This window comes from Burkholderia sp. Bp9142, assembly GCF_003853415.1.
Classification (GTDB): Bacteria; Pseudomonadota; Gammaproteobacteria; order Burkholderiales; family Burkholderiaceae; genus Burkholderia.
Window position 1 is genome coordinate 1 of the sequence record NZ_QTPP01000024.1, and the last position, 56,600, is coordinate 56,600.

Annotated in this window: 51 protein-coding genes (1 of these 51 running past the window's edge); 24 read left to right on the top strand and 27 right to left on the bottom strand. The window is 67.8% G+C overall.

From position 1 onward, the window contains the following. The 7 genes from DIE22_RS24020 to DIE22_RS24050 form a co-directional block, all read left to right on the top strand. Window positions 1-4,694 (top strand): YadA family autotransporter adhesin (locus tag DIE22_RS24020; RefSeq protein WP_185640673.1); only part of this gene is annotated, 4,694 nt, incomplete at its 5' end. Between the two features lie 154 nt (window positions 4,695-4,848). Next, the gene (locus tag DIE22_RS24025; protein ID WP_124606270.1) at window positions 4,849-5,577 is read left to right on the top strand and encodes an OmpA family protein; all 729 of its coding nucleotides are present in this window, start codon (window positions 4,849-4,851) and stop codon (window positions 5,575-5,577) included. 108 nt (window positions 5,578-5,685) lie between these two features. After that, entirely contained in the window at window positions 5,686-7,911 is a 2,226-nt protein-coding gene (locus DIE22_RS24030) for an Ig-like domain-containing protein (RefSeq protein WP_124606235.1), read from the top strand. A gap of 406 nt (window positions 7,912-8,317) precedes the next feature. After that, on the top strand, window positions 8,318-10,651 hold the full coding sequence (locus tag DIE22_RS24035; protein WP_124606236.1) for a type I secretion system permease/ATPase: 2,334 nt from the start codon (window positions 8,318-8,320) through the stop codon (window positions 10,649-10,651). Further along, window positions 10,648-11,898, top strand: coding sequence for an HlyD family type I secretion periplasmic adaptor subunit (locus tag DIE22_RS24040; protein ID WP_124499920.1), 1,251 nt, complete (start codon window positions 10,648-10,650; stop codon window positions 11,896-11,898). Before DIE22_RS24035 ends, DIE22_RS24040 begins: the two co-directional genes overlap by 4 nt. Window positions 11,899-12,167: 269 nt before the next feature. Continuing rightward, window positions 12,168-13,382, top strand: coding sequence for a TolC family protein (locus DIE22_RS24045; RefSeq protein WP_260426750.1), 1,215 nt, complete (start codon window positions 12,168-12,170; stop codon window positions 13,380-13,382). Window positions 13,383-13,426: 44 nt separating this feature from the next. Continuing rightward, on the top strand, window positions 13,427-14,275 hold the full coding sequence (locus DIE22_RS24050) for a hypothetical protein (protein ID WP_124499918.1): 849 nt from the start codon (window positions 13,427-13,429) through the stop codon (window positions 14,273-14,275). Window positions 14,276-14,342: 67 nt separating this feature from the next. Here the strand turns inward: DIE22_RS24050 and slmA are convergent, their stop codons facing one another. From slmA to argB, 3 genes are read right to left on the bottom strand one after another with little or no spacing between them, the layout of a single operon-like run. Then, window positions 14,343-15,008: a nucleoid occlusion factor SlmA gene (gene slmA / locus DIE22_RS24055; protein ID WP_124499917.1), complete on the bottom strand. Its 666-nt coding sequence runs from the start codon at window positions 15,006-15,008 to the stop codon at window positions 14,343-14,345. Further along, a complete protein-coding gene (locus tag DIE22_RS24060) occupies window positions 14,975-15,766 on the bottom strand; it encodes a pyrimidine 5'-nucleotidase (RefSeq protein ID WP_124499916.1) in 792 nt (263 codons plus the stop codon). The genes slmA and DIE22_RS24060 overlap by 34 nt, the downstream gene beginning before the upstream one ends. Then, window positions 15,763-16,662: an acetylglutamate kinase gene (gene argB / locus DIE22_RS24065; RefSeq protein ID WP_124499915.1), complete on the bottom strand. Its 900-nt coding sequence runs from the start codon at window positions 16,660-16,662 to the stop codon at window positions 15,763-15,765. The genes DIE22_RS24060 and argB overlap by 4 nt, the downstream gene beginning before the upstream one ends. A gap of 296 nt (window positions 16,663-16,958) precedes the next feature. Here argB and DIE22_RS24075 point away from each other — a divergent pair, with 296 nt between their 5' ends. The 3 genes from DIE22_RS24075 (at window position 16,959) to DIE22_RS24085 (ending at window position 19,246) form a co-directional block, all read left to right on the top strand. Then, entirely contained in the window at window positions 16,959-17,183 is a 225-nt protein-coding gene (locus DIE22_RS24075) for a cysteine-rich CWC family protein (protein WP_124499914.1), read from the top strand. Window positions 17,184-17,283: 100 nt separating this feature from the next. Then, complete coding sequence (locus DIE22_RS24080; protein ID WP_124499913.1) at window positions 17,284-18,690, top strand: ATP-binding protein; 1,407 nt, start codon at window positions 17,284-17,286, stop codon at window positions 18,688-18,690. A gap of 13 nt (window positions 18,691-18,703) precedes the next feature. Beyond that, complete coding sequence (locus DIE22_RS24085) at window positions 18,704-19,246, top strand: response regulator transcription factor (RefSeq protein ID WP_011658200.1); 543 nt, start codon at window positions 18,704-18,706, stop codon at window positions 19,244-19,246. Between the two features lie 81 nt (window positions 19,247-19,327). On the opposite strand, the gene hslU is transcribed toward DIE22_RS24085, so the two are convergent. The 8 genes from hslU to dapF all read right to left on the bottom strand — a co-directional run bounded on the left by hslU (window position 19,328) and on the right by dapF (window position 27,493). Continuing rightward, window positions 19,328-20,671 carry an ATP-dependent protease ATPase subunit HslU gene (hslU, locus tag DIE22_RS24090; protein ID WP_124606237.1) on the bottom strand — a complete coding sequence of 448 codons (1,344 nt, stop codon included), beginning with the start codon at window positions 20,669-20,671 and terminating at the stop codon, window positions 19,328-19,330. Window positions 20,672-20,681: 10 nt separating this feature from the next. After that, entirely contained in the window at window positions 20,682-21,218 is a 537-nt protein-coding gene (gene hslV, locus DIE22_RS24095; RefSeq protein WP_124499911.1) for an ATP-dependent protease subunit HslV, read from the bottom strand. Window positions 21,219-21,453: 235 nt separating this feature from the next. Continuing rightward, window positions 21,454-21,870, bottom strand: a complete 417-nt coding sequence (gene dksA / locus DIE22_RS24100; protein ID WP_006477498.1) for an RNA polymerase-binding protein DksA — start codon at window positions 21,868-21,870, stop codon at window positions 21,454-21,456. Window positions 21,871-22,361: 491 nt separating this feature from the next. Next, complete coding sequence (locus tag DIE22_RS24110; protein WP_124499910.1) at window positions 22,362-23,435, bottom strand: GTP-binding protein; 1,074 nt, start codon at window positions 23,433-23,435, stop codon at window positions 22,362-22,364. 199 nt (window positions 23,436-23,634) lie between these two features. Next, complete coding sequence (locus DIE22_RS24115) at window positions 23,635-24,849, bottom strand: class I SAM-dependent rRNA methyltransferase (RefSeq protein WP_124606238.1); 1,215 nt, start codon at window positions 24,847-24,849, stop codon at window positions 23,635-23,637. 76 nt (window positions 24,850-24,925) lie between these two features. Beyond that, window positions 24,926-25,846 (bottom strand): tyrosine recombinase XerC, encoded by a 921-nt coding sequence (xerC, locus tag DIE22_RS24120; protein WP_124606239.1) that lies wholly within the window; start codon window positions 25,844-25,846, stop codon window positions 24,926-24,928. 14 nt (window positions 25,847-25,860) lie between these two features. Next, window positions 25,861-26,586 (bottom strand): DUF484 family protein, encoded by a 726-nt coding sequence (locus DIE22_RS24125; RefSeq protein ID WP_124499907.1) that lies wholly within the window; start codon window positions 26,584-26,586, stop codon window positions 25,861-25,863. 37 nt (window positions 26,587-26,623) lie between these two features. After that, window positions 26,624-27,493: a diaminopimelate epimerase gene (gene dapF, locus DIE22_RS24130; protein ID WP_124606240.1), complete on the bottom strand. Its 870-nt coding sequence runs from the start codon at window positions 27,491-27,493 to the stop codon at window positions 26,624-26,626. Between the two features lie 418 nt (window positions 27,494-27,911). On the opposite strand from dapF, the gene DIE22_RS24135 reads away from it, so the two are divergent. Together DIE22_RS24135 and DIE22_RS24140 are read left to right on the top strand one after the other, a co-directional pair. After that, window positions 27,912-28,190, top strand: a complete 279-nt coding sequence (locus DIE22_RS24135; RefSeq protein WP_124606241.1) for a type II toxin-antitoxin system RelE/ParE family toxin — start codon at window positions 27,912-27,914, stop codon at window positions 28,188-28,190. Window positions 28,191-28,204: 14 nt separating this feature from the next. Next, entirely contained in the window at window positions 28,205-28,510 is a 306-nt protein-coding gene (locus tag DIE22_RS24140; RefSeq protein WP_124499904.1) for a HigA family addiction module antitoxin, read from the top strand. A 21-nt stretch (window positions 28,511-28,531) separates the two neighbouring features. On the opposite strand, the gene lpxL is transcribed toward DIE22_RS24140, so the two are convergent. After that, complete coding sequence (gene lpxL, locus DIE22_RS24145; protein ID WP_124606242.1) at window positions 28,532-29,416, bottom strand: lauroyl acyltransferase LpxL; 885 nt, start codon at window positions 29,414-29,416, stop codon at window positions 28,532-28,534. Between the two features lie 265 nt (window positions 29,417-29,681). On the opposite strand from lpxL, the gene metK reads away from it, so the two are divergent. Beyond that, complete coding sequence (gene metK / locus DIE22_RS24150) at window positions 29,682-30,869, top strand: methionine adenosyltransferase (protein WP_124499902.1); 1,188 nt, start codon at window positions 29,682-29,684, stop codon at window positions 30,867-30,869. A gap of 118 nt (window positions 30,870-30,987) precedes the next feature. On the opposite strand, the gene DIE22_RS24155 is transcribed toward metK, so the two are convergent. Next, window positions 30,988-31,329, bottom strand: coding sequence for a hypothetical protein (locus DIE22_RS24155; protein WP_124499901.1), 342 nt, complete (start codon window positions 31,327-31,329; stop codon window positions 30,988-30,990). A gap of 353 nt (window positions 31,330-31,682) precedes the next feature. On the opposite strand from DIE22_RS24155, the gene DIE22_RS24160 reads away from it, so the two are divergent. After that, window positions 31,683-32,456: a phytanoyl-CoA dioxygenase family protein gene (locus DIE22_RS24160; RefSeq protein WP_124499900.1), complete on the top strand. Its 774-nt coding sequence runs from the start codon at window positions 31,683-31,685 to the stop codon at window positions 32,454-32,456. 154 nt (window positions 32,457-32,610) lie between these two features. Here the strand turns inward: DIE22_RS24160 and DIE22_RS24165 are convergent, their stop codons facing one another. Continuing rightward, window positions 32,611-32,817, bottom strand: a complete 207-nt coding sequence (locus tag DIE22_RS24165) for a DUF3185 family protein (protein ID WP_059534988.1) — start codon at window positions 32,815-32,817, stop codon at window positions 32,611-32,613. 184 nt (window positions 32,818-33,001) lie between these two features. On the opposite strand from DIE22_RS24165, the gene mgrA reads away from it, so the two are divergent. Further along, window positions 33,002-34,045 (top strand): L-glyceraldehyde 3-phosphate reductase, encoded by a 1,044-nt coding sequence (mgrA, locus tag DIE22_RS24170; RefSeq protein WP_124499899.1) that lies wholly within the window; start codon window positions 33,002-33,004, stop codon window positions 34,043-34,045. Window positions 34,046-34,150: 105 nt separating this feature from the next. Here the strand turns inward: mgrA and DIE22_RS24175 are convergent, their stop codons facing one another. Continuing rightward, window positions 34,151-34,336: a hypothetical protein gene (locus DIE22_RS24175; RefSeq protein ID WP_014895742.1), complete on the bottom strand. Its 186-nt coding sequence runs from the start codon at window positions 34,334-34,336 to the stop codon at window positions 34,151-34,153. Between the two features lie 299 nt (window positions 34,337-34,635). After that, window positions 34,636-35,517 carry a DMT family transporter gene (locus DIE22_RS24180; protein ID WP_124606243.1) on the bottom strand — a complete coding sequence of 294 codons (882 nt, stop codon included), beginning with the start codon at window positions 35,515-35,517 and terminating at the stop codon, window positions 34,636-34,638. 777 nt (window positions 35,518-36,294) lie between these two features. Between DIE22_RS24180 and DIE22_RS24190 the strand changes: the two genes are divergently transcribed. Continuing rightward, entirely contained in the window at window positions 36,295-36,507 is a 213-nt protein-coding gene (locus tag DIE22_RS24190; protein ID WP_011886311.1) for a hypothetical protein, read from the top strand. A 58-nt stretch (window positions 36,508-36,565) separates the two neighbouring features. After that, window positions 36,566-37,588: a serine/threonine protein kinase gene (locus DIE22_RS24195; RefSeq protein ID WP_409410199.1), complete on the top strand. Its 1,023-nt coding sequence runs from the start codon at window positions 36,566-36,568 to the stop codon at window positions 37,586-37,588. A gap of 22 nt (window positions 37,589-37,610) precedes the next feature. Here DIE22_RS24195 and DIE22_RS24200 read toward each other — a convergent pair whose 3' ends face one another. Beyond that, window positions 37,611-39,053, bottom strand: a complete 1,443-nt coding sequence (locus DIE22_RS24200) for a coniferyl aldehyde dehydrogenase (RefSeq protein WP_124499895.1) — start codon at window positions 39,051-39,053, stop codon at window positions 37,611-37,613. Between the two features lie 721 nt (window positions 39,054-39,774). On the opposite strand from DIE22_RS24200, the gene DIE22_RS24210 reads away from it, so the two are divergent. Then, the gene (locus DIE22_RS24210) at window positions 39,775-41,415 is read left to right on the top strand and encodes a GMC family oxidoreductase (RefSeq protein ID WP_124606245.1); all 1,641 of its coding nucleotides are present in this window, start codon (window positions 39,775-39,777) and stop codon (window positions 41,413-41,415) included. A 12-nt stretch (window positions 41,416-41,427) separates the two neighbouring features. On the opposite strand, the gene DIE22_RS24215 is transcribed toward DIE22_RS24210, so the two are convergent. From DIE22_RS24215 to fliF, 6 genes are read right to left on the bottom strand one after another with little or no spacing between them, the layout of a single operon-like run. Further along, window positions 41,428-42,783: a flagellar hook-length control protein FliK gene (locus DIE22_RS24215; protein ID WP_124606246.1), complete on the bottom strand. Its 1,356-nt coding sequence runs from the start codon at window positions 42,781-42,783 to the stop codon at window positions 41,428-41,430. 31 nt (window positions 42,784-42,814) lie between these two features. Further along, window positions 42,815-43,273: a flagellar export protein FliJ gene (gene fliJ / locus DIE22_RS24220; RefSeq protein WP_124499892.1), complete on the bottom strand. Its 459-nt coding sequence runs from the start codon at window positions 43,271-43,273 to the stop codon at window positions 42,815-42,817. A gap of 5 nt (window positions 43,274-43,278) precedes the next feature. Further along, window positions 43,279-44,832, bottom strand: coding sequence for a flagellar protein export ATPase FliI (fliI, locus tag DIE22_RS24225; RefSeq protein WP_124499891.1), 1,554 nt, complete (start codon window positions 44,830-44,832; stop codon window positions 43,279-43,281). Further along, entirely contained in the window at window positions 44,826-45,509 is a 684-nt protein-coding gene (gene fliH, locus DIE22_RS24230; protein ID WP_124499890.1) for a flagellar assembly protein FliH, read from the bottom strand. Before fliH ends, fliI begins: the two co-directional genes overlap by 7 nt. Continuing rightward, window positions 45,502-46,497 (bottom strand): flagellar motor switch protein FliG, encoded by a 996-nt coding sequence (gene fliG / locus DIE22_RS24235; RefSeq protein WP_124499889.1) that lies wholly within the window; start codon window positions 46,495-46,497, stop codon window positions 45,502-45,504. The genes fliH and fliG overlap by 8 nt, the downstream gene beginning before the upstream one ends. Next, on the bottom strand, window positions 46,487-48,250 hold the full coding sequence (gene fliF / locus DIE22_RS24240) for a flagellar basal-body MS-ring/collar protein FliF (RefSeq protein WP_124499888.1): 1,764 nt from the start codon (window positions 48,248-48,250) through the stop codon (window positions 46,487-46,489). The genes fliG and fliF overlap by 11 nt, the downstream gene beginning before the upstream one ends. A gap of 249 nt (window positions 48,251-48,499) precedes the next feature. Between fliF and fliE the strand changes: the two genes are divergently transcribed. The 6 genes from fliE to DIE22_RS24270 all read left to right on the top strand — a co-directional run bounded on the left by fliE (window position 48,500) and on the right by DIE22_RS24270 (window position 52,556). Continuing rightward, the gene (gene fliE, locus DIE22_RS24245) at window positions 48,500-48,844 is read left to right on the top strand and encodes a flagellar hook-basal body complex protein FliE (protein WP_124499887.1); all 345 of its coding nucleotides are present in this window, start codon (window positions 48,500-48,502) and stop codon (window positions 48,842-48,844) included. Between the two features lie 178 nt (window positions 48,845-49,022). Further along, on the top strand, window positions 49,023-49,457 hold the full coding sequence (gene fliS, locus DIE22_RS24250; protein WP_124499886.1) for a flagellar export chaperone FliS: 435 nt from the start codon (window positions 49,023-49,025) through the stop codon (window positions 49,455-49,457). Then, a complete protein-coding gene (locus DIE22_RS24255; protein WP_124499885.1) occupies window positions 49,454-49,786 on the top strand; it encodes a flagellar protein FliT in 333 nt (110 codons plus the stop codon). Before fliS ends, DIE22_RS24255 begins: the two co-directional genes overlap by 4 nt. 75 nt (window positions 49,787-49,861) lie before the next feature. Beyond that, entirely contained in the window at window positions 49,862-51,229 is a 1,368-nt protein-coding gene (locus DIE22_RS24260) for a flagellar hook-length control protein FliK (RefSeq protein WP_124499884.1), read from the top strand. Next, window positions 51,226-51,546: an EscU/YscU/HrcU family type III secretion system export apparatus switch protein gene (locus DIE22_RS24265; protein WP_124499883.1), complete on the top strand. Its 321-nt coding sequence runs from the start codon at window positions 51,226-51,228 to the stop codon at window positions 51,544-51,546. The genes DIE22_RS24260 and DIE22_RS24265 overlap by 4 nt, the downstream gene beginning before the upstream one ends. Window positions 51,547-51,812: 266 nt before the next feature. After that, window positions 51,813-52,556 (top strand): PepSY-associated TM helix domain-containing protein, encoded by a 744-nt coding sequence (locus DIE22_RS24270; protein ID WP_185640674.1) that lies wholly within the window; start codon window positions 51,813-51,815, stop codon window positions 52,554-52,556. An 84-nt stretch (window positions 52,557-52,640) separates the two neighbouring features. Here DIE22_RS24270 and DIE22_RS24275 read toward each other — a convergent pair whose 3' ends face one another. The 4 genes from DIE22_RS24275 to rqpS form a co-directional block, all read right to left on the bottom strand. Beyond that, window positions 52,641-53,666, bottom strand: coding sequence for an XdhC family protein (locus DIE22_RS24275; protein ID WP_124499882.1), 1,026 nt, complete (start codon window positions 53,664-53,666; stop codon window positions 52,641-52,643). A gap of 297 nt (window positions 53,667-53,963) precedes the next feature. Further along, window positions 53,964-55,370: an amino acid permease gene (locus DIE22_RS24280; RefSeq protein WP_124499881.1), complete on the bottom strand. Its 1,407-nt coding sequence runs from the start codon at window positions 55,368-55,370 to the stop codon at window positions 53,964-53,966. 214 nt (window positions 55,371-55,584) lie between these two features. After that, window positions 55,585-56,241, bottom strand: a complete 657-nt coding sequence (gene rqpR / locus DIE22_RS24285; RefSeq protein WP_124499880.1) for a response regulator transcription factor RqpR — start codon at window positions 56,239-56,241, stop codon at window positions 55,585-55,587. A 7-nt stretch (window positions 56,242-56,248) separates the two neighbouring features. After that, window positions 56,249-56,600: the final stretch of a quorum system sensor histidine kinase RqpS gene (gene rqpS / locus DIE22_RS24290; RefSeq protein ID WP_124499879.1), read on the bottom strand. The gene runs 464 nt beyond the window's last position; the window shows 352 of its 816 coding nt (coding positions 465-816); the start codon falls outside the window, past its right edge; the stop codon is at window positions 56,249-56,251.

Consider the following 56,600-nt stretch of genomic DNA (forward strand, 5'->3'; position numbering starts at 1 on the left):
AGGCGGGTACGGCCGACCTGGACGCGGTGAACGTATCGCAACTGAAGTCGTCGGGCCTGATCGGCGAAGACGGCAAGTCGCTGGCTGCAATCACGTACGACAAGAACGCGGACGGCACACCGAACTACAAGTCGGCGACGCTGGCGGGCGAAGGCGGCACGAAGCTGTCGAACGTGAAGGCCGGTACGGCGGACATGGACGCGGTGAACGTATCGCAACTGAAGTCGTCGGGCCTGATCGGCGAAGATGGCAAGTCGCGTGCCGCAGTGACGTACGACAAGAGCGCGGACGGTACGCCGAACTACAAGTCGGCGACGTTGGCGGGCGAAGGCGGTACGAAGCTGTCGAACGTGAAGGCCGGTACGGCCGACATGGACGCGGTGAACGTGTCGCAGTTGAAGTCGTCGGGCCTGATCGGCGAAGACGGCAAGTCGCTGGCTGCAATTACGTACGACAAGAACGCGGATGGCAAGCCGAATTACAAGCGCGCCACGCTGGCAGGTGAAGGCGGCACGACGCTGTCGAACGTGGCGGCGGGCAAGGCCGACACGGATGCGGTGAACGTATCGCAACTGAAGTCGTCGGGCCTGATCGGCGAGGATGGCAAGTCGATTGCCGCGGTGACATACGACAAGAAGGCCGACGGTACGCCGAACCACGAGTCGGTGACGCTGGCGGGCAAGACGGGCACGAAGCTGACGAACGTGAAGGCGGCCGAGTTGTCGGCGACGAGCACGGACGCGGTGAACGGCTCGCAGCTGTTCGCGACGAACGAGAACCTCGGCAACCTGAAGGACGCGCTGACGGATGGCGGTGTCATCGACGAAACGACGGGTGAATCGCTGGCGGTGGTATACGACAGCACGTCGAAGGACAAGGTGACGCTGGCGGGCAAGGCGGGCACGACGTTGTCGAACGTGGCGGCGGGCAAGGCCGACCTGGATGCAGTGAACGTATCGCAACTGAAGTCGTCGGGTCTGATTGGCGAGGACGGCAAGTCGATCGCTGCAGTGACCTACGACAAGCATGCGGACGGCACGGCGAACTACAACTCGGTGACGCTGGGCGGCGGGAAGTCGGCTGGTCCGGTGACGCTGTCGAACGTGGCCAAGGGTAAGGCCGGCACGGACGCCGTGAACGTCGACCAGTTGAACGATCTGGAAGATTCGCTCACCAACGGCTCGATCAAGCTCAAGTACATCAAGGTCAACACGATTGGTGGACGCGAAGCAATTGCGAGTGTTCCCGAAAGTGTCGCAATCGGTGCGAACTCTTGGGCGACCCGGCCGGGAACGCTCGCCTTGGGATCGGGCTCGCGCGCGAACGGTCTCAACTCGGTGGCAATTGGCTACAACTCCATTGCCGACGACGACAATACCGTTTCGGTGGGCGACGCGGATTTCAAGCGCCGGATCGTCAACGTCGAAGCAGGCATTGACGACTCGGATGCCGTCACCATGAAGCAGTTGGCCGACGCGATGAATTCCGCCAATACGAAGCTCGATGCGAAGATGACGCGGATGGTGCGTGACGTCGAATCGAAGCCGGGCAGCTTTGTCGCGATCGAAGGGTTGGGTGCGGACGGCAGCGTGCCGAGCATTGCATCGATGAACGGGCGCGATCCCAAATTGGGTACGGCTGCGGCCATCGGCGTAGGGAGTGGCGCCGGCGGGCTCAATACTGTCGCAGTCGGTCTGCAGGCGGTTGCGAGTTCGGACAACTCGGTGGCGATCGGCAGTATCGCCCAGACGGGTGTTGATCACCCGTATTCGGTGGCGATCGGCAGCATGGTCACGACGAATGGCCCGGGCGCATTGGCAATCGGCTCTCGGGCGAAGGCCAACGGCGAAAACGCGGTGGCAGTCGGCAACAACGGCGTGATGGCGCTGGGCAAGAGTTCGATGGCCATGGGCGACAAGGCTGTGACGAAGGTCGGCACCGTGAACAGCATCGCTATCGGTACGAACGCGAACGTGCAACAGAACGTCGCCGACGCCATCGCGCTCGGGGCGAACTCGCAGGCGCTTCAGTCGAACAGCATCGCGCTGGGCGCCGGCTCGATCGCGGATCGTGCGAACGCACTGTCGATCGGCTCGGCAGGCGCTGAGCGGCAGATCGTCCATGTCGCGAAGGGTACACAGGACACCGATGCAGTCAGCCTCGCGCAGCTCAAGGGCCTCGCGGACGTGGTCGGCGGCGGTACGGGCTTCGACGCGAACGGCGACGTGACCGCACCGACGTACACGATCGACGGCAAGGAGTACCACAACGTCAACGACGCGCTGCAGGCTGCGGCGAAGAGTGGCGGTGACGGCAGCAGCGGCACGGATCCGAATGCGGTGGCCTATGACGGCGCGCAGAAGGACAAGGTGACGCTGGCCGGCCAGAACGGCACGACGCTGTCGAACGTGGCAGCAGGCAAGGCCGACACGGATGCAGTCAACGTGTCGCAGCTGAAGTCCTCGGGTCTGATCGACAAGGACGGCAACGCAGTGGCTGCGATGACGTACGACAAGAACGCGGACGGCACGCCGAACTACCAGTCGGCAACGCTGGCCGGCGTTGGTGGTACGAAGCTGGCGAACGTGGCGGCCGGTACGGCGGACACGGATGCGGTGAACGTGTCGCAGCTGAAGTCGTCGGGCCTGATCGGCGAGAACGGCAAGGCACTCGCGGCCGTGACCTACGACACGCGTGCCGACGGCACCACGAACTTCGCCTCGGTGACGTTCGGGGGCGCGAACGCTGGTGTTCCGGTCGCACTGCACAACGTTGCAGCCGGCACGTCATCGACGGACGCGGTCAACGTGTCGCAGTTGAAGGGCGTGACCGACATCATCGGCGGTGGTGCGGGCCTCGACGCGGACGGCAAGGTTACCGCGCCGGTCTATAACGTCGACGGCAAGGATTACGCGTCGGTCGGTGATGCCATCAAGGCGCTGGAGCAGCGTGAGGGCGGCAACGGCAACGGTACGAACCCGAACGCGGTCGTCTATGACGACGCCAGCAAGGCAGCGGTGACGCTGGCTGGTGCGAACGGCACGGTGATTCGTAACGTCGCGGACGGTTCGCTTGCCGATACCAGCACCGAGGCGGTCAACGGCCGTCAGGTGAACTTCCTCGCACAGAGCATCGCGGATAGTCTCGGCGGCGGCGCGAAGTTCGACCCGGTGACCGGCGATATCTCGGCGCCGACGTATGAACTGACTGCGGCCGATGGCTTGACGAACACGTACGACAACGTCGGCGACGCGTTCAAGCATGTCGACGAGCGCGTGTCGACGCACACGACGCAGATCGAGACGCTGCAGAAGGGTGTCGCGAATGCGGTTCAGTACGACGACGCAACGCATGCCTCCGTCACGCTCGGTGGCGCAGGTGCGGCGCCCGTCAGGCTGAAGAACGTCGCGGACGGCGTCGACGAGACCGATGGGGTCAACGTGCGGCAACTGCGTTCGGCCGGCCTGGTCGGTGAAGACGGCAAGCTGCAATCGGCGGTCGTGTACGACAAGAACGCGGACGGCACGACGAACTACGGTTCGGTGACGCTCGGCGGCGCCGGCGCGGCGACTCCGGTCGCGCTGCACAACGTGGCGGCCGGCAAGGTTGCGACGGATGCGGTGAACGTCAGCCAGTTGAGTGGCGTGACCGATGCGCTCGGCGGCGGTGCGAAGATCGACGAGGAAACCGGCAAGGTCGTCGCGCCGACCTACAACGTCGGTGGCGACAGCTTCCACAACGCAGGCGATGCACTGAACAACATCGACAACCGGGTCACGCAGATCCAGAACAACCTGGGTGAGGCCACGAAGCTGGTCGGCGCTGTCGCTTACGACAAGAACGGCGACGGCACCGTGAACTTCAACAAGGTGACGCTGGGCAACGGCTTGTCGTCGGGACCGGTGGTGCTGACCAACGTCGCGGACGGCAAGAGCCAGTACGACGCCGTGAACTACGGGCAGTTCTCGAAGCTGGAAGGGCGTGTCAAGGATATCGACGACCGCCTGACCGTGGCGACCACGCCGGGTGACGGTAACGGCAACAACGGCGGTTCGGGCAAGAACGCCAACGATCTGATCCAGGGCACGGGCGGCAGCGGCAAGGACAAGGCCGACGTCGTCGCCGCGAAACCGGGCAACGGCAACGGCAACATCGCTGTCGGCTCCGGCTCGCAGATCGTGGACGGCAAGAACAACGCCACCGCAATCGGTGCCGGTTCGAAGGTGTCGGCCGACGACGGTACGGCGTTGGGTCACGGCGCGAGCGTGTCGTCCAGCGCGACCAACTCGGTGGCACTGGGTAACGGTTCGAAGGCGACCGAAGCCAACACCGTGTCGATCGGTTCGGACGGCCACGAGCGCCGGCTCGTCAATGTCGCGGATGCCGTGAACAAGACGGATGCCGTCAACAAGGGGCAACTCGACCGGGCGATCGGCGGGATGCAAGGTCAGATCAACGACATGTCGCGCAATGCCTATTCGGGTATCGCGGCGGCCACGGCGTTGACGATGATTCCGGGCGTCGATCCGGGCAAGACCTTGTCGTTCGGTGTCGGCGGCGGCTCGTACAAGGGCTATCAGGCAGTCGCGATGGGCGGTGAAGCGCGCATCACGGAAAACCTGAAGATGCGTGCCGGCGTCGGCCTCAGCAGCGGCGGCAATACCTTCGGCGTGGGCGCGTCGTATCAGTGGTAAGGCGGTAACGCGGGCCGTTCGGCCCGCGTCATCACCTGATGGTTGGCGTGGCGGGCACTTGCGGTCCGCCATGCCAACCATCACGCCACGCACGAGCGACTTTGTTTCCACCGATCAATTTCCACGAGTCCGCCCTCGAGCGGACCGAACCATCATGAAAACACCACAACATTTTGTCAGCCGGGGTCTGCTCGGCGCATTCGTCGTCCTGCTGAGCGCATGCACGACGCAATCGGGTCCGACGTACACCGTCCGGGCGATCAAGGCACCGGATCAGCCCGGGCCGGTCTTTCGCGTGACTTGCGAGGGGCTGGTAACCAGCGCTCGCTCGTGTGAAGCGGCCGCGCAGAAAGTCTGTGCCGGCAAGCCGGTCACGCCGCTGCAGGCCGTCGATCGCGTTCGTCGCGGTGCCGCGATGGGCGACGCGCGCGAATTGACGTTCATGTGCGGCGTGCCGCCTCAGGCGAGCGTCGAGCCTCCCGTTGCGCAACCGCAACCGGTCGTGCAGCCGCAGCCGGCCGCCGAGCCCATCGCGCAGCGTCAGGTGCTGCTGCAAGGCAGCGCGAACTTCGCGTTCGACAGCGCGGCGCTGACGCCGAGCGCCCGCCAGGAGCTCAATCGCTTTCTGGACGTGAATCGCGAGGCTCGGTTTCGCCGTGTGACCGTCACGGGCTACACCGATTCGCAAGGTGCGCACGCCCATAACGTTCGACTGTCCGAGGCGCGCGCGCGTGCAGTGGTCACGTACCTGCGCACGGGCGGGCTGCAGGCGGAACATTTCACGACCGTCGGCAGGGGGGCGGCAGAGCCGGTCGCCAGCAATGCGACGGCCGAAGGGCGTGCGCAGAACCGGCGAGTCGAAGTCGAACTCGAGACGGCATAACGAACGGGATTGACGGCTCCGCGGTCACCGGTGGCGGTTGCCGTGGAGCGAAGATTGAAAATGTCCGAATGACTCCGGGACATCTTGGACTGATACAGGAAAGTAAAAATGGCAGAGCAGAAGGCAACGACACGACCGTCGCGTCCGACGATCGACACGGTCACCGACAACGTACCGCCGCACACCGGCGTGATTGAAAATGGCGGACTGACCAACGACCCGCGCCCGACGGTGAGTGGTCGCGGTGACCCTGGCTCGACGATTCATCTTCTGGTGGACGGGGTCGAGGTCGGAACGGTGGTGGTCGGTGCAAACGGGGCATGGAGCTTCGCGCTCACGCAGCCGCTGCGCGACGGCGAGTATCGTCTGACGGCGCGGGCGAGCAACGAAGTCGGCTTGAGCATACCGTCGACGTCTTACGGCATTCAGGTGGACGTGACGCCGCCGTCGCAGCCGAAGATCGAAGCGGCCACGGAGGGCGCGCAGCCGACGCTGTCGGGGCAGGCGGAAGCGTATTCGACGGTCGCGATCTACGACGGTACGACGCTGCTGGGTACGACGAAAACGAATATCGACGGAACGTGGACCTTCCAGGTGACGTCGCCGCTGTCGAACGGTACGCATGCGCTGACTGTGACGGCGACGGACCCGGCGGGCAATACGAGCGCGCGCTCGGACGGCTTCGACGTGACAGTGGGGCCGGAGGTGCCGCCCGTGCCGCTGGCGAAGGCCGTGCTCGACGACATGGGACACGACAGCGGCAACTTCAATTTCGACCGACTGACGAACGACGGAACGGCGGGCCGTTTGTTGACCGGCCATCTGACCGCGGCACTGGCAGCCGGCGAGAAGGTACAGGTGTCGACGGACGGCGGTCGCACCTGGTTCGATGCGCAGATGAAGTCGGACGGCACGTGGGTGGCGACTGATCCCAATACGCATGCGAGCAACTGGACGATCCAGACAAGGGTGGTCAACAGCGATGGCGTGGCAGGCGAGTCGAACGCTTACGACGTGATGCTCGACACGACGGCGCCAAACGCGCCGGACAGCCTCACGTTCGACGTGACGACCGGTATCGTGCACGTCGGCATTTCCAAAACGGGTGTCGCCGCAGGCGAAGTGGTTCGGGTCATCGTCGGAAACTACACGATCGATCACACGCTGACACAACAGGAAATTGCGTCCGGCAAGATCGACGTTCAGATCCCGAGTTCCGTGCGGGCGGCACTAGGTGCCGATTGGAACGGTGAAACCAGAGTATCCGCCGCGGTGATCGATCTCGCCGGGAATTCGTCGGAGTGGCGGTGGGCCGAATGGAAAGCCCGCTCCTACGATTTCAACGGGAACGGTTCCTTGCGATACGTCGGTGCCATGCTGAACTATGACGGACTCGATGTGACCGCAACCATGAACTCCAAAGGCCAGATGCAGGCGGGGGACAGCTATTCGGGCGGCACGAATAATGGTGAGTTGTCGTTCGCAGGCGGTATCAAGTTCAGCTTGAAGGCGGGCAACGCTCATCGAATCGATTTCGATTTTAAGAACATCCAACCGGGTATGGGTGAGGGGCTGCAGCTGAATGCTGCCGTTACCTACTTGGACAAGAACGGAAAAGTCATCGGTACCCAAAAATTGTTGGGATACTCATGGACAACCCACACCTTCATTGCGCCGGAGGGCACGGAAATCGATTCATTTATTGTTACGAGTGACAAGTCATCGGATCGCTTTAAAGGCTACAACTCGATCTACTTGTCCAATCTGACGCTTGACAAGGACGGCGGCGATAGCGGCATATGGCAGACCGGGGTTGAGCCGGTGCATGAAAATCAGATCATCGTCGAGCTGTCGGGCGCATATCACGGTGGCGCTGGCAATGACATCTTCAGTGTGGCCGACGTCAGATATTTCGACGGTGCCGGTGCCGGCGTACATGGCGGGGCGGGTACGGATACGTTGAAGCTGACCGGCCTTGGCCAGACGCTTGATCTGTCGAAGCTGCTGAACGTCGGCGGCCACGACAAGATCACGTCGATCGAGATCATCGATATCACCGGCACGGGTAACAACACGCTGAAGCTGTCGATGCGTGACGTGCTGGAACTCGGGCACGAGAACGTGTTCCGAAACGATGGTCACACGCAGTTGATGGTGAACGGGAACGCCGGCGATCGGGTCGAGTTGTCGGGCATGAGTGGCCTTGCTCAGGGTGGTGAGTGGACGAACAAGGGGCTGGTTGCGATCAACGGCCAGGCCTATACGCTGTACGAGAACGCGGCGCTGCACGTCGAACTGCTCGTGCAGTCGGCCGTGTCGACCCAACTGACCTGATCCGCAGGCGCGGGTCGGAATCGCGCCGGACCAAGATGTGGTTCCGTCCCGCCGAACCGGTGCCAGCGGCCCGGTTTCTTCATAGTTTCTCCATGCGCAACCTGCAGCGAATTGCGGGCTGCGCATGTCTGCACATTCAATACCCACCCCCCCATTCGAACTTGTCCCAATGGATCTGGATCCCTTTTGGGACTCGTCCCATTTTTGCATCCGGGCACATTTCGTAAAGTTGTTGCGTTCCTGTCGCAGTCCCATCGGCGTGCTGCGATAGCCATCCCGTCCGGTCATGCGACGGGAGACTCCGCCGCATCGATGTATGCGCCTACCCTGTCGCTCGCGTGAAGCAGCCGCGTCCTGGAGTGCGCCAGGGTTCCGTGAATTCCAGTGGCCAGATAACGATTTCGATATGAATGTCCAACCATCCGATACCGGCGCCGGTAACGCGCCGAGTCTGCCGGACACGCTCACCCGCGACAGCCTGCTCGATTCAGTCGCATGGCTTTGTGCGCACTACGGTTTCGGAAGAAGTCACGCAGTCCTAATTTCTGGTCTCGCCAAACACGGACCGCTGACGCCGTTGCTTGCGATCGAGGCGCTGACGCAGGCGGGTCTGGCGACGAAGCTGGTGGAGCGTCCGCTGACGCAGTTGCCCGAGCACCTGCTGCCTGCCGTGCTGTTGCGCCGGAACGGCAGCGCATGCGTGCTGCTCGGCTGGCGCATCGACGATGATTCGATGGAGCAGGAAACTCCGGTCCGCTATCGCGTCATGCTGCCCGAACTTGGCGAAGCGCCGGTCGAATGCACCGACACGGAACTGGGCGACACCTACTCCGGCTACGCGCTGCTCGTGAAGCCGGCCGCGAAGGTCGATGCGCGTCCAGACGACCTGCCGACCGAACCGGCCGGGCACTGGCTGCTGCGAACGCTGTGGCGCTATCGCAGCTATTACGCGAGCGCGGCGGTCGGCGCGTTCCTCATCAACGTGCTCGGCCTCGCCAGCGTGTTCTTCACGATGAACGTCTACGATCGCGTCGTGCCGAACCAGGCCTACGTGACGCTCTGGTCGCTCGCGATCGGCGTCGCGCTCGCGATGCTGATGGAGGCGGTGTCGCGGCACGTGCGTGCGCATGTGCTCGATACCGCGGGCAAGAAGGCCGATCTGGTGCTCGGCAGCCTGCTGTTTCGGCAGGCGCTGGCGATCCGGATGGAGCACCGGCCAGCGTCGGCCGGCTCCTTCGCGCACCGGTTGCGCGAGTTCGAATCGGTGCGGGACTTCGCGACGTCGGCGACGCTGTCGGTCGTGTCCGATCTGCCGTTCGTCTTTTTGTTCGTTGGCGTGGTATTCGCGGTCGGCGGCCCGCTCGGCTGGATTCCGCTCCTGATGATTCCGCTGATCGTTGGTCTCGGCGCGATCGTGCAATGGCCGCTCGCGCGTGCGATGCGTGAGAACCTGCGCGAGGCGTCGCTCAAGCAGGGCGTGCTGATCGAGTCGGTCGACGGGCTCGAGACGCTGAAGGCCGTCGGCGGCGAAGGCGCGATGCGTCACCGGTGGGATACGTACAGCGCGAAGACGGCGGCAGCTTCGATGCAGTCGCGCCAGCTCACCAGCATGGCGACCAGTTGCGTGTCGTTCCTGCAGCAGATGCAGACCGTTGCGATCGTGATCGTCGGCGTGTACCTGATCGGCGAAGGCAAGCTCACCCAGGGCGCGTTGATCGGCTCCGTGATGCTGGCCGGCCGGGTGACGGCGCCGCTCGGTCAGGTCATGGGGCTCGCGCTGCGTTTTCAGCAGGCGAAGACGGCGATGCATTCGCTGAACCAATTGATGGCGATGCCGGTCGAGCACGAGCCGGGCCAGGATTATCTGGCGCAGCCGCCGCTCAGCGGCCATGTGAAGCTCGACGGCGTGTCGTTCGAGTATCCGTCGGCCGGCCTGCAGCAAAATGCGCCCGCGCTGGACCAGGTGTCGGTGGAGATTCGGCCCGGCGAGCGTGTCGCGATACTCGGCCGGGTCGGCAGCGGGAAATCGACGCTGCTGCGTTTGATCGCGCGGCTGTATCAGCCGACGGAGGGCAAGTTGCTCGCCGACGGGCTCGACGCCGCGCAGATCGCGCCGGCCGACTGGCGGCGCACCTTCGGCTATGTCGGCCAGGACAGCCGGCTGTTCTACGGTTCGCTGCGCGAGAACGTGACGATCGGCCGTCCCGACGTGCCGGCCACGGAGCTGCTGCGCGTGCTCGAGCTGACGGGGCTCGATGCGCTGATCGCCCGGCATCCGCTCGGCGTGAATCTTCAGGTTGGCGAAAACGGTCGTGATCTGTCGGGCGGGCAGCGCCAGCTTGTCGCACTGGCCCGCAGCCTGATCGCGCGGCCGCGAACGTTGCTGCTCGACGAACCGACGAGCGCGATGGACTCGCAGACGGAGTCGCAGTTCATCGAGCATTTGAAGCAGGCGAGCGCCGGACAGACGCTGGTCGTGGTCACGCATCGCACGTCGCTGCTGGCGCTCGTCGACCGGATCGTGATCGTCGATCAGGGCAAGATCGTGATGGATGGAGAAAAGGCGCGCGTGCTGGCGGCACTGTCGGGGCAGCCCGAGACGGGCGTGCATCATGCGCCGCCCGAGCCGCAGCGAAACCGTGAACCGAAAATCCGCGTGGTCCAGCGTGGCGCGCAAGCCGGCGCGTCGCCCGCGGAACCGGCAGGGGCCGTGGCATCGTTGGCTGCGGAGGCATCATGATGCGGCGCATACGATCGATTCTCGGCCGCAAGCCGGCGCCGCGCCTGCGGGCGGGCGATGCCGCGTACATGAGCGACATTCGCGAGGCGTTGCTCGTCCGCTCGTCTGCGGGCGCACAGCTGGTTCTCTATCTGGTTGCCGTCGTGCTCGGCGCGGGGCTCGTATGGACGCACTTCGCACGCGTCGAGGAGGTCACGCGCAGCGATGCGACGGTCGTATCGCCGAGCCGCGAACAATGGATCCAGAGCCTCGAGGGCGGCATCGTCCAGAGCGTGACGGTGCGCGAGGGCGACGTGGTCGAAAAGGGGCAGCTGCTCGCGAAGATCGATCCGGCGCGCGCGCAATCGAGCTATCGCGAAGCGTTGACCAAGGCGCTGGAGCTGAAGGCGAGCGTGGCGCGTGCGCGGGCCGAAGCCTATGGCGCGCCGCTGGACTTTCCGGCAGACGTGAAGCGCGAATCCGGCCTCGTCGCGCAGGCCACCGCAACCTACCGTGCCCGCCGCCGTGCGCTGGACGAGCAGGTCGCCGCGTTGGAGAAGAGCCAGGCGCTGGTCCGGCGCGAGATCGCGATGTCGGAGCCGCTCGCGGCGAAGGGGCTGGTCTCGGAAGTCGAGATTCTGCGCATGCGGCGCCAGGCGACGGACATCGCCGCGCAGATCGCCGAGCGCCGTAGCCGTTTCACCGCGGAATCCAGTACCGAGCTGTCACGCCTCGAACAGGAACTCGCGCAAACCAACGAGGTGCTGGCCGGGCGCGCGGACGTGCTGGCGCGCACCGACGTCGTCGCGCCGATGCGCGGCGTGGTGAAGAACATCCGCATCCGCACGGTGGGCGGCGTCGTGCAGTCGGGCGAACACATCATGGAGATTGCGCCCCTCGACGGCCGGGTAATGGTCGAAGCGCGGATCAAGCCGTCCGACGTCGCGTTCCTGCGGCCGGGGTTGCCGGTGCTCGTGAAGCTGAGCGCGTACGACTTCGCGATCTACGGCGGGTTGCACGGGCACGTCGTCAGCCTCGGTCCCGATACGTTGAAGGACGATCAGAAGGCCGCGATGGGGCGTCCCGACGCGAACTACTACAGGCTGATGGTCGAGACGGATTCGGACGCGCTCGTCGCGGCGGGCAAGCGTCTGCCGGTATTGCCGGGCATGCAGGCAACGGTCGATATCCGCACCGGCGAGAAGACGGTGCTCGATTACCTGCTCAAGCCGATCTTCAAGGCCCGCGAGGCCTTCAGGGAGCGTTGAGCATGAGCGAATTTCGAATGGTCGGCGCATGCGTCGATGCGCGTGAATCTCGCGCAGTGCTTCGTGTTGCGGCATCGGCGGTCCTGCTTGTCTTGTCGATGTGGCAACCGGCTGGGGCAGCGCACGCCGCCAATACCGTGTCGCCACGTGTTGCCGCAGCGTCGGCATCGACGGCGGTGGACGCAGCTTCCGCCGCGGCCGATGGGCATGCGCACGCATCCGCGCCCACGCACGATGATTCCGCGTCGGTGCCTGCCCGCGGGGCCTCGATGACAGAGCGCGAACTGCGGCAATTGCTGTATGCCGCGGCGGAAGCGGCCGTCGACGTCAGCCCGCAGGTGCGGCGCTTGTACGCGGAATACCAGGCCGCGCAGTCGGATGTCGATCAGGCAAAGGGGGCACGCTGGCCGCAATTGCAGTTGAACGGCCAGACGCGCACCGCGCGGTTCGGCTCGAACGCCGGCAGCGCATACGATCCTGGCAACGCGCTGAGCGTGAACCTGACAACGACGCTGTTCGACTGGGGGCGCACCGAGAAATCGATCGGCAGCCGGCGGGAACTCGCGAGTGCAGGGCAGGAACGCTACGTCGCGCAGATGGAAGATTCCGCCTATCAGGTCACGGCCACCCTCGTCGAGCTCGCGAAACAGCGCAACATCGCCACGTTGAGTCAGCGCTTCGTCGACCGGATGACGCACCTCGTGCGGATGCTCGATGAAATCGTCGCGGTCGATCGCGGTCGCGGCAGCGAGCTCACCCAGGCGAGGGCCCGTTTGCTGCAGGCCGAGGCGAGTCGCGATGCGGCGCTGGCGAAATGCCGAACGGTCGAGCTGAATCTTCGCAAGCTGGTGGGCGAGCGGCCGGTGCCGATGCCGACGGATTCGCACTGGCCGTTGCATCCCGGCAATCTCGACCGGCTGATGTCCGCGCTCGATGAGAATCCGCGCATCCGACAGGCGCGCGCCGAGGCGAGTGCAGCCGAGCTGAACCGCGATGCGGTGCGGGCGGCGTCCAGGCCGCAACTGAACTGGGTCGTCAGCACGAATACCGGCCACGATGCCGTCGGGCGCCGCATGCCGTGGCAGACGATGCTGACGGTGACATGGAATGCGTTTACCGGTGGCGCGGCGACGGCGGCGACGGACGCGGCGACGTTCCGTGCGTCGGCGAGCTGGAGTCAGGCCGAACAGATGCGCCTGGATCTCGAATATCAGGTGCGCAGCGCGGAAGACGATGCGCACGCGTTCGGCGAGCGGGCGGATCAGTATCGCGATCTGTCGGTAGAGTCCGCGCGTGTGCGCAGCGCGTTCTTCGACCAGTGGTATCACCTCGGGCGCCGCTCGCTGCTGGACGTGCTGATTGCCGAGAACGACGACTACAACAATCGCGTCAACGAGGTGGCGTACCGATTCGATGGCTATGCCGCGACGCTGCGCGGCTACGCTTCGGCGGGCATGCTCGTGCAATGGTTGCGTGAGGGATGACGCATCGCGCGCCGTCCGCTGCCGGCCGAGCAACGAGGGAATCCATGAATCCAGAATCGATCGACAACTGGTTTGCATTGCCGCCGCCGAGGGCGGCTTCCTACCTCCCCGCCCCCTATGGCGTCCGGCACGGCGTCACCGCTCGCTTCGCGCGCTCGTCGCCGGGGACGGTCTACCTGTCGAACCGCTGTCTGGCTGTCGCTGCCGGTGCGTGCGCGGCCGATTACGGGCACGACAACCTGGCATGGAGCCGCAAGCCGCCGCCGCGCGGCCGCGGTCGCCTCGTATCGGCCGCGATCGGCGGCGCAGTGTTCGGTGCGGTGTTGATGGCGCTGCTCGGCGCGATGATGGCAGGCCGCGGTGCGGAGCCGGGCCCACTCTGGGGAAGCATGCCCACGGGTAAGCGGGCGTCTGCGTCGATCGTTGCGGCCACCCCAGACGCAATCCCGGCGCCGCCTCCAGCGCCGGCTTCGGACGCAACGCCGGCTTTGGCGCCACCGCTTGCGCCGGTGGTCCGTCAGGCGGACACCCAGCCGCATCCGGTCCGCGGGGCGGGCGGGCCTGCGGTACCCGCACCGCGGCCGATGCCGCCTCGGCGCCCCGATATGGAGAACGTGCACACCCGTGAACTGGAGGTAGTGCGGCCGCTATCCGCGAAAGCCGTGGCGCATCGCATGCCGGCGAAACCTCGACCAGCAAAGCCGGCCGATTCGCCCGTATCGGGCGCACCGGACCGGTGCGGCGCCGACTGGCCATGTGGCGACGCACTGCGCGCGTTGCAGGTCGAGTTGAAGCACTGGGAAGCGCGCAAGCCGCTACCGACGGCGGTAGAAAGCAAGGCTGCGGAGACGTCGGTTCGCCTGACCGACCACCGGCGCGTGACGGAGTGGTGATCAAGAGGAGATGAAAGGCACTGCTGGCCCAGGCGCTTCAGTGCCGTGCCGGAATCCGTGTCACGCGTTACTGCAGGATCAGCCGCAAATGCGCATCGGCCTGCTCGCCGGGCGGCTTCTGGAACCCGCCCTTCGCGAAGCGGTGCCACCGGCCGATCACGTAGCTGACGAGCAGGCTCGCGCGGGCGGCGGGATCGTAGTCGGCCGGCAGCGCGAACGGCATCGCGCCGTCCTGCGGCGCATTCGCCTCCGTGCGTGCGACCCGCAGGCACTGCTTGACGGTCGCCTCGATGCGGTCGAGCAGCTGGTTGACGCGTTCAGTGAGCCGCTCGTCCTCACCAACCAGCGCCTCGCCGGTCAGCACGCGCGTCATCCCCGGGTTCTTCGCGGCGAAATTGAGCATCGTCAGCGCGATCGTGCGCGCTTGCAGCACGCCGTTCGGCTCCTTTGCGACGATCTGGTTGACCAGTCCGAACAGCGCCTGCTCGATGAACTCGATCAGCCCTTCGTACATCTTCGCCTTGCTGGCGAAATGCCGGTAGAGGGCGGCTTCCGACACGTCGAGCCGGGCCGCGAGCGCGGCGGTCGTGATTTTCTCGGGTTTCGGCGCCTCGAGCATCGCGGCGAGCGTCTGCAGGATCATCACGCGCCGCTCGCCCGGCTTCGGGCGCGGGCGCGACGGTGTGGCCTGGTCTTCCGTTACGGCTTGGTCCTGCGGGTAAGTCGGCTGCATTTCTGTCGCCCCGATCGTGTGCCCAGTCGGAGCGATTTTAACGAACGAATGCGCTGGTCGACATAATGCGGGCGGCCGATGTTCGGCAGATGGCCGGGCAGGTGGCCGGTGATCCACACGGTGCCGATGCCGAGGCGCTTGTAGTGCTTCAGGTGGCTGCGCGTGTCTTCGACGAGGATCGCGTCGGCCAGCCGCGCATGCGCGGCGCGCAAAGTCCGGCGCAGCATCGTGTGGTCGGGCTTCGCGCGCCACGTGCGGCGGTCGCGCATGTGCTCGATCGCGATCACGCGCTCGAACAGCCGCTCGATGCGCAGCTCGCGCAATACCGCGCGCGCATAGTTCTCGGGCGCGTTGGTCAGCACGAACTTGCGGCCCGGCAGCGCGGCGATGATGTGCGCTAGACCACGCTCGGCGCGCAGCATCGCGGGCAGGTCGGAGAACGTGTGGACCACCCGCAGGAAGTCGTGCGGATCGATCGGGTGATGGCGCGCGAGGCCGAGGAGCGCCGCGCCGTAGCGCTGCGTGTAGCCGGTGCGCAGGCGGTCGGCTTCGGCGCGCCCGACGTGGAGCGCGTCGATGATGTACTGCGTCATCGCGCGGTTGATCTCCGGAAAGATCGCGTGCGAGGCGTGATGCAGCGTGTTGTCGAGATCGAACAGCCAGACCGGCGCGCCGGCGCGCGGCCGGCTGCGGGAGATGCGCCGGCGTCGCAGCGACGCCGGCAGGTCGAGGCGGGTGGGCGGGCGGCGCGCGCTCAATGCGAGCGGATCATCGTGCCGAACGGCTGCTCGGTCAGGATCTCCAGCAGCACCGAGTGCTCGATCCGGCCGTCGACGATGTGCACCGACTTCACGCCGCTCTTCGCCGCGTCGAGCGCCGACGCGATCTTCGGCAGCATGCCGCCCGAGATCGTGCCGTCCTCGAACAGCGCGTCGATCTCGCGTGCGGACAGGTCGGTCAGCAGGTTGCCGTCCTTGTCCATCACGCCGGGGATGTTGGTCATCATCAGCAGCTTCTCGGCGTTCAGCACCGTGGCGAGCTTGCCGGCGACGAGGTCAGCGTTGATGTTGTACGAGAGACCATCCTCGCCGAAGCCGATCGGCGAGATCACCGGGATGAACGCGTCGTCCTGCAGCGCCTTCACGACTGCCGGGTTGATCGCCTCGACTTCGCCGACCTGGCCGATGTCGATGTACTGGCCCGGGTTGTCACGGTCCGGCATCAGCAGCTTGCGCGCGTGGATGAGGCCGCCGTCCTTGCCCGTCAGGCCCACCGCATGGCCGCCGAAGTGGTTGATCAGCATCACGATGTCCTGCTGCACTTCGCCGCCGAGCACCCATTCGACGACTTCCATCGTCTCTTCGTCGGTGACGCGCATGCCCTGGATGAAAGTGCCGGCCTTGCCGATCTTCTTCAGCGCGTGATCGATCTGCGGACCGCCGCCGTGGACGATCACCGGATTGATGCCGACCAGTTTCAGCAGGATCACGTCGCGCGCGAAGCCTTGCTTGAGCCGCTCTTCCGTCATCGCGTTGCCGCCGTATTTGATCACCACGGTCTTGCCGTGGTAGCGGCGGATGTACGGCAGCGCTTCGGCGAGGATTTCTGCTTTCAGCGTGGGGGCGATCTGCGAGAGGTCGATGGGCTCGGACATGGCGGCGGCTCTGGCTGGGAACGGTTGAAACAGGCCGAATTGTACAGGAGTGGCGCAGCGCAGCATCGGGTTTTTGGGCTGGCCGGACGGCGGATCGCACGGGGCGGGCGCCACGCGCGGCGGCCCGCCGGCCATGGCGCGGCGCCCCGCGGCGGCGGCGCGGGCGGGGTGGGGGGCGCGCGCGTCCGGACGGGTATTTGCGGGACGCATCGGCCGGATGGCCGACATGCAAAATCCGTCCATCGCGCTATGCTTGTCGCGTGGGGCACCTTCATGCCCGCTTCCGCGATTGAGCCATGACCGATTCCGCCGCCGACGCCCGTTCGACCCCGCACCGCGCGCGCTGTCCGCGCTGCGGGCGGAGCTTCGACTGCGGCGCCCGCACGCAGCCGTTCGAGTGCTGGTGCGCGTCGATGCCGACCCTGCCCGGCAGCGTGCCGCCGGCCGCCGGTACGCGCTGCCGCTGCCCGGAGTGCCTCGCCGACGAGATCGCGCAGCGCATGGCCGGTGCGGCCGGCTGATGGTGCGGGCGCGTGCAACCCGACGCGACGCCGGCTCGCACGGCGGTACCGATCCGGCCCCCGGTAGAGGCGCCGGGCGCTAAACGGGTAAACTGCTCGGATGCAACGAATCACCACCACCGGGCGCGTCAACCTGAGTCACCTGTTCTGGCTGCGCAATCTCGCGATCATCGGCCAGCTTGTGACGATCGGCGTCGTGCAGACCTATTTCGGCGTGCATCTGCCGTTGCCGGCGATGCTGATGGTCATCGCGCTCGAAATCGTTTTCAACGCGCTGACCTGGGTGCGCGTGCTGCGTGCGCGGCCCGAAACCAGTTTCGAGCTGCTCGGCCAGCTGTGGGTCGACCTCGGCGCGCTGTCGGCGCTGCTGTTCCTGTCGGGCGGTACGACCAACCCGTTCGTGTCGCTGTACCTGCCGTCGCTCGCGATCGCGGCGGCCGTGCTGCCGTGGCACCTGATGATCTGGCTCGCGGCGTTCGCGGTCGCGTGCTACGCGGCGCTCGGCTTCGATTCGGTGCCGCTCAACATGGATAACCCGGCGAACCTGTTCGACTACTACCGCACCGGGATGTGGGCGAACTTCATGGTCAGCGTCGGGCTGATCGCGTGGTTCGTCGCGCGCATGTCGAACGCGCTGCGCCAGCGCGATTCAGCGCTCGGCGAAGCGCAGGCGCACCTGCTGCGCGACGAGCGGGCGGTCGCGCTCGGCGTGCAGGCCGCCACCGTCGCGCACGAGATGGGCACGCCGCTGTCGACCATCGCGATGCTCGCGGAAGAGTTGCGCGACGCGGCACGCGCCGATCCGGGGCTGGCGCGCTACGAGGCCGACCTGAAGGTGCTGGAAGAACAGATGACGCTCTGCACGTCGGCGCTCGCGCGCTTGCGCAGCCGCGCGAGCGCACCGGCGAGCCGCCAGCCGGTGGACGACTGGCTCGACACGTTCGTCGAGCACTGGCGCCTGCGGCATCCGCACGTGCAGTTCGAACTGCTCGGCGCGCGCCCGTCGGGCGTCGCGCTCGACGACACGGTCGCGGCCGGCCAGATCCTGACGATCCTGCTCGACAACGCCGCGCGGGCGAGCCCGCATCGCGTGACGCTGGCCGCGAAGCTCGCACACAACGAGCGGACGGCCGACCGGATCGAATTCGAAGTATGCGACGACGGCCCGGGCATTCCGGCCGCGTTGCGCGAATCGCTCGGCGCGATGCCGGTCGACAGCACGCAGGGCGGGCACGGGGTCGGCCTGTACCTTGCTTTCAGTGCGGCCGTGCGCCTCGGCGGTGAGATCGAGCTGTCCGATGTCACGCCACGCGCGGCGGGCGGCAACGGGCGCGCCGGTGGCGGCGCGAACGGTCACGCCGCGGCTGCGGCGGGCCAGCGCACGACCGAACGAGCGGCAGCCACGCCGGACAGCCGTCCAGCCGGCGCGCCGGGCCGCGGCACGCGCGCGGTGCTGCGCCTGCCGGTGGCGCGCATCGCGGCGCCGGCCGCCTCAACCAACACGTAGACGGAGAAACCACATGAGCGAGAACAATTTCCTGGTGATCGACGACAACGAGGTGTTCGCGGGCACGCTCGCGCGCGGCCTCGAGCGCCGCGGCTACGCGGTCCAGCAGGCGCACGACAAGGAGGCGGCGCTGCGGCTCGCGGCCGGCGGCAAGTTCCAGTTCATCACCGTCGACCTGCATCTCGGCGAGGATTCGGGCCTGAGCCTGATCGCGCCGCTGTGCGACCTGCAGCCCGACGCGCGGATCCTCGTGCTGACCGGCTACGCGAGCATCGCGACCGCCGTGCAGGCCGTGAAGGAAGGCGCCGACAACTATCTCGCGAAGCCCGCGAACATCGAGTCGATCCTGGCCGCGCTGCAGACCAACGCCAGCGAAGTGCAGGCCGACGAGGCGCTCGAGAATCCGGTCGTGCTGTCGGTCGACCGGCTCGAATGGGAGCACATCCAGCGCGTGCTCGCCGAGAACAACAACAACATCTCGGCAACCGCGCGCGCGCTGAACATGCACCGCCGCACGCTGCAGCGCAAGCTCGCGAAGAAGCCGGTGCGCCAGTAAGCGGCGCGGCGCCGTCGGCCGGCCGCACCAACGAAAACGGGCGGCCCGCCGGGCCGCCCGTTTCGCATTCGACGCCGCGCGTTACAGCACGTAGCGCGACAGGTCTTCGTCCTGCGACACCTCGCCGAGCGCACGGTCGACATACTGTGCATCGATCATCACGCGCTCGCCGGCGTGGTTGCCGGCCGAGAACGACACTTCCTCGAGCAGCTTCTCGATCACCGTGTACAGCCGGCGCGCGCCGATGTTCTCGGTCTTCTCGTTGACCGCATACGCGATCTCGGCGAGGCGGCGGATGCCGTCTTCCGCGAACTCGAGCTGCACGTCTTCCGTTGCGAGCAGCGCCTGGTACTGCTTGACGAGGCTCGCATCGGTCGCGACGAGGATTGCCTCGAAATCCTTCACCGACAGCGAGTCGAGCTCGACGCGGATCGGAAAGCGGCCCTGCAGTTCGGGAATCAGGTCGCTCGGCTTCGCGAGGTGGAACGCGCCGCTCGCGATGAACAGGATGTGATCGGTCTTCACCATCCCGTACTTCGTGTTGACCGTCGTGCCTTCGACGAGCGGCAGCAGGTCGCGTTGCACGCCCTGGCGCGACACTTCGCCGCCGCTGCCTTCGTTGTTGCGCGACGTGATCTTGTCGATCTCGTCGAGGAACACGATGCCGTTCTGCTCGACGTTCTGCACGGCCTTCGTCTTCACTTCCTCGTCGTTGAGCATCTTCGCCGCTTCCTCGTCGGTCAGCAGCTTCAGCGCCTCCTTGATCTTCACCTTGCGGCGCTGCTTCTTGCCGCTGCCGAGGTTCGAGAACATCGAGCGGATCTGCTCGGTCATCTCTTCCATCCCCGGCGGTGCCATGATGTCCATGCCGGCCGACGGCTGCTCGATGTCGAGCTCGACTTCCTTGTCGTCGAGCTGGCCTTCGCGCAGGCGCTTGCGGAAGGTCTGGCGCGTCGCGTTGTTGTCGTCGTTCGCGTGATCGGCGTTGCCGCCGAAGCCGACCGCGCGCGGTTGCGGCAGCAGGATGTCGAGGATGCGGTCTTCCGCCTGGTCGGTCGCCTTGCTGCGCACCTTGCGCATCTCGGATTCACGCGTCTGCTTGACCGAGATCTCGATCAGGTCGCGCACGATGCTGTCGACGTCACGGCCGACGTAGCCGACTTCGGTGAACTTGGTCGCTTCGATCTTGATGAACGGCGCGTCGGCGAGCTTCGCGAGGCGGCGCGCGATTTCGGTCTTGCCGACGCCCGTCGGCCCGATCATCAGGATGTTTTTCGGCGTGATTTCCTGGCGCAGCGGGTCGGCGACCTGCTGGCGGCGCCAGCGGTTGCGCAGCGCGACCGCGACGGCCTTCTTCGCGTTGTCCTGGCCGATGATGTGCTTGTCGAGTTCCGAGACGATCTCGGCAGGGGTCATGGTGCTCATGGTGCGGTCCTTACTCGATCGTTTCGATGATGCGGTTGTGGTTCGTGTAGATGCACATGTCGCCGGCGATCTCGAGCGACTTCTCGACGATCTCGCGCGGCGACAGCGCGGTGTTCTCCGCGAGCGCGCGGGCCGCGGCCTGTGCGTACGCGCCACCCGAACCGATCGCGCAGATGCCGCCTTCCGGATCGAGCACGTCGCCGTTGCCGGTGATCACGAGCGTGGTGGTCGCATCGGCCGTGATCAGCATCGCCTCGAGGCGGCGCAGCATCCGGTCGGTGCGCCAGTCCTTCGCGAGCTCGACGGCCGCGCGGGTCAGGTTGCCCTGGTGCTTTTCGAGCTTCGCCTCGAAACGATCGAGCAGCGAGAACGCATCGGCGGTGCCGCCCGCGAATCCGACCAGTACCTGGTTGTTGTAGATCCGCCGCACTTTCCGCGCGCCACCCTTCATGACGATGTTGCCGAGGGTTACCTGGCCGTCGCCGCCGAGCGCGACCTTGTCGCCGCGCCGGACCGAAACGATGGTCGTGCCGTGAAATTGCTCCATCTGCGTTCCTTGAGAAAAACGGGGAAGAGTCGGGCGGCGCGTGGCGCCGCCGCTTGCATCGCAGTGCACCGGGGAGCGGCCCGGCGCGCGTCCGTTTCATTTTAGGGCGGGCGCCGGGATATCAAGAGGCGGGAGGCAAATCGGTCCGGATGGGAACCGGTGCCGGAAAAACAAAAAGCGCGCGGCAGGCCGCGCGCTTTCGGGAAGCAGCGTGTCGGAGCGGAACGCCGCTCGATCAGTCGCCGAACAGCTTCTGGCGCAGCTCGCGGCGCTCTTGCGCCTCGAGCGACAGCGTGGCCGTCGGGCGCGCGAGCAGGCGCGGGATGCCGATCGGTTCGCCGGTTTCCTCGCACCAGCCGTAATCGCCGGAGTCGATGCGGGCGAGCGACTGCTGAACCTTCTTGAGGAGCTTGCGTTCGCGATCGCGCGTACGCAGCTCGAGCGCGTGCTCTTCCTCGATCGTCGCGCGATCGGCGGGGTCGGGCACGATCACCGTCTCGCGCAGGTTCTCGGTCGTCTGGCCTGCATTCTTGAGGATGTCCGCCTGCAACTGTTCGAGCCGATTTTTGAAGAAGGCGAGCTGATCCTCATTCATGTAATCCTTGTCGCTCATCTTCAGGATTTCGGCTTCGGTCAAGAGTTTCTTCGTCATCTGCTTGCTTCTTCAATGTGCGGCAAATCAGCAGATATTGCCTGCACTTTGGGATTACCCGCAACTGCGCTTGCAATCATTTGCGATTTGCCGCCGCGGGGCCGAAAGCCTCTGGAAAACCGGTTCTCAAATACCAGGATAGGCCTGGCGCGGATTTGCGCGCGCGGCGAACCGGTGCTGCGCGGCAGATCACATCGGCCGCGGCCGGGTGGCGGATGGGCGATCCGGCGCGGTTGCGATGCCCGGGTAATGGTTCAGCAAGAACCGGGCCTGTTATTGCCGTACTCCAGCGGGCACGTATTGTAACTGAATCGCAAGCGGGCGCCGTATCGGGTCGATCCCCGTCGGCTGCGCCAATATCTAGAAAATATAACGCGCAAATCGCGAAAAAGCGATGACGGCGAAACCCTTCCCGGAAAAGGCGCCGCGTGACGGCCGCGGCCGCCCGCGAAGGCGGCCGCCCGGAAGGCGCGTGGCGCCGGCCTGGACGCTCAGGCGAGGCAGGCGTCGAGGCCGTCGGTGATCAGGTCCTGCGGCAGGTCGACGCCGATGAACACCATCTTGTTGGTCTTCTTCTCGACCGGCAGCCACTTCGCGGCGAGGTCGCTGCCCATCATCTGGTGCACGCCCTGGAACACGACCTTGCGGTCGACGCCCTTCATGTACAGCACGCCCTTGTAGCGCAGCATCCGTTCGCCGTAGATCTGCAGGATGCCGCCGAGGAAGTCCTCCAGCTTGTTCGGGTCGAACGGGCGGTCGTTGCGGTACACGAACGACTTGATCTTGTCGTCGTGGTGCGCGTGGTGGTGATGGCCGTGGTCGTGATCGTGCGCGCATTGACCGTGATCGTGGTCGCAATGCGCGTGATCGTGATCATGGTCGTGATCGTGGTGATGGTGCGCGTGATCGTCCTCGGCGAGGAAGTCCGGGTCGATCTCGAGCTTCGCGTTCAGGTTGAAGCCGCGCAGGTCGAAGATTTCCTTGATGTCGGCTTCGCCGAAGTTGACGACCTTGATCGTCGCCTTCGGGTTCATGTGCATCAGGCGGTGCTTGAGGTCGGCCACCGTCTGGTCGTCGACCAGGTCCGACTTCGTGATGAACAGGCGGTCGGCGAAGCCGACCTGGCGCTGCACCACTTCGTGTTCGTCGAGCTGCGCGTCCGCGTGCTTCGCGTCGACCAGCGTGATGACCGCGTCGAGCAGGAAATCGTCGGCGATCTCGCTGTCGATGAAGAAGGTCTGCGCGACGGGGCCCGGGTTCGCGAGGCCGGTGGTTTCGATCACGATGCGGTCGAAGTCGAGCTTGCCTTCGCGCTTCTTCGCGGCCAGATCGCCGAGCGCGCGTGCGAGGTCGCCGCGGATCGTGCAGCAGATGCAGCCGTTGCTCATCTGGATGATCTGCTCGTTCGTGTCCTGAACGAGGATTTCGTTGTCGATGTTCTCTTCGCCGAATTCGTTCTCGATCACGGCGATCTTCATGCCGTGCTGTTCATTCAGGATGCGCTTGAGCAGCGTCGTCTTGCCGCTGCCGAGGAAGCCGGTAAGGATGGTGACGGGAGTGGCCATGTCGGTCGCCTGTGGTTCGTGAATCGGGGTCAAAACCAGGATGTGTGCGTCGCGCCGTCGACTCGCGAGCCGGGGCGCACAACCATCCATTGAAACATACCTGTCAAGCCCTCGCCCGTCGTCCGGACGACGGGCTCGAGCGCGGGCCCGCCACCGGAGCAGGGCCGGCGGACGCGGGTGTGCGCGTAGATCGGGGCGATCAGACGATTTGCAACAGCAGGCCCTTCAGATATTCACCTTCCGGGAACGCGGCGAGCAGCGGGTGATCGACGCCCGCGCCGAGCCGCTTCAGGATCCGCGCGTCGACCTTCGCGTCGGCCGCCGCGCCCGCGACGATCTTCTGGAACAGGTCCATGTCGATCGCACCCGAGCACGAGTACGTGAACAGCAGGCCGCCCGGACGCAGCAGCTTGAAGCCGCTCAGGTTGATGTCCTTGTACGCGCGCGCTGCGCGATCGACGCTGTCGCGGGTCGGTGCGAACTTCGGCGGATCGAGCACGATCAGGTCGAAACGCTCGCCTTCGTCGACGAGGCGGCGCAGCGTCTTGAACGCGTCGGCGTCGAGCCAGGTCGCGCGCTCGGCGTCGAAGCCGTTCGCCACGACGTTCTGCTGCGCGAGCGCGAGCGCATCGCCCGACGAGTCGATCGACACGACGCGCTTCGCACCGCCCTTGAGCGCCGCGAGCGAGAAGCCGCCGGTGTAGCAGAAGCAGTTGAGCACGTCGCGGCCGTCCGCGTATTGCGCGACGAGCGCGCGGTTGTCGCGCTGGTCGACGTAGAAGCCCGTCTTGTGGCCGTTCGGCACGTCGACGTGATACCGCACGCCGTTTTCGTTCGCGATCAGCGTCGCGGGCGGTGCGTCGCCGGCGAGCACGCCGGTGGTCTGCTCGAGTCCTTCCTTGTCGCGGATCGACACGTCCGAGCGTTCGTACACGTTCGGGCAGCCGGTCGCGCCGCTGAGCGCCGCGACGATCGCGTCCTTCCACGCTTCGACGCCCGCGGCCATGAACTGGCACACGAGCTGGCCGCGCGGCGCGGCGCCCGGTTCGGCCGTGTCCGCGATGTAGTAGTCGACGATCAGCCCCGGCAGCCCGTCGGCTTCGCCGAACACGAGCCGCACCGCGCCCGTGCCCGACACCATCGTCGTGCGGTGCGCGACCGCGCGCTGCACGCGGCGCTTGAAGAATGCATGATCGATCGGCTCGTTCTCGTCGAAGCTCCAGACGCGCACGCGAATCTGCGACTGCGGGCTGTAGGCGCCGCGCGCGAGGAAGCGGCCGTCGTGCGCGCGCACGACCACGGTCGCGCCCGGCGCGGGCTTGCCGTCGACGCGGTCGATCGCATTGGCATAGACCCACGGATGCCGGCGCAGCAGCGACTTTTCCTTGGACGGTTTGAGCGTGATGGTTTGCATGATCGGATCGAAAAGGGCCGCGGACGGCGCCGGCCGTTGCCGGTCGCCGCGCGCGGCGGGTCATACGGGACGCGCGTCAGTCGCGCTTCTTCGCGCGCGGATGCGCGCTGTCGTAAATCTTCGCGAGATGCTGGAAGTCGAGCGACGTGTAGACCTGCGTCGCGGCGACGCTCGCGTGGCCGAGCAGTTCCTGCACCGCGCGCAGGTCGCCGCTCGACTGCAGCACGTGCGTCGCGAACGAATGGCGCAGCACGTGCGGGTGGACATTGGCGGGGATGCCCGCGGCGAGCGCCGCGCGCTTCACGCGGTCGCGCACGACGCCCGGCGCCATCCGGTTGCCGCGCACGGACACGAACAGCGGATGCGGATCGTGCTTCACGAATTCGCCGCGCACCGCGAGCCACGCGTTCAGCGCGTCGATCGCCTTGCGGCCGACCGGCACCTTGCGTTCCTTGTTGCCCTTGCCGCGCACGGTGACTTCGGCTTCGGCGAGGTCGAGCCAGCCGGCCGAGCGGTAGCCGTCGGCCTGCGTATACATGACGTCGAGCCCGACCAGTTCGGCGAGGCGCAGCCCTGACGAATAGAACAGTTCGAGGATCGCGTGATCGCGGATGCCCTCGGTCGTGCCGGCGAGCGGCGCGTCCATCAGCGCCGATGCGTCGTCGACCGACAGCGCCTTCGGCAGGGTTTTCGGGCGCTTCGGCGCGCGCACCGAGGCGACCGGGTTCGCAGGCATCTCGATGCGCTGCGCGAGCCAGCGGTAGAACGCGCGCCATGCGGACAGGCGGTGCGAGATCGAGCGCGCGGACAGTCCGCCCGCATGCGCGCGCGCGACCGCGCCGCGCATGTCGGCGGCCGTCAGCGCGTCGAGCGGGCGGCCGGCGGCGAGCTTCTTCAGTTCGTCGAGTTCGTGCGTGTACGCACGCAGCGTGTGTTCCGACAGCTGCCTGACGTGCTTCAGGTTCGACAGGTAGGCGGCGATCGGATCGTCGGTCATTGCGGGCGGAGCGTTCAGTGCGGCAGCAGGCGCGTGAGCGCGGCGCTCGCGAGCGTCGCGATCTGCGCGAGGAAGTCGGTCGCCATCCCGTCGTGGAAGCGGCGCGGATCGGGCGAGCCGAGCACGAGCAGGCCGAAAGCGGGCGCATCGGTGCCGGCGAGCGGCGCGCGCAGCGCGAGCAGCGCGACCGACGTGGCCGCGCCGTCGCCGGCCGGCGCGGCTTCGGCGCCTTCCGCTGCAGTCGCGGCCGGTGCCGCGAGCGCGGGCGCGAGCCACTGGGCGGCTTCGAAGCCGGTGTTCGCGCCGCAGTACGGCGTCGACAGCCCGTTCGTGAACAGGCGCACTTCCTCGCCGACCTGGCGTGCGAAATCGGCCTGCGCGTAGGTGTCGGCGACATCCCACACGCGCAGCGCCGTTTGCGGCACGTCGAACACGTCGGCGATGCCTTCGGCGATCGTGCGCGGCAGCGCGTACGGGTCGCGTTCCGCGATCACGCGCGCGGTCCAGCGGCTGAACTTCGCGGACAGGCTGTCGTTCTCGTGGCCGTAGCGCACGAGTTCGGCGAGCCGGCGCTCGAGATGCTTGTTCTTGTCGCGCAGCATCTCCATCTGCCGCTCCTGCAGCGAGATCGCGGCCTTGCCGTGCGGGTTCGCGAGGCGGATCGTCGCGAGCAGTTCCGCGTGCTGCGCGAAGAATTCGGGATTGGCGAGCAGGTAGTCGGCGACTTCGCGATCGTTCATGTGGCTGGAGCGTTCAGTTATCAAGGACGTTGCAGGGTCAGACGTTCAGGTCGATCTCGCCTTCGAACACGGTCGCGGCGGGCCCGGCCATCATCAGCGCGGCGGCTTCGTCGCGCGCGCCGCCCCAGCCGATCGTCAGCGTGCCGCCGTGCGTGTGCACGGTCACGGGCGAATCGAGCAGGCCGCGCCGGATGCCGGCCGCCACCGCCGCGCACGCGCCGGTGCCGCACGCGAGCGTCTCGCCCGCGCCGCGCTCGTACACGCGCAGCTTCACCTCGTTGCGCGACACGATCTGCATGAAGCCGGCGTTCACGCGCTGCGGGAAGCGGGCGTGGCGCTCGATCAGCGGGCCTTCCGCCAGCACGGGATACGCTTCGGTGTCGTCGACGACCTGCACCGCGTGCGGGTTGCCCATCGACACCGTCGAGATCCAGCGCGTCGCGCCGCCGACGTCGAGCGGCCACAGCGTGTCGTTGCCCTCGCTCCGGCCGTCGAGCCCCGCTGCATTGAACGGCACCTGCGCCGGCGCGAACACGGGCGCGCCCATGTCGACGACGACTTCGCCGTTGTCCTGCATCGTCAGCGTGATCAGGCCCTTCATCACCTGCACGCGCACGCTGCGCTTGTCGGTCAGGCCGCGGTCGCTGACGAACTTCACGAAGCAGCGCGCGCCGTTGCCGCAGTGTTCGACCTCGCCGCCGTCGCAATTGAAGATCCGGTACTTGAAATCCGCGCCGTCGACGGTCGGTTTCTCGACGAGCAGCAACTGGTCGGCGCCGATGCCGAAGTGTCGGTTGGCGAGCGCGCGCACTTGCGCGTCGGTGAGCGGCGGCAACGCGCGCGAATAGCCGTCGAGCACGACGAAGTCGTTGCCCGCGCCGTGCATCTTGGTGAACGAGAGTTTCACTGGGTCCGGAATTCCATGGCGAACAAGGCGGTCGGCACGACGGACGCGGCGTGCCGCCATCCCGGGCGGCCTCGTTCGTCGTGCAGATCTCAACCGCAAATGATACATGCAGCCGACAGGGGCGTCCTGCGCGGGCGGGGGCCGGACGTCGTTTGAGTGTCGGAGCGGAACGAGGTCGGCCGATCGGCTGACTGGTTGCGCGGGCAGTGAGTGGGCAGATTGAGGTGGTGCGATAGGGCGAGCGTTGCCAGGACAGGTGAATCCGGTGGCACGCGTCCCGCCGTCGCCGGCGCACGGGATGAGCCGCGTGCGTGTTTTCGTACCGGTCAAATTGACAAATCAATCAGGCGATTCGTATAGTCTGGCTATACGCCATGCGGGCCATGCCATCGACATCGCACTCGAGTGTGGGAGGCCCATGATCAAGTCATGGCAGCACAAGGGGCTGGAAGCGTTTTTCACGAACGGGAGCAGGGCCGGCATCCGGCCGGATCATGCGCCGAGGCTGCGGCGCCAGCTTGCCCGTCTCGACATGGCGAGCCAGCCGCTCGACATGAACGTACCGGGCTGGCGCTTGCATGGCCTCGCCGGCGGGCTGGAGGGTTACTGCTCGGTGAGCGTGAGCGTCAACTGGCGCCTGACGTTCAGGTTCGAGGGCCCTGATGTCGTTCTGGTCAACTATCAAGACTATCACTGAGGTTATTCAACGCCATGACTCGCATCTTCAATCCGCCCCATCCGGGCGAGGCGCTGCGCGACGATGTCTTGCCGGCGCTCGGCCTGACCGTCACCGAGGCCGCCGCGCAGCTCGGCGTCACGCGCGCGGCGCTGTCGCGCATCCTGCACGGCCACGCCGGCATCTCGCCTGAAATGGCACTCCGTCTCGAGGCATGGCTGGGCGAGGAAAACGGCGGGAAGGCGGATCTGTGGCTCGCGCAGCAGTCGGCCTACGATCTCTGGCAGGCGCGTGCGAAAGGCGTGCCGAAGGTGGCGAGGGTGCAGCGGGCGCGCGCGTGACGGCGCGCCCGCGGGTTCGGCTCAGTAGAGGCTCGGCTCGCCGGGCGGGCGCGTCTTGAAGCGCTTGTGGACCCAGTAATACTGCTCCGGCATCAGCGGAATCTGCTCCTCGAGGAATTCGTTCATCCGCCGCGCGTCGAGATCGTCGTCGCCGGTCGGGTAGTGATCCCACGGCTTGAACACCTTCAGCCGGTAGCCCTTGTAGTTCGGCAGCACCTCGCCGATGAACGGCACGACCTGGGCGCGGCCCGTCTTCGCGAGCCGGCCGACGGCCGTCAGCGTGCACGCGGGCACGCCGAAGAAGGGGACGAACGTCGAATTGCGCAGGCCGTAGTCCATGTCCGCGCCGAGCATCACCGGCTTGCGGTCGCGCAGCCAGCGCAGCACGACGCGCGCGCTGTCCGCACGGCCGACCATCTCGGCGTCGAAACGCCCGCGCGCCTTCTTCGCCTCTTCCTCGAGCACGTCATTCGAGAACGGCTGGTACAGCGATCCGCAGCGACGCTGCAGCGAACGGTTCAGCCAGATCGAGCCGGCTTCGATCCCGACGAAATGCAGGCCGAGGAACAATGTCGGGGGCAGATCGGGATCGGTGAGATCGACCGCGCTGTCGACCTGGATCAGCTTCGCGAGCTTGCGCTCGGAGCCGAACCACTGGACGCTGCGCTCGACGTAGCTGCGGATCGCATGGCGGAAATGCCGGCCCGCCACTTCCTCGCGCCGTTCGTCGCTCCAGTCGGGGAAGCAGAGTTTCAGATTGGTATGTACGATGCGCTTTCGCCGGCTGGGAATCTGGTACAGCAGCCAGCCGAGGCCGTCGCCGAACCGTGCGGTCAAGCCGTACGGCAGCAGGGCGAGCAGCTTCAGCAAGCCGATGGCGAGGTGCGTGCCGAGGCGGCCTAGCATGCGGAATCTCCGTGGGGCCGGCTGGCCGGCACGTTGCGAACAGGGGGGTAGGACAGCGGACGATGCAGCACGTGTGGCGCTCTGTGACAATTCACGAAAGCCGCTATAATACGGGCTTCGCCGAGTTAACTGACAACTTGCGGGGCGAAGCCGGCTGGCGCGAAGCGCGCTGCCCGGTCCTGGTAATCCGCTAAAGCGTCGCCGCTTCAGGCCCAACGAAGCTGGCTACGTGAAACCAACCGTAACCACACAGGAGCCTGAAAAAGTGGCAAACGATTATCTCTTCACGTCCGAATCCGTCTCCGAAGGCCATCCGGACAAGGTCGCGGACCAAATCTCGGACGCGATTCTCGACGCCATCCTCGAGCAGGACAAATATTCCCGCGTAGCGGCCGAAACGCTGTGCAACACGGGTCTCGTCGTGCTGGCTGGTGAAATCACCACGACGGCCAACATCGATTACATCCAGATCGCGCGCGACACGATCAAGCGCATCGGCTACGACAACACCGACTACGGCATCGACTACAAGGGTTGCGCGGTGCTCGTCGCGTACGACAAGCAGTCGCCGGACATCGCGCAAGGCGTCGACCGCGCACATGACGACAACCTCGATCAAGGCGCGGGCGACCAGGGCCTGATGTTCGGTTACGCGTGCGACGAAACGCCGGAACTGATGCCGCTGCCGATCTATCTGTCGCACCGTCTGGTGGAGCGCCAGGCCAGCCTGCGCCGCGACGGCCGCCTGCAGTGGCTGCGTCCGGACGCGAAGTCGCAGGTGACGGTCCGCTACGTCGACGGCCGCCCGGATTCGATCGACACCGTCGTGCTGTCGACGCAGCACGCACCGGACATCGAACTGCCGGCGCTGCGCGAAGCCGTGATCGAGGAAATCATCAAGCCGACGCTGCCGGCCGACCTGATCAAGGGCGACATCAAGTTCCTGGTGAACCCGACCGGCCGGTTCGTGATCGGCGGCCCGCAGGGCGACTGCGGCCTGACGGGCCGCAAGATCATCGTCGACACGTACGGCGGTGCCGCACCGCACGGCGGCGGCGCGTTCTCGGGCAAGGATCCGTCGAAGGTCGACCGTTCGGCAGCGTATGCCGGCCGCTACGTCGCGAAGAACATCGTCGCGGCAGGCCTCGCATCGCGCGCGCTGATCCAGGTGTCGTACGCGATCGGCGTCGCCGAGCCGACCTCGGTGATGGTCAACACGTTCGGCACGGGCCGCGTGTCGGATGCCGTGATCACGAAGCTCGTGCGCGAGCATTTCGACCTGCGTCCGAAGGGCATCATCAAGATGCTCGACCTGCTGCGCCCGATCTACGAGAAAACGGCAGCGTACGGCCACTTCGGCCGCGAAGAGCCGGAATTCTCGTGGGAAGCAACCGACAAGGCACTCGTGCTGGCCGAAGCGGCAGGCGTGGAGCCGGCGGCACGCGTCGCGTAAGCGTCGTCCGCCTGAAACGAAAAACCCCGGCATGCCGGGGTTTTTTTACGCGTGCCGAGCGCCGGCGAGATGACGGCGACCGCGACGATCGTGGCGGGTACTGCCCGCCGGCGCGGTGTCAGCGCGCGCTGAAACCGAACCACCCGTTGCTGGCCGCGAGGCGGCGCGGGCGGTTGATGCGGCGCTGCGGGCCGAGCGTGCGGCGCAGCGCGAGCGCGCGCAGCGACGACGGCTTCTGCAGCAGCGAGCGCAGGCCGGCGCGGCGTGCGAACGCCTGCGCGCTCATCATCGAGAAGAACGCGTGGAACCACGCGCGGATGCCGTCCAGCCGGCTGTGCGCGTGCGTGTGCTCGGCGAGCGCCTGCGTGCGGGCACGATGATGGCGCAGCGGGCGGGCGGGAGCGGACGGCACGACGCGCTTCGCAGCGCGGCTGAGACGGGAAGTCAGACGGAATGGCATGTGAACGATGCTTCGCTTGTATGGATGGCGCCCTTGAAGAGCGCACTGGTATGAACGGCCTCGGATGGCGCAACGGATCTTACCGAAACTCGTCGCGCGCCGCGCCCGCCAGAATTGACAGGCCGCGACAGGCTACAGCGGTTTCATGACCGGCAAAAGTCGCGATAAACCCTTGTGCCGCAAGCGTGTTGCCGCATACCGCCTGTCGCTGAGGCTCGCGCCGCGCTGCACAGTTCCCTTGATCCGGATCAAATCGGCGATTGGCATGCCCCTGCGCACGACAATGGCGCTGTTCGCGGCATCCGGCGCCGATTTACAATCGTCACATTCACACAATAAACGTCTGGCATCCCATGTCGTCTCCATTGCAGTCGGAATCGATCCGCGCGCAAGTCGCGGAATTGCGCGAACGCGGTTTTGTCGTCGCTCGCGGCCTCGTCAGCGACGCGCAGTGCGCGGCGATCAAACGCATCGCGGAGCGCCAGTTGCAGGAAGCGGCAGAGCCGATCGAGTTCGAGGCGGACCTGCGCTACCCCGGTGCACCCGAGTCCAAGCATGCGCCCGGCGGGCATACGGTGCGGCGGCTGCTGGATGCCTACACGCGCGATCCGGCGTTCGCCGAGCGCGCGATCGCGCCCGAAATCGGCGCGTGGATGCGCGAGTATTTCGGCGAGCAGCCGGTGCTGTCGCGCGCGCATCACAACTGCATGATGACGAAGCACCCCGCGTACGGGAGCCTGACGGGCTGGCATCGCGACTTCCGCTACTGGGCGTTCGAGCGTCCGGACATGGTGTCGGTGTGGCTCGCGCTCGGGCCGGAAACGAATGAAAACGGCGCGCTCTGGCTGGTGCCGGGGTCGCACACGGCCGAATTCGGGCCGGAAGCGTTCGACGACGCGAAGTTCTTCCGCAGCGACCTGCCGGAGAACCGCAAGATGATCGACGCGGCAATCTGTCCGCCGCTCCAGACGGGCGACGTCGTGTTCTTCCACTGCAACACGCTGCATTCGGCGGGGCAGAACCGCTCCGACCAGGTGAAGTTCTCGCTCGTCTACACGTATCACGGCGTGAGCAACCGGCCGGTGCCGGGCACGCGTTCGGCGACGAAGCCGGAAGTGCAGTTCTAACCGCGGTTCCGACGGCGATGCAGCCGTATCCGTTGCCCGATGCGGCACGGCGGCCGCACCGACGGATGAAGAAACGGGCGGCCTGGGCCGCCCGTTGCATTTTGTGCGGCCCGTTCGCGCGCGGCGGGCCGTCGCGAGTCGAGTCGCTGCGCGATCAGCGCTTGTTGCCCGGCATCGCGAGGCCGATCAGGCCGATCAGCGAGGCGACGGCACCGCCGGCGATCAGCAGGATAGTCTTCGTGGCGGGCGAACCGGTGAAGAAGCGCGACACGTTGTCGTTGATCGAATGGAACGACTGGCCGCCGAAATACAGCAGCACGACGCCGCCGACGAGCAGTGCAACCGAGATGACCCGGGACATACCAACCTCGCTGTAACGGTGATTCGAGACGCCGCAGTGTAGGCGACGCGCGCGGCCGCGTCCATGGCCGTGCGTGCTCGCGCCACGTTCGCTACCATAACCGTCGTATGTTTCCTTCGCCGCCGGCACGCGATGTTCGCGTGCGGCGCGCGTCCCTTCCCCGACGTCCTGACGGAACCGATCCATGGCCTACGAAGCAGCTTCCGAACGTTATGCCGACATGCAATACCGCACCTGCGGCAAATCCGGGCTCCAACTGCCCGCCCTGTCGCTCGGCCTGTGGCACAACTTCGGCGACTCGACGCCGCTCGCGACGCAGCGCGAGATCCTGCGCACCGCGTTCGACCTCGGCATCAATCACTTCGACCTCGCGAACAACTACGGGCCGCCGTACGGCAGCGCCGAAACCAATTTCGGCCGGCTGCTGAAGGAGGATTTCCGGCCGTATCGCGACGAGTTGCTGATCTCGACGAAGGCCGGCTGGGACATGTGGCCGGGGCCGTACGGCAGCGGCGGCGGGTCGCGCAAGTACGTGCTCGCGAGCCTCGACCAGAGCCTGCAGCGGATGGGCCTCGACTACGTCGACATCTTCTATTCGCATCGCTTCGACGCGCACACGCCGCTCGAGGAAACGGCCGGCGCGCTCGCATCGGCCGTGCAGCAGGGCAAGGCGCTGTACATCGGCATCTCGTCGTATTCGGCCGCGAAGACGCGCGAGATGGCCGAACTGCTCGCGCAATACAAGGTGCCGCTGCTGATCCACCAGCCGTCGTACAACATGCTGAACCGCTGGATCGAGGAGGATCTGCTCGGTACGCTCGACGACATCGGTACGGGCAGCATCGCGTTCACGCCGCTCGCACAGGGGCTGCTGACGTCGAAGTACCTGAACGGGGTGCCGGCCGATGCGCGCGTGAACAAGCCGGGCGGCGGGTCGCTGAAGCAGGATCACCTGAGCGCGGACAACCTCGAGCACGTGCACAAGCTCAACGGCATCGCGCAGCGGCGCGGGCAGAGCCTCGCGCAGATGGCGCTCGCGTGGGTGTTGCGCCATGGCCGCGTGACGTCCGCGCTGATTGGCGCGAGCCGCGCGGAGCAGGTGCGTGAGAACGTCGGCGCGCTGAAGAACCTCGCATTCTCGGCCGACGAGCTCGCGGAGATCGATCGCTACGCGACCGAAGGCGGGATCAATCTGTGGGAAAAGCCGTCCACCGATCAGGCGATCTGACCGGCGGCAAGGACAGTCGATACGGGATGCGAACGATCGCATCCGGTATCGGAGCGCAAGCAAGCCGTCGCGTCACAGCGGCGCGACGGGCGCGCAGATGCGTCGCTAGAGCAGCGCAGGCAGGCCTTCGACGAGCAGGACCGCGACGCCGACGCCGAGGATGACGCCGAGCACGCGCAGCAGGTTGTGGCGGAATTCGGTTGCGCACGGCACCGCGCCGAGAAATAGCGCTCCGGCCAGCGCCATCGGAATCAACAGGATGAAGTCGCCGATCGTGAAATAGGTCGTCATGCGTGTCTCCAGAGTCGGCGGGACCAGGCACCCGCGCCGCTTCCCGCCCCATGCCGGGCATTTCTCGTATTGGACCGACCCGATTGCGAGCGGGGCGGATGGTTCGAGTATAGGCAACCCCGTCGCGTTTTTCGCTATCCGAACCATTAAAAGTATGCGGAAAAACCCCCCGATTCCGCATTTTTCCCGCGAACCGGACGAATGCCTTGCGCAATTCTTTCCCGTTCCTTTCGATTTGCGCGGAAACGTCGTACGTGTTCGATACGGGCCGCCGCACCCGCGGGTGCGGCGGCCCCTCCTTATGCGCGATCGGGTTGCGTGCGAACGGCCGGCGTGCGGAACACGAGCGCAAGCCCCGCGACGATCGCCCCCATGCCGGCGAGCGCGAGCGGCTCGGGCCGGTTGCCGAGCCAGACTGCGTCCATCAGCGTGGTGACGACGGGCACGAGATAGAACAGGCTCGTCACGTTGACGAGATCACCGCGCTGCATCAACCGGTAGAACAGCAGCTGCGCAATGACCGAGATCACGATGCCGAGCCACAGCAGCGGCACGACGAACGCCCAGCCGACATCGAGCGAGATCGGCCGGAACGGCAGGATCGCCACGCACAGCACGAGGCCGATCGCGTTCTGCAGCGGCAGCACGTCGGCGGGTGCGGCGCGCACGCGCTTTTGCAGCAGCGAGCCGGCGGTCAGCGCGACGAGCGCCGTGAGCGCGCACGCGACGCCCATGAGCGGCAGGCCGGCGCCGCCCACGCCGCGGCACACGACGAGCGCGAGACCGGCCAGCGACAGCCCGAGCCCCGCGACGCGCATCGGCTGCCAGCGCCGCTCGACGATCGCGAGCGTGAGGATCGGCTGCACGCCGAGGATCGTCGCGAGCACGCCCGGTGCGATCCCGCGATCGAGCGCGAGCAGGTAGAAGATCGAATAGCCGCCCATCATCAGCAGGCCGGTCAGCGCGGCCATGCGCCGTTCGCCGCGCGGCGGCAGCCAGCGGCCGCGCAGGGTGGCCAGGACGAGCAGCACGAGTGACGCGAGCGCGAAGCGCGCGGTGAGAAAGACGAACGCGGATGCGTGACGCAGACCGAGTTCGGCGAAGATCGCGCCGCTGCTCCACAGCAGCACGAAGAGCGACGTCACGCCATGCGCGGCGAGCGCGCGTTTGAACGAAACCATGTGAATCCACCTGTCGAACGGATCGAAACGTTCCATGTCGCGCGCGCGGCAACGCGCCGTGCGTGATCACGCACGAACGGCCACAAACGGGCGAATGGAAAACGGAAAACGCAAGCCGGCGGGTCAGCCGACGCGTGCCGCCGGCGGGGGCGGCGCGGCGCCGACGAGCGGCGGTGCGACAGGGGGAGGAAGGACCGACGGATGCGCGCACGCCTGCGGCCGCGAGTCGAACTGCGGCCGGGATTTTGCGAGAGCGGACGTGAGCGGATGCATCGTGTCGAAAGGCGCTTGAACGCGGATGAGCGTCAAAGGTAACGCAAGGCGGCCATCCCGCGCAACCGGTGGCAAGCCGACGCCGCGCGCCCGACCGTCGGGCGGCGCGATTGCGTTCGACGCCGGCGCCGCCATGCGGCGGCCGAGGGCGCGGTTCCGTCGGGTGCGCTCACGCGAAATCGCCTGACGGCTGAGGCGAAGGCCGGACGATACGTGCATTGCGCGATTCGCGTGCATCTTGCATGGCCGGCCGGATTCGGCAGGCAGTCACATTCGACAGGGTATGATGGGGGTATCCGCCCGTGCAAGCGCACGCGCGATACAGTGGTTGATTGGAGACATTCGACGAATTCGCGGCACTTCACCCGCTTCTTCTTCTTTTCGCGCTTCGATAAACCGTGAACAATGGGATCACGCGCAACACCCCGGCGAGGGCGGCGCGGATCGTGCATTTGCCGGCTCGCCAGCGGGCCGGGTTTCAAGTTTCAAGAGTGGGGAACCATCATGCATGTCGGGTCGATTGTCTGTACTACCCATATCGCGGTGCCGAAGGGCGCGCGCGGCATCGTCCAGCGCGTTCTGGGCGACATGGCCATGGTGACCTGGTACGCGGGCGTGCCGGGCGAGTCGAAGGAACTCAACACCGAGCCGTTCTTTCTCGAGGACCTGATCGACACCGGCGAATCCGTGCTGCCGGCCGGCGCCGCGATCCACTGAGCACGCGCGCCGCACCGGACGCTCGTGTTTCGGCGAGGCTGACGGCACAATGCGGGGCATGAAAGACGTCACTTCCGCCCCTGCTGCTCCCGCCGGCCCGCCGTTCGCCGGCCTCACGCCCGAGTGCGTGCTCGACGCGCTCGACAGTGTGCTGATACCGGCCGGGCTGCGCACCGACGGGCGCCTGCTCGCCCTCAACAGCTACGAAAACCGCGTCTACCAGGTCGGCATCGAAGACGGCCCGCCCGTCGTCGCGAAGTTCTACCGGCCCGCACGCTGGTCGGACGATGCGATCCTGGAAGAGCATGCGTTCGTCGCCGAACTCGCCGCGCGCGAGATTCCGGCGGTGCCCGCGCGCGCGTTCGACGGCCGCACGCTGCACGCGTTCGACGGCTTCCGCTTCTCGATCTTCGAGCGGCGCGGCGGCCGCGCGCCCGATCTCGACCGCAGCGACACGCTCGAATGGCTCGGCCGTTTCATCGGCCGGATTCACGCGGTCGGCGCGACGCAGCCCTATGTCGCGCGTCCGGTGCTCGACATCCGCACGTTCGGCTACGAGCCGCGCGATTACCTGCTCGCGCAGGATTTTCTTCCCGACGATGTACGGCCGGCCTACGAGACGGTGGTCGCGCTCGCGCTCGAAGGCGTCGAGGCCGCGTTCGAGCGTGCGGGCGACATCCGCCTGCTGCGCACGCACGGCGACTGCCATCCGAGCAACGTGCTGTGGACCGACGCGGGCCCGCATTTCGTCGACTTCGACGACAGCCGGATGGCGCCGGCGGTCCAGGACCTGTGGCTGCTGCTGCCGGGCGATCGCGACGGCGCGTCGCGCGCGCTCGCGGACCTGCTCGCCGGTTACGAGGATTTCTGCGATTTCGAGCCGCGCGAACTGCATCTGGTCGAAGCGCTGCGCACGCTGCGCTTGATCCACTACGCGGCCTGGCTTGCGCGCCGCTGGGACGATCCGGCGTTTCCGGCCGCGTTCCCGTGGTTCAACACGCATCGCTACTGGGAAGCACGCGTGCTCGAACTGCGCGAGCAGATCGGCGCGATGCAGGAGGGGCCGCTCTGGCCTGTGTGACGGCGCGCGCGGCCCCCATCGCTCAGAACTTCAGCATCATTTTGATCACCGCGGCGAAGCGCTTGCCGTAAGGCGGCGCGATCAGCCCGCGGGTGTTCAGGCGCGCCTGCGTGAGCACGGGCTTCATCTTCGAGAACGTCACGAAGCCGTCGTAGCCGTGATACGCACCCATCCCGCTCGCGCCGACGCCGCCGAATGGCAAGCTGCCGCACGCGATGTGCATCAGCGCGTCGTTGACCGTCACGCCACCCGAGATCGTTTCGCGCATCACGCGGTCGATCGTGCCGCCATCCTCGTCGAACAGGTACAGCGCGAGCGGCCGCGGACGCGCGTTCACATAGGCGATCGCTTCGTCGAGCCGCTCGTACGGCACGAGCGGCAGCAGCGGCCCGAAGATTTCCTCCTGCATCAGCTGCGACGCGGCGGGCACGTGCGTGAGCGCGCACGGCACGAAGCGGCGCGAAGCGGGATCGGACCGTGCGTCCGACAGCGGATGCAGTTGCGCGCCGGCCGCCTGCGCGTCGGTCGCAAGCTGTTGCAGCCGGGCGTAATGGCGCGGCGACACGATCGTCGTGTAGTCGCCGTTGGTCGACAGGTCCGGATACAGCCTCGCGAAGCGCGCCCGCGCGCGTTCGATGAACGCGGCTTCCATCCCGCGCGGCAGCAGCACGTAGTCGGGCGCGATGCAGGTCTGACCCGCATTCAGCGTCTTGCCGCTGATGATTGCGTCGACGGCCGCATCGAAGCGCGCATTCGGACCGACGATCGCCGGCGACTTGCCGCCGAGCTCGAGCGTGACGGGCGTGAGGTTGTCGGCCGCGGCGCGCATCACGTGGCGGCCGACATGCGTCGAACCGGTGAACAGCAGGTGATCGAACGGCAGCGCGCTGAACGCGGCGCCGATCTCGGCATCGCCGTTCACGACCGCGACGTGATCGCGCGAGAAGGTCTTCGCGATCAGCTGCTCGAACAGCGCCGACGTGCGCGGTGTCAGTTCGGACATCTTGATGATCGCGCGGTTGCCGGCCGCGAGCGCGCAGATCAGCGGCCCGGCCGCGAGCAGGATCGGATAGTTCCACGGCACGACGATGCCGACCACGCCGAGCGGCTGCGGCAGCACCTTCGCGCGCGCCGGCCGCAGCCACTTGTTCATCGGCTTGCGGATCGGCTTCATCCAGCGCTTGCCGTGCTTGAGTGCGTCGTCGATCTCTTCCTTCGCCATCCAGATTTCCGACAGCAGCACTTCCTGCTTCGCGCGATGCCCGAAGTCGGCGCTGATCGCATCGGCGAGCGCATCCGCATGATCGATCAGCATCGTGCGCAGCGCGCGCAGGTGCCGCGCACGGGCGTCCCACTCCGGATACGGCGCGCGCAGGTAGGCCGCGCGCTGGTCGCGCAGCAGCGTCGTCAGCGTATCGACCGACGGCAGCGCTTGCGGGGCCAGTTCGGGCAGGTCGTTCTTCATGTCGTCTCCTCCAGTTGGGCGTGGCACGTCGGCCAGCAGTCAGGCCGCACGTACCCGCTCGGCGAGCGTGGCGGGGCGGGTCGGGATGGCGCGCGTCGCGCGGCGCGGGGCCGGATGCGATGCGCGGTCGAAAACAGGGTGCAGCGTGCGGCAAGCGTCGCATCCGCGCGACGGTGCCCGCGTCGGAAAACGGGGTTGCACGGTCCGCGCGTCCGGCCCGATGCGATGTCCGGCCGGTGCGCGACGGCGCGCCGCGGGTGCTTGCGGGCGCACCGACGCGGGGCCGCGCGAGGCGCGCGGCGACACACGTACCGGCAGGTCGTGCCGCTCACGCGACGCGCCGTCCAAACGGGCGGCGACACGCCGCGTCGTTCGATTTCGACCGGCCGCGCGCACGGTGCCGGCCGTTACTGTCCAGGCATCCGTTTGAAATGAAATGCGGGCCGCGCGCGGTGCGCCCGGACAACCCGGTCGGCCCGCGGCCCGCAGAACGTCGCGCTGCATCGTCGTCTCCCCAGTGTCGCGACAGCGCGGCTTCTGGCGGCCGGTGCATCGCGTCGCATCAATCGATACATCTTAAATTTAGTTCACGCGGGCGTTTAGAGGAATCGCTCTTGAATCGGCTTGCCGCGTGCGTGACGGCCATTCCTACAATGCCCGAACATTACAAGCGGGAGCCGGGCCGCGCCGGGCGCCGTTCATGACACGAAGGAGACGTGACATGCAATACGACTACATCATCGTCGGCGGAGGGTCGGGCGGGTCGAGCCTCGCCAGCCGCCTCGCCGATGCATGCCCCGACGCGACGATCGCGCTGATCGAGGCCGGTTCGCACACGGAGCGCAACCTGCTCGTCAACATGCCGGTGGGGATCGCCGCGCTCGTACCGTTCAAGCTCGGCACGAACTACGGTTACGAGACGGTGCCGCAGCCGGGCCTCGGCGGCCGTCGCGGCTACCAGCCGCGCGGGCGCGGGATGGGCGGCTCGAGCGCGATCAATGCGATGATCTACACGCGCGGCCACCCGGGCGACTACGACGAGTGGGCACAACTCGGCGCGACGGGCTGGGGCTGGCAGGACGTGCTGCCGTATTTCCGTCGCGCGGAAGGCAACGCGCGTGGCGCCGACGCCTGGCACGGCGCGGACGGTCCGCTGACGGTTTCCGATCTGCGCTTTCGTAATCCGTTCTCCGAACGATTCATCCAGGCCGCACATGCGGCCGGCTATCCGCTCAACGACGATTTCAACGGCGCGACGCAGGAAGGCGTCGGCTTCTATCAGGTCACGCATCGCGACGGCTCGCGCTGCAGCGTCGCGCGTGCGTACATCTACGGCCGCGACCGGCCGAACCTGCACGTGATCACCGATGCGACGGTGCTGCGCGTGGGCTTCGACGGCAAGCACGCGGTCGGCGTCGTGGTGTCGCGCGACGGACGCGTCGAGACGCTCGGCGCGCGTGCGGAAGTGATCCTGTCGGCCGGCGCGTTCAATTCGCCGCAACTGCTGATGTGCTCGGGGATCGGTCCGGCGGAGCAGCTGCGCCGGCACGGCATCGCGGTCGTGCAGGACGCGCCGGACGTCGGCGCCAACCTGATCGACCATATCGACTTCATCATCAACACGCGCGTGAATTCGTCGGAGCTGGTCGGCGTCTGCCTGCGCGGGATCGCGAAGATGACGCCGGCGCTCGCGCGCTATTTCTCGAGCCGCACGGGGATGATGACGAGCAACGTCGCGGAGGCCGGCGGCTTCATCAAGAGCGATCCGTCGCTCGACCGACCGGACCTGCAGCTGCATTTCTGCACGGCGCTCGTCGACGACCACAACCGCAAGATGCACTGGGGCTTCGGCTATTCGCTGCACGTGTGCGCGCTGCGCCCGTTCAGCCGCGGCACGGTCGCCCTCGCGAGCGGCGATGCGCGCGACGCGCCGCTGATCGATCCGCGCTTCTTCAGCGACACGCGCGACCTCGACTTGCTCGTGCGCGGCGCGCAGGCAATGCGCCGGATCCTGTCGCAGGCGCCGCTTGCGTCGCAGGGCGGGCGCGAGCTGTACACGCGGGCGGACCAGAGCGAAGCCGAGCTGCGCGCGACGATCGTCGCGCACGCCGACTCGATCTATCACCCGGTGGGCACCTGCCGGATGGGTTCCGATGCGCGCGCGGTCGTGGATCCGCAACTGCGCGTGCGCGGTGTCGAAGGGCTGCGGGTGGTGGATGCGTCGGTGATGCCGACGCTGATCGGCGGGAACACGAATGCGCCGTCGGTGATGATCGGCGAACGCGCGGCGGACTTCATCGTCGCGACGCACCGGGGCGGCGTGCCGCGCGGCGAGGCGGCCGCGACGGTGCACGGCCGCTGAGCGGCGCGATGCTCAGGCGAACGTATCGACGAGGCCCGCGCGGCTCACGGTCGCGGCGGCGGCTGCGGATTGCGCAGCGTCGACCGGTGCGTCGACGGCTGACGATCCGGCGCGTGCGCGCGGCGACGATTGGCCGCCGGCGAAGCGCTGTTGCGGGTTCTGCTGCTGCGAAGCGAAGCCGCCGTCGCTGACGGTCGCGCTGCCCAGGCCGAGCCCGCCCGCTTCCATCGCTTCGCGCAGCTTCGGCAGCGCGGCTTCCACCGCATCGCGCACCTGTGCGTGCTGCGATACGAACAGCGCATGCGCGTGGTTGTCCGCGACACGCAGCACGACCTGCAGCGGGCCGAGGTCCGGCGGGTTCAGCGTCAGCTCGGCGCTCTGCTGGTGCGCGTTCGACAGGAACACGACCTTCTGGCTCAGCGCGTCGGTCCAGTCGGCGGTCCCGACATGTGGGGCCAGCACATGCGGGTTGGCCGCGGCGATCGAGCTTGCGGCGGGCGATGCCGGGATGTTTGCTTGTGCAGCTGCCGCAGCCGTCGCGGCGGCTGCGGCCGTTGCGTCGGCAGTCGGGCTGGCGGTTTCCTCGGCGGCCGCGAGTGCGTGCGCGGCGGGCTGGCCGGTTGCGCCGGCCTGCAGCGCCGGTGCGGTGGCTTGCGTGGGCGTCTGCTGCGTCGCGAGCGCGCCTTTCGCGTCGGCGAGCGTGCGGTCGAAGGTCGGGACTGTCGGCGTCAGCGGTGCGGCGGCGGCCGATGCGGATGTCGTCGATGCCGGCGCTGCCGCTGCCGTTGCCGTGCTCGCCGCAGGCATCGCGATCGCACCCGCGCCGCCGGTCAGCTTCGCCAGCGCGGCCTGCAGCGCGTCGCGGCCCGATGCGGGCACGGCCGGCTCGGCGGCCGCATCCTTGCCTGCATGATTCGTCAGCGCGGCCGCGGCGTCCGGCTGGCCGGACACGGCCGTCGTTTGCGCGGCCGTGGCGGCGGTAGCGGCGTCGGCCGGCATCGCGCCGTTCGCGCGCGCCTGCAGCTGTGCCTGCACGGCGGCGGCCGCGGCGAGCGCGGCGGCGTCGGGATTGGGCGTCGCGATCGCATCGTCGGCCGACTGGTCGTCGTCGCGGTCGGCGGGTTTCGCGCCGGCGGCCGGCGTCGACGACGCCTGTTTCGTCGCGGCGTCCGGCTTGCCGGCGTTCGCCGCGTCGTGCCGCGTGTCGACGCTTTGCTTCAGCGTCTGCGCGAACGGCACGGCGGCCGGGCTGGTTGCGGCATCGTTGCCGGCGGACGTCGCGGCGGCGGACGAACCCGCGCCGCGGACGGCCTTGAGTGCGGTGCCGGCGGTGTCGAGCAGCGCGCCGAGCAGGGGCAGGGGAGACATGACGGTTCTCTCGTTCGAAAGCGGTGAGCGATTACGCCGAGCGGGCCGCGTCGGCCCGCATGCGCAGGATCTTCGCGGCGTGTTCGTCCGCGTCGCGCTGTTCGCGCTTCACGGCACGCTGCGCTTCCTGCGCGACGCCGCGCGCCTGCAGGATTTCGTATGAGCCGACGGTGCGTTTCTTCTGTTGCCAGTTCGGGCGCGCCTCGTCGATACGGAGTTCGGCCGCGGCAAGCACATTGCGCTGTTGCGCGATCGCCGCGTCGAGCGTATCGATGAACGCCTGGAAATTGCGCCAGTTGCCGGCCGGCATCCCGTGCTGCGCGGATTGCGCGAAGCGCGCATGGTATTCGTCGCGATAGCGCAGCAGCGCATCGAGCTGTTCGGCGGCCGCGCTGCGGTCGCGCTGCGCGGTGCCGAGCTGCTTCGCGGCGGTGTCGAGATCTTCCTGCGCGCGGTCGAGCAGCAGTTGAAGGGGAAAGCCGGGTGCCATCGGGATCAGCCTCCGTGTACGTCGAACAGCGCATCGAGCGCAGTGAGGCTCGACACGAACGGCGCGCATTCGCGAAAGCCCTGCTGCAGGAACGATTCGATGCGCGGATAGAGCGCGATGGCGCGGTCGAGCTGCGCGTCGCGGCCCGGTGCATAGGCGCCGACCGCGATCAGGTCGCGATTGCGCTGGTAGCGCGACAGCATCTGCTTGAACTGCCGCACGCGGTCGAGATGCGGTTCGTCGATCAGCGCGGTCATCGCGCGGCTGATCGACGCCTCGATGTCGATCGCCGGATAGTGGCCGGCCTCGGCGAGCGCGCGCGACAGCACGATGTGGCCGTCGAGGATCGCGCGCGCCGAGTCGGCGATCGGGTCCTGCTGGTCGTCGCCTTCGGTCAGCACCGTGTAGAACGCGGTGATCGAGCCGCCGCCTTCGGGCCCGTTGCCGGTGCGCTCGACGAGCGCCGGCAGCTTCGCGAACACCGACGGCGGATAGCCCTTGGTCGCGGGCGGCTCGCCGATCGCGAGCGCGATCTCGCGCTGCGCCATCGCGTAGCGCGTCAGCGAATCCATCAGCAGCAGCACGTGCTTGCCCTGGTCGCGGAAATACTCGGCGAGCGACGTCGCGTAGGCCGCGCCCTGCATCCGCAGCAGCGGCGAGACGTCCGCCGGCGCCGCGACGACGACCGAGCGCGCGAGCCCGTCCTCGCCGAGGATCTGTTCGATGAATTCCTTCACTTCGCGGCCGCGTTCGCCGATCAGCCCGATCACGATCACTTCCGCGCTCGTGTAGCGCGCCATCGTGCCGAGCAGCACCGACTTGCCGACGCCGGAGCCGGCGAACAGGCCCATCCGTTGCCCACGGCCGACGGTGAGCAGCGCGTTGATCGCGCGCACGCCGACGTCGAGCACGTGGTGGATCGGCTCGCGATCGAGCGGGTTGATCGACGGCGCCGACAGCGGTGCGTCGAGTTTCGACGCGAGCGGGCCCAGACCGTCGAGCGGGCGGCCCGACGCATCGACGACGCGCCCGAGCATTTCCCAGCCGACCGGCAGCCGCTTCGCGCCGGCGAGCGGATCGGCGACGGGCGCGGCCTCCAGCGGCCACACGCGCGCGCCGGGCAGCACGCCTGCGACGTCGGTGGTCGGCATCAGGAACAGGCGGTCGCCGGAGAACCCGACGACTTCCGCTTGCGCGTGCGGCAGCGTGCTGCCGGGCGGCAGTTCGATCGTGCATTCCGCGCCGACCGACAGGCGCAGCCCGATCGCCTCGAGCACGAGGCCCGCGGCGCGCGTGAGACGCCCGCACGGGCGCAGCGGCAGCGCGTGGTGGCTGCGTGTCGAGAGACCGTTCAGGTGCGTGCGCCAGTGCGCGAGATGCGGATTGTGCGGTGCACGCGGCGCGTCGTCTGAAGCGTGTGCCGCGTGCGGATCGGCGCCGTGCGCGGGGTCATGCGCTGTGTCATGCGCGTGGTCGGGGCCGAACGACGCGAGCGCGAGTTCGCGCTCGAGCGGCGTCATTCCGTCGTACAGGATCGATTCGAGCGTGGGCGTCACCATGCGCTCACCTTGCCGATCGCGGCGGCGACGCGCTGCCAGCGGGTGGGCAGCGTCGCATCGACCTCGCCCGTCGCGGCGTGCGCGCGGCAGCCGCCGCGCTCGATCGACGCGTCCGTGCGCACGTTCCAGCCGAGCGTATCGAGATCGTCCTGCAGATAGGCTTCGACGACGGGCAGGTCAGCCGGATTCACCGCCAGATGCGGCGCGCCGGACAACGCGGGTTCGGCGGCGAGCACGTCGCGCACGGCCGCGACGAGCGCGGCGGGATCGTGCTTCACGTGCTGGCGCACGACCTGCTGCGCGATGTCGAGCGCGAGCTGCGCGAGATCGGACGCGAGATCGTGCTCGACGCCCGACACGGCTTCGCGGAACGATGCGGCGAGCGCCGCGAGCTGCGCGGCCTGTTCGCGGGCTTCGGCCCGGCCGGCCTCGAAGCCCTGCTCGCGGCCCTGGTCGAACCCGGCCTGGTAACCCAGCGCCTGGCCTTCGACGTGGCCGGCCGCATGGCCTTCGGCATGCGCGGCGTCGCGCACGCGCTGCAGTTCCTCGGCGAGTGCGGCGGCGGCCGCTGCCGCGTCGTCGGGCGGCGGCGGGGGCGGCGGCGGATCGAACGACGCCATCTCCCACCGCTGGTACGCGGTGAGGGTGCCGACGCGCTCGCGCGGGGAATCAGACATATGCGTCTTCCGCCTTGCCGCCGATCACGATCTGGCCGCTTTCGGCGAGGTTGCGCACGATCTGCAGGATGCGGCGCTGCTGCGTCTCGACCTCGGACACGCGCACCGGCCCGCGCGCGTCGAGATCCTCGGCGAGCAGCTCGGCCGCGCGTTGCGACATGTTCGCGAGGAACTTCTGGCGCAGCGCGGGCGGCGCGCCCTTCAGCGCGATGATCAGCGTTTCCGACTCGACTTCCTTCAGCACCATCTGGATCGCGCGATCCTCGAGGTCGAGCAGGTTCTCGAACACGAACATCTGGTCGACGATCTTCTGCGCGAGGTCGGCGTCGTACTGGCGCACGCTTTCGAGCACGCCTTCCTCATGATTGCTCGTCATGAAGTTGAGGATCTCGGCCGCGGTGCGGATGCCGCCCATCGGGCTGCGCTTCAGGTTGTCGCTGCCGGACAGCAGGCCGGTCAGCACGTCGTCGAGCTCGCGCAGCGCGGCCGGCTGGATGCCGTCGAGCGTCGCGATCCGCAGCAGCACGTCGTTGCGCAGCCGCTCGGTGAAGCACGACGCGATTTCGGATGCCTGGTCGCGGTCGAGGTGCACGAGGATCGTCGCGATGATCTGCGGATGCTCGTTCTTGATCAGTTCGGCGACGGCGCCCGAGTCCATCCACTTCAGGCCCTCGATGCCGCTCGTGTCGCTGCCCTGCAGGATCCGGTCGATCAGCACGCCGGCCTTGTCCTCGCCGAGCGCCTTGGTCAGCACCGAGCGGATGTACTCGCTCGAATCGAGCGACAGCGCGGTGTGCTGCTCGGCTTCCTTCGCGAACTCCTGCAGCACGTCCTCGACCTGCTCGCGCGTGACGTTCTTCAGCGCGGCCATCGCAGCGCCGATCTTCTGCACCTCGCGCGGCGCGAGGAACTTGAATACTTCAGCGGCCTCTTCCTCGCCGATCGACATCAGCAGCAGCGCGCTCTTGGTCAGGCCTTCAGCGTTCATCGGACACCCAGTTCTTCACGACGGTGGCGACGATCTTCGGATCCTGGCGGGCGATCGTGCGCGCGTAGTCGAGGTTGCGTTCGTAGCGGTTCTTTTCGTTCTCGAAGCCGAGCAGCAGCGGATCGGGCTCGTCGGCCTTGTCCGGCGCGGGCAGGCCGTCGAGCGCGACGGCATCCTCCGGCGCCGCGAGCGCCGGTGCGACCGGCTCGGGCGGCGGGAACGCGCGGCGCATCGCCGGGCGCACGAACATGAAATAGAGCGCCGCCGCGGCCGCCGCGATGCCGAGCCACTTCGCGGCTTCCTTCGCCATCGCGATCATGTCCGGCTGGCGCCACCACGGCAGGTCGGCGTACGGGTCGCTGACGGTCGAGAACGCGCTGTTCACGACGTTGACCGAGTCGCCGCGCTTCTCGTCGTAGCCCATCGCGTCCTTCACGAGCTGCTCGATCTGCGCGAGCTTGGCGGGCGGCAGCGGCTGCATCGTCACTTTGCCCTTCGCGTCGGCGACCGGCTGGTAGTTGACGACGACGGCGACCGACAGCCGCTTCACGTTGCCCATCGGCTGCTCGACGTGGCGGATCGTCTTGTCGAGTTCGTAGTTGGTCGTCTGGTCCTTGCGGTCGCTGACGGGCGTCGACTGCGGCCCGTTCTGGCCGTTGCCGGCGACGATCGGCGCGGACGCCGGCTGCGGCGGCGTGTTCGACAGCGCGCCCGGCACGCCCGATGCGCCGCCCTGCGCGAGTTCGGTCGCGCTGCTGGTCTGCTGGCTGCGGATCGCGGCCTGCTGCGGCGTGGCGTTCGGGCCGTAGCTTTCCGAGGTCTGTTCGAGCTTCGAGAAATCGATGTCCGCACTGACCTGCGAGCGCGCGTTGCCGGTGCCGAAGATCGGCGCGAGGATCGCGTCGATGCGCTTCTGCGTGTTGCGCTCGACCTGCTGCACGTATTTCAGCTGGCTCGCGTCGAGGCCGGAGGCCGAAGCGGACTGCGTCAGCAGGTTGCCGTCCTGGTCGACGATCGTCACGTTCTTCGCGGGCATGTCGGGCACGCCGGACGACACCATCCGCGTGATGGCCTGCACCTGGCCCTCGTCGAGCACGCGGCCCGGGTAGAGGTCGACGAACACCGACGCGCTCGGCGCTTCCTTGTCGCGCACGAATACCGACGGCTTCGGGATCGCGAGATGCACGCGCGCGCCGCGCACCGCGTTGATCGATTCGATCGTGCGCTGCAGCTCGCCTTCGAGCGCGCGCTGGTAGTTCACCTGCTCGGCGAACTGGCTGATGCCGAATTTCTGGTTGTCCATCAGCTCGAAGCCGACCGAGCCGCCCTTGGGCAGGCCCATCGCGGCGAGCTTCAGGCGCGTTTCATGCACCTGGTTCGACGGCACGAGGATCGCGCCGCCGGCGTCGGCGAACTTGTAGGGAACGTTTGCCTGCTGGAGCGCGGCGATGATCGCGCCGCCGTCGCGGTCCGACAGGTTGCTGTACAGCACGCGATAGTCGGGCGCGCGGCTCCACAGCACGAGCGCGGTGAGCGCGGCGATCGCGAGGGCGACGGCGATCACGAACGGCAGCTTCGGGTTGCCCTTCATCCGCGAGATGCCGGGGATGCGTTCCGCGAAGCCGCCGAACCCGAAGTCCGCGCCGGCGCCGCCTGCTCCCGGCAACGCGGCGGCCACGGTGGCGCCTGGCACCGGGCTGGCGAGGCCCGTGCGGGCGTCGGGGTTGATCAGCGAGTTGGCCTGCGAATCCATGCGTGGAATTTCTCCGGAGCGGGACGACTGAGCCGCTCGGACGAGCGGACGGACAATGACACGATGCGATTATCGGGACCCGGGCGCGACTCCGATCGACCGAAAAGAGCGGGGTTTCCCCCGTACTTTCGCGGCTTTGGCGCGCGCCGCGCTGCTATCCTTTTTCGCGATCCGGCATGGTGCGCGTGGTGCGGCGCCGGCGGAAACGCCCGGTCGGTCCGGGTTTCTTCTCTTATGTCTGGGGACAGCATGGCTGCCAACGTCAGCGGAATCGGTTCGGTGTTGCAACAGATGCAGGCGATGGCCGCGCAGGCGGGCGGCGGCGTCGCGAGCCCGACGGCGGCGCTCGCCGGCTCGGGCGCCGCGACGGCCGGCACGTTCGCGAGCGCGATGAAGGCGTCGCTCGACAAGATCAGCGGCGACCAGCAGCACGCGCTCGGCGAGGCGCACGCGTTCGAGGTCGGCGCGGCGAACGTGTCGCTGAACGACGTGATGGTCGACATGCAGAAGGCCAACATCGGCTTCCAGTTCGGGCTCCAGGTCCGCAACAAGCTGGTGAGCGCGTACAACGACATCATGCAGATGTCGGTGTGATGCGACGGCCACCCGGCGACGGGCATCCGGGGCCGCCCACCCCCGGAGCGGCCGGCCGGGCCGGCGGCCCGCGCGCCTAAAGCTTTTCAATTCCCTTCCGATAACTGCGGTACAAGGCCGCGTCGTGCAATGCAGGGCGGCGGCTTCCGCATAGCCAACGCATCACAAGGAGAAGCGCATGTTTTCCCCAGGACACGCTGGAGCCAGTGCGTACGCGCGTGTCGGCGTCGAGACGGGGGTGATGGGCGCCTCCCCCCACCGGCTGATCGCGATGCTGTACCAGGGCGCGCGGCAGGCCATCGCGCTCGCACGCATGCATCTGCAGCAGGGCAACGTGCCCGCACGCGGCGAAGCGATCGGCAAGGCGATCGGGATCGTCGAGAGCGGTCTGCAGGCGGCGCTGAACCGCGACGCGGGCGGCGAGATCGCCGGGCGCCTCGACGCGCTGTACGCGTATATCGTCCGGCGCCTGCTCGAAGCCAACGTGCACGCGAGCGACGCGATGCTGGTCGAGGTCGACGGACTGCTCGCGACGCTCGAGGAAGCGTGGACGGGCATCGCCCCCGAAGTCGCGCGGATGGCCGCGCAACAGGCGGTGGACGCGGCACGATGAATCTCAAGGCCGAATACTTCGCTCGCTACGAGGCGCTCGCGGCCGTGTCGGGCCGCATGCTGAGCGCGGCGCGCGGTGCCGACTGGAGCGCGCTGCCGGAGTTGCAGGCCGAATTCCTGCGGCTCGTCGACGGGCTGAAGGAGGCCGATCCGGGCGTCGCGCTCGACGAATCGGACCTCGGCCGCAAGCTGGCGCTGATCCGCCGCATCCTCGCCGACGACGCCGCGATCCGCGATCTCGCGAGCCCGGAAGTCGCGCGGCTGTCCGCGCTGTTCGAGGCGCGGCGCTCGACCAGGGTATTGACCGATCTCTACCGCGCTCGCGGATAGTGCCCGTTTGCCGGGGCCGCGGTTGCCGCGTCTCCGGCTTCGCAACGATGTGGCTGAGGTGAGCAGGCTCCGATCATGACCGGTATCGACTCCGTTGCGGCCGCCCTGCTGGCGAGCCGCCTCGACAGCCTGCTGACCGGCACCGTGCCGGCGTCCGCCGGCGGCGGCGCGACCGCGCAGGTCGGCACGCCGGGCGCCGGCGCGTCAGCGCCGTCCTCGGCGGGCGCACCGCCGGCCGCGCCGCCGGCGTCCGCGCAGACCGCGCTGTCCGACGTCGCGCTCGTGCTCGACGCGATCTCGCGCACGGGCGGCGTCGCGACACCCGTGATCGCCGGGCGCACGCCGCTGCTGGCCGATCCTTCCGTGCTGCTGAGCGCGGCGGCCGTGCCGCCGGACGGGCGGCCGGCAGCCGGCCCGGCTGCGTCCGCGGCCGCTTCTTCCGCTGCATCGCCTGCTGCATCGCCCGCGTCCGACGTCGCGGCCGCGCGTGCTGCGGCGGACGCGCCGCCCGTCGCGGCGCTGCGCGCGGCGCTCGCGCAGGCCGTGAGCGAAAGCGGGCTCTTTTACGAATCCCATCTCGCGCAGTGGCTGGCCGGCCAGCGGCCGCTCGCCGCGCTGATGCGCGAACCGCAGGCGCGCCTCACGACCGCGCCGGTGCAGCCGGCCCCGGATGCCGCGCAGCACGATGCGCCCGATCTGCTCGACGAATTGCTCGCGCAGCGTCTGCCGTTGCCGGCGGCCGCGCCGCGACCCGCCGCGCAGCCAGGCGCACCGGTGCCGGGCGGTGCGGCCCCGCACGAGCTGGCACCGAGCGCGCAGGCGGCCGCCCGGCAAGGCACTGCGCCGGGGACGGCCGGAATGGCCGACCCGCTCGGCGGCCACCCCGACACGCGCTGGACGTCCGCGCGCGCCGAACTGGCCGCCGCGTCGGCCGATCCGCAGGCGCAGGCATCGGCGCCCGTGCATCCGGCCGCCGTGCCGATCGTCCGGCAGCAGCTCGATGCACTCGCGACCGACCAGTTCCGCTGGACGGGCGAGGCATGGCCCGGCGCGCGGCTCGACTGGACGATCGAACCCGACGATCCGGGCGGCCCCGGGTCGCGCGGCGGCGGCGACGCCGGTGACGGGATCGCATGGCGCACGCGCCTGACGCTGACGCTGCCGTCGCTCGGGACGGTCGACGCGGAACTGGTATTGAACGGCAAGCAGCTCGTCGCGCGGCTGCGCGCGAATTCGGCCGGCGCCGACCGGCTCACGCGGAACGAGGCCGCGCTGCGGCAGCGGTTCGAGGGATCCGGTCTGCAACTCGGCGGGCTGTCGATCCGCGCGGTCGGCGACGAACCGGACGGCTTCGACCCGCTCGTCGCGCAGGCCGCCGCTGCCGCGTATGCGCGCAGCGCGGCCGGCGGCACGCCGGGCGCCGACGACGAGGCGCCGCGATGAGCATGACGTCCCGCAAGCGCGCGGCCGCGCTCGTCTACGATCCGAAAGGCGGCGATGCCGCGCCGCGCGTGGTCGCGAAGGGATATGGCCTGCTCGCCGAGATGATCGTCGCCCGTGCGCGCGACGCGGGGCTGTACGTGCATACCGCGCCGGAGATGGTGTCGCTGCTGATGCAGGTCGACCTCGACGACCGGATTCCGCCGCAGCTTTACCAGGCCGTCGCGGATCTGCTCGCGTGGCTGTACGCACTCGATCGCACCGAGCCCGAGCCGGGCGGCGCCGCGCCGCGCTTTCCGCTGCCGCCGCTGCGCCGCTGAGTACACGGCGGCCCGGTTTCTTGCGAAATGCTGTCCCTGTCTTTCGTCATCATTTCGTCGGCATTTTTCTTCTATTGACCGGGATCGGTGCGCAATCCGCGCGCTTTATCGGCTATCGCGGGAGTTTCGCGCTCGCCTGCCGTGCGCACGCGGATTGAGCGGCCGCGTCATTTATGTAATGATATCCATTCTCATTTTCATGCTATCCCGGGCGGCGCACGTTTTCCGTGCGCCGCCCGTTGCTTTGAACGAATGGACATTCTCGCGTGAACGCGCCCGAAACGATCGCCCCGCCGCAGGCGGGCATGCCCCCCGCGGGTCCCGCGGGTGTCACCGTGCTGCATCCGGCCGCACGTCCCCTGAGCGATGCCGAACTGGCGGCGCGCCGTCAGCGTTCGCGCCGCGCGACCTTCATCAAATGGCTGCGCAAGGTGCACGGCTGGGTCGGGTTATGGGGCGCGGTGCTCGGGCTGCTGTTCGGCGTGACGGGTGTGCTGCTCAACCACCGCGCGCCGCCGCTGAAGATCTCGACCGGCGAACCGCAGGTCGAGCAGATGCAGATCGCGTTGCCGGACCCGGCGCCGAAGTCGCCCGCCGCGATGACGAAGTGGCTGCAGCGCGAGCTGCACTTCGACGGCCGGCCGGGGCGCGTGCGCAAGGAGCCCGCGCAGCCGGTCGCCTGGGGCGACAAGCGCGTGATGCAGCCCGAGCACTGGCAGATGGGCCTGTTCGGGCCGCACCAGAACCTGCAGGCCGAATACTGGGTCGGCAACGGCTACGTGTCGGTGAAACGCACCGGTAACACGTTCCTGACGACGCTGAACAACCTGCATCGCGGCGTCGGCATGAATCTCGGCTGGGTGCTGTTGATGGACACGATCGCGGGTTCGCTGATCCTGTTGTCGCTGACGGGCGTGCTGCTGTGGACGGAGCTGAACAAGCGCCGCACGGTCGGCGTCGTGCTGGTGGCCGGCTCGGTCGCCGCGGCGCTCGCCGCGGGCCTCGCCTGACGCCACCGCCGAAGCGCGCCGGCTTGCTGCCGGCGGGTGGTGCGTGCATCCGGCGCAACGGCCCTGCGCCGGTGCCGGTGGGCCTCAGAGGCCGCAGGTCGCGCCGTTGTTTGCCGCGATCTCGCGGGCGGCCTTCGCGCCCTCGACCTGCAGGAGCGTCGGCAGCGACACGTTGTTCTTCGCGGCCGTGACCTCGGCGAGGATCGAGATCGCGATTTCCGGCGGCGTGCGGCTGCCGATGTAGATGCCGGCCGGCCCGTGCAGCCGCGCCAGTTCCGCGTCGTTCAGGTCGAATTCGAGCAGCCGCTCGCGCCGCGCTGCGTTGTTGCGCCGCGAGCCGAGCGCGCCTACGTAGAACGCGGGCGTCTTCAGCGCCTCCATCAGCGCGAGATCGTCGAGCTTCGGGTCGTGCGTGAGCGCGATCACGGCCGAACGTGCGTCGAGCTTCATGTCGAGCACCGTGTCGTCGGGCATCGTGTGCACGACGCGCGTGCCCGGCACGTCCCACGCATCCGTGTACTCCTCGCGCGGATCGCAGACCGTCACCTGGTAGTCGAGCCCGACCGCGATCTGGCACAGATAGCGCGACAACTGTCCCGCGCCGATCACGAGCATCCGGTAGCGCGGCCCGTGGATCGTCACGAGCCGTTCGCCGTCGAACGCGAGCCCGTCGGTCGCCTGCGCGGGCGACAGCGACGCGCGGCCGGTCGCGAGCGTCATCGTGCGCGTAACGAGGCGGCCGGCTTCCACCTCGGCGCACAACGCGGCGATCCCGCTGTCGCGCGTGAGCGGTTCCAGCACGAGCTGGATCGTGCCGCCGCAGGGCAGCCCGAAGCGGTGCGCTTCCTCGGCCGTCACGCCGTACTTGGCGGCTTCCGGGCGCGCGTCGGCCGCGATGCCGCTCGCATGCACGCGGGCGATCAGGTCGTCCTCGATGCACCCGCCGGACACGGAGCCGACCACGAGCCCGTCCTCGCGCACCGCGAGCATCGCGCCCTCGGGGCGGGGCGACGAGCCCCACGTCTTCACGACCGTCACGAGCAGCACGCGGCGCCCTTCGTCGAGCCAGCGCGCGCTGGATTTCAGTACATCGAGATCGACGCTTTCCATCATCTTTTCCTGTTGCCGGGCGGTCTGCCGGTCCGGACCCATCGTTCGATGGCGGGATTATGAACCGCGCGGCGCGCGCATGCAGGCAGCGTGCGCATCATCCGCGCAAATCCGGAGGATCGGGCAAGACGTCGCGACGATCGGGCAGCGGCCGCGCGCGGGAGCGGCGCGGCGGCGGGTGCCGGGCGGCGGCTGGTTCGACAGGGGGCGAGGGCGCGCCGCACGGGGCCGGTCATGGCCGTGTGCGGCATCGCAACGCCGCACACGGCGTGCGGCGTGCGCACGCGGCGGCGCGGGTCAATGCGCGTCGTGGCCGCCGCGGGCGAGCTTCGAGTGGTGGCGCGAATACAGGAAGTAGATCACGAGGCCGATCACGAGCCAGATGCCGAATGCGGCCCACGTGACGGGCTGCAGGTTCAGCATCAGGAACAGGCACGCGCCGACCGCGAGGATCGGCACCACCGGCACGCCCGGGCAGCGGAACGCGCGCGGCAGCTCCGGGTGCGTGCGGCGCAGCACCAGCACCGCGATCGACACCATCGAGAACGCGGCGAGCGTGCCGATGTTGATCAGCTCGGCGAGCACGTTGAGCGGCACGAGCGCGGCGATCAGCCCGAAGAACAGGCCGACGAGCCAGGTCGTCAGGAACGGCGTCGCGTAGCGCGGATGCACGCGCGACAGCGTCGCCGGCAGCAGCCCGTCGCGCGACATCGCGAAGATGATCCGCGTCTGGCCGTAGCTCATCACGAGGATCACGGTGAGCATGCCGAGCACCGCGCCGAGATCGATGAAGCCCGCGACCCACTTCTCGCCGGCGATCTGCAGCGCATACGAGATCGGGTGCGACACGTTCGCGTACTGGGCCGCCGGCACGATGCCGGTGGCGACCGCCGCGACCGTCACGTACAGCACCGCGCATACCGCGAGCGACGCGATGATGCCGATCGGCAGGTCACGCTTCGGATTCTTCACTTCCTCGGCCGCCGACGACACCGCGTCGAAGCCGATGAACGCGAAGAACATCACGGCCGCCGCGCCGAACACGCCGTTCCAGCCGTGCGGCATGAACGGCTTCCAGTTTGCGGGCGTCACGTGGAACAGGCCGACCGCGATCACGAGCAGCACCACCGACACCTTGATGAACACCATGATGTTGTTGATGCGGGTCGACTCGCGGATGCCGATCGACAACAGCGTCGTGATCACCACCATCACGAGGAACGCCGGCAGGTTGAACCACGTGACGACGCCCGGGATCGCGCCGGGCGCGGCGGTCAGCACGGTCGGCAGCGAGAGCCCGAAGCCCTGCAGCAGCGACTGCAGGTAGCCCGACCAGCCGACCGACACGGCCGACGCCGCGAGGCCGTATTCGAGCATCAGGTCCCAGCCGATGATCCAGGCGACGAGCTCGCCGAGCGTCGCGTACGAATACGTGTAGATCGAGCCCGCGACCGGAATCGTCGACGCGAACTCGGCGTACGACAGCGCCGCGAGACCGCACGCGATCGCGGCGATCACGAACGACAGCATCAGCGCGGGGCCGGCCTGCACGGCGCCCGTGCCGGTCAGCACGAAGATCCCGGTGCCGATGATCGCGCCGATGCCGAGGAAGGTGAGGTCGATTGCGCCGAGCGCTTTCTTGAGCCCGGCGCCGTGCGCACCGGCGATCATGCGATCGACGTTTTTCTTGCGGAAGAGGGACATTGCGGATGAGTCTCCAGCGCGCGCGAGCGCGGCGGCGCCGAGTGAGTGAAAACCCGGAATTTTAGCCGATTTGGCGCGCAAGACCCGCTGCGGCGCAGCGGCGCGCTCCGGAATCGTCCGATAAAACAAGCGCTTGCACGCAACGCGCGCGGGCCGGGGCCGGCCCGGAGGTGGCCGGCGCGGTGAATCGCACGATTCCGGCGAATGCGATGGATCAGGCGCCCGACGCGGGTGCCATGTCGACGAGCCGGTTGCTCATCACGTAGAACGTCAGTTCCGCGTTGTTCGACAGCCGCATCTTCTCGAGCAGCCGCGACCGGTACACGCTGACCGTCTTCACCGACAGCGACAGCGTGTTCGCGATGTCGGTGAGGCGCTTGCCCGATGCGAGCATGCAGAGCGTCTGGTATTCGCGATCGGACAGCTTCTCGTGCGGCAGCGGTTCGTTCTCGAACGACACGTATTCGGCGAGCGCCTCGGCCATCGCCGGGCTCACGTACTTGCGGCCGGCCGCGACCTGCTGGATCGCGCCGATCATCTGCGCGGCATTCACCGTCTTCGACAGGTAGCCGGCCGCGCCGGCCTTCAGCGCGCGCACCGCGTACTGGTCCTCGCGGTACATCGAGAACATCAGCACCGGCGTGCCCGGCAGCTTGCGCTTGATGCGCTTGAGCAGCTCGATGCCGTTCGTGTCCGGCAGCGAGATGTCGAGCAGGATCACGTCGAAGGTCCGGCGGTCGACGGCGGCGATCGCATCGCTGCCGGTCTCGGCTTCGGTCACTTCGCGCGCGACGCCGCGGTCGATCAGCAGGTGGCGGATCCCTTGCCGGACGATCGCGTGATCGTCCACGAGCAGGATGTTCAGGCTCATGGCGACCTCACGAAAGCGATGCGCGGCGCGCGGCGGCCGGCACCGCGAACAGCGAGTCCCACGCGAAGCGCGCGGTGACGCGCGTGCCGCGGCGCGATTCCGGCGCGCTCGCGTCGAAGCTGCCGCCGAACGCCTCGCAGCGTGCGCGCATCCCGGCGAGGCCGTAGCCGGCGCGCCGGTTGCGCGAGAAACCGGTCCCATCGTCGGTGACGATCAGGGACAGATGCGAGCGGTCCGTGTCGATGTGCATGTCGACGGACGTCGCACGCGCATGCTTCGCGACGTTCGACAGCGCTTCCTGCGCGACGCGGAAGATCGCGAGCGCGCTGGCGCCGGCGAGTTGCGTGAGCCGAGCGTCG

Excerpts from the sequence above, each read along its gene's own strand:
- DIE22_RS24025 (WP_124606270.1), top strand. The coding sequence starts at position 4,849 with ATGAAAACACCACAACATTTTGTCAGCCGGGGTCTGCTCGGCGCATTC.
- DIE22_RS24030 (WP_124606235.1), top strand. The coding sequence starts at position 5,686 with ATGGCAGAGCAGAAGGCAACGACACGACCGTCGCGTCCGACGATCGAC.
- DIE22_RS24035 (WP_124606236.1), top strand. The coding sequence starts at position 8,318 with ATGAATGTCCAACCATCCGATACCGGCGCCGGTAACGCGCCGAGTCTG.
- DIE22_RS24040 (WP_124499920.1), top strand. The coding sequence starts at position 10,648 with ATGATGCGGCGCATACGATCGATTCTCGGCCGCAAGCCGGCGCCGCGC.
- DIE22_RS24045 (WP_260426750.1), top strand. The coding sequence starts at position 12,168 with ATGACAGAGCGCGAACTGCGGCAATTGCTGTATGCCGCGGCGGAAGCG.
- DIE22_RS24050 (WP_124499918.1), top strand. The coding sequence starts at position 13,427 with ATGAATCCAGAATCGATCGACAACTGGTTTGCATTGCCGCCGCCGAGG.
- slmA (WP_124499917.1), bottom strand. The coding sequence starts at position 15,008 with ATGCAGCCGACTTACCCGCAGGACCAAGCCGTAACGGAAGACCAGGCC.
- argB (WP_124499915.1), bottom strand. The coding sequence starts at position 16,662 with ATGTCCGAGCCCATCGACCTCTCGCAGATCGCCCCCACGCTGAAAGCA.
- DIE22_RS24075 (WP_124499914.1), top strand. The coding sequence starts at position 16,959 with ATGACCGATTCCGCCGCCGACGCCCGTTCGACCCCGCACCGCGCGCGC.
- DIE22_RS24080 (WP_124499913.1), top strand. The coding sequence starts at position 17,284 with ATGCAACGAATCACCACCACCGGGCGCGTCAACCTGAGTCACCTGTTC.
- DIE22_RS24085 (WP_011658200.1), top strand. The coding sequence starts at position 18,704 with ATGAGCGAGAACAATTTCCTGGTGATCGACGACAACGAGGTGTTCGCG.
- hslU (WP_124606237.1), bottom strand. The coding sequence starts at position 20,671 with ATGAGCACCATGACCCCTGCCGAGATCGTCTCGGAACTCGACAAGCAC.
- hslV (WP_124499911.1), bottom strand. The coding sequence starts at position 21,218 with ATGGAGCAATTTCACGGCACGACCATCGTTTCGGTCCGGCGCGGCGAC.
- dksA (WP_006477498.1), bottom strand. The coding sequence starts at position 21,870 with ATGACGAAGAAACTCTTGACCGAAGCCGAAATCCTGAAGATGAGCGAC.
- DIE22_RS24110 (WP_124499910.1), bottom strand. The coding sequence starts at position 23,435 with ATGGCCACTCCCGTCACCATCCTTACCGGCTTCCTCGGCAGCGGCAAG.
- DIE22_RS24115 (WP_124606238.1), bottom strand. The coding sequence starts at position 24,849 with ATGCAAACCATCACGCTCAAACCGTCCAAGGAAAAGTCGCTGCTGCGC.
- xerC (WP_124606239.1), bottom strand. The coding sequence starts at position 25,846 with ATGACCGACGATCCGATCGCCGCCTACCTGTCGAACCTGAAGCACGTC.
- DIE22_RS24125 (WP_124499907.1), bottom strand. The coding sequence starts at position 26,586 with ATGAACGATCGCGAAGTCGCCGACTACCTGCTCGCCAATCCCGAATTC.
- DIE22_RS24135 (WP_124606241.1), top strand. The coding sequence starts at position 27,912 with ATGATCAAGTCATGGCAGCACAAGGGGCTGGAAGCGTTTTTCACGAAC.
- DIE22_RS24140 (WP_124499904.1), top strand. The coding sequence starts at position 28,205 with ATGACTCGCATCTTCAATCCGCCCCATCCGGGCGAGGCGCTGCGCGAC.
- lpxL (WP_124606242.1), bottom strand. The coding sequence starts at position 29,416 with ATGCTAGGCCGCCTCGGCACGCACCTCGCCATCGGCTTGCTGAAGCTG.
- DIE22_RS24155 (WP_124499901.1), bottom strand. The coding sequence starts at position 31,329 with ATGCCATTCCGTCTGACTTCCCGTCTCAGCCGCGCTGCGAAGCGCGTC.
- DIE22_RS24160 (WP_124499900.1), top strand. The coding sequence starts at position 31,683 with ATGTCGTCTCCATTGCAGTCGGAATCGATCCGCGCGCAAGTCGCGGAA.
- DIE22_RS24165 (WP_059534988.1), bottom strand. The coding sequence starts at position 32,817 with ATGTCCCGGGTCATCTCGGTTGCACTGCTCGTCGGCGGCGTCGTGCTG.
- mgrA (WP_124499899.1), top strand. The coding sequence starts at position 33,002 with ATGGCCTACGAAGCAGCTTCCGAACGTTATGCCGACATGCAATACCGC.
- DIE22_RS24175 (WP_014895742.1), bottom strand. The coding sequence starts at position 34,336 with ATGACGACCTATTTCACGATCGGCGACTTCATCCTGTTGATTCCGATG.
- DIE22_RS24180 (WP_124606243.1), bottom strand. The coding sequence starts at position 35,517 with ATGGTTTCGTTCAAACGCGCGCTCGCCGCGCATGGCGTGACGTCGCTC.
- DIE22_RS24190 (WP_011886311.1), top strand. The coding sequence starts at position 36,295 with ATGCATGTCGGGTCGATTGTCTGTACTACCCATATCGCGGTGCCGAAG.
- DIE22_RS24195 (WP_409410199.1), top strand. The coding sequence starts at position 36,566 with ATGAAAGACGTCACTTCCGCCCCTGCTGCTCCCGCCGGCCCGCCGTTC.
- DIE22_RS24200 (WP_124499895.1), bottom strand. The coding sequence starts at position 39,053 with ATGAAGAACGACCTGCCCGAACTGGCCCCGCAAGCGCTGCCGTCGGTC.
- DIE22_RS24210 (WP_124606245.1), top strand. The coding sequence starts at position 39,775 with ATGCAATACGACTACATCATCGTCGGCGGAGGGTCGGGCGGGTCGAGC.
- DIE22_RS24215 (WP_124606246.1), bottom strand. The coding sequence starts at position 42,783 with ATGTCTCCCCTGCCCCTGCTCGGCGCGCTGCTCGACACCGCCGGCACC.
- fliJ (WP_124499892.1), bottom strand. The coding sequence starts at position 43,273 with ATGGCACCCGGCTTTCCCCTTCAACTGCTGCTCGACCGCGCGCAGGAA.
- fliI (WP_124499891.1), bottom strand. The coding sequence starts at position 44,832 with ATGGTGACGCCCACGCTCGAATCGATCCTGTACGACGGAATGACGCCG.
- fliH (WP_124499890.1), bottom strand. The coding sequence starts at position 45,509 with ATGTCTGATTCCCCGCGCGAGCGCGTCGGCACCCTCACCGCGTACCAG.
- fliG (WP_124499889.1), bottom strand. The coding sequence starts at position 46,497 with ATGAACGCTGAAGGCCTGACCAAGAGCGCGCTGCTGCTGATGTCGATC.
- fliF (WP_124499888.1), bottom strand. The coding sequence starts at position 48,250 with ATGGATTCGCAGGCCAACTCGCTGATCAACCCCGACGCCCGCACGGGC.
- fliE (WP_124499887.1), top strand. The coding sequence starts at position 48,500 with ATGGCTGCCAACGTCAGCGGAATCGGTTCGGTGTTGCAACAGATGCAG.
- fliS (WP_124499886.1), top strand. The coding sequence starts at position 49,023 with ATGTTTTCCCCAGGACACGCTGGAGCCAGTGCGTACGCGCGTGTCGGC.
- DIE22_RS24255 (WP_124499885.1), top strand. The coding sequence starts at position 49,454 with ATGAATCTCAAGGCCGAATACTTCGCTCGCTACGAGGCGCTCGCGGCC.
- DIE22_RS24260 (WP_124499884.1), top strand. The coding sequence starts at position 49,862 with ATGACCGGTATCGACTCCGTTGCGGCCGCCCTGCTGGCGAGCCGCCTC.
- DIE22_RS24265 (WP_124499883.1), top strand. The coding sequence starts at position 51,226 with ATGAGCATGACGTCCCGCAAGCGCGCGGCCGCGCTCGTCTACGATCCG.
- DIE22_RS24275 (WP_124499882.1), bottom strand. The coding sequence starts at position 53,666 with ATGGAAAGCGTCGATCTCGATGTACTGAAATCCAGCGCGCGCTGGCTC.
- DIE22_RS24280 (WP_124499881.1), bottom strand. The coding sequence starts at position 55,370 with ATGTCCCTCTTCCGCAAGAAAAACGTCGATCGCATGATCGCCGGTGCG.
- rqpR (WP_124499880.1), bottom strand. The coding sequence starts at position 56,241 with ATGAGCCTGAACATCCTGCTCGTGGACGATCACGCGATCGTCCGGCAA.